Below are 57,671 nucleotides of genomic sequence, written 5' to 3'. Positions count from 1 at the left end.
TGGTATTAAAATACCCATAATATGTCCGCCAATGACAAAAATGATGCCCCAGTGGAAGAGACTGCTTCCAAGGGCTAGTTTCTTTTTTTCAAGCAATTCACTCGACTTAGCTGTCCAGCCAAATTGATCGTAATGGTAGCGATAAATATGGCCTAAAATAAAAATCGTCAAGACAATGTAGGGGAGAACCCCCCAAAGAAAATGTTCGATCATGGCTGTACAGTCCTTTCAACACCGATTTCTGCTAGTACGCATAACAAACTATCCAATAACGAGGTATAGATGCTTCCATTGGTGAACAGCTGTGATCTTAATTCTTCTAAGTTCCCGATGTATTTATTAAAAATAGCATTGATATGAACATCATCGCTAATAGCAGCAAATTCAATCATAAGTGGGAGGTAATCTGGAAGTTCTTTGTCTGTCGGTTGAAAACCTGCTTTCTGATATAAATCCTTTAGCTGTAATAATTCCATCCCACGTTCTCTTTGTTCCCCAGAATTAAAATAGGTGACATACAAATTTGTTTTTTTACCGAAGTCGAATGTGTATACATACGTTTCGATCAATTGTTCTGGAGAAAGATCAGCCGAATCTTTTAAAAATAGAAGTAGGTGATTTTTTAACTGTTCATGCTCTATTTGGCTGATGATCTCTTGCCACTCAGAATATTGTGTTCTCCATTCTTCATCAGGGTAAGAAAGAAGATAGGAGAGGGCGGCGAAAACGGTTTGTTTTTCTGTTACTTCCATTTTTGTTCACTCCCTTTATAGGTTTTGACAGCCACCGGGGCCTCCGGTAAACGATAACCCGCAGCTCCCTTGTTCCATATATAAATCTGCTACATCTTCACGATGGGCGCTCGGAATCACAAAACGGTCTTCATATTTTGCGATGGCCAGCAGACGGTACATCTCCTCAATTTGTTTTTCTGTTAGATCTAAGTTTGTGATCAGTTTAGGATCCATCGTTTTGTTTGTTTGGTTTGCTCTCATATAATGGCGCATCACAGACATTTTCTTTAATGTTGTTCTAATATGGGAAGTATCACCAGCTGTGAGTAATTGAGCCAAATATTCGATCGGAATTCTCATTTGATCGATAGCCGGAAAAATATCTTCTGCAGATTGTCCACTGCCTTTTCCCTCAAACATGTTCATAATGGGGCTAAGTGGTGGAATATACCATACCATTGGCAATGTTCTGTATTCCGGATGCAGAGGTAGTGCGATTTTCCAATCGATAATCATTTTATAAATCGGTGATTTTTGTGCTGCTTCAATCCATTCTGCTGGAATACCTTGAGCTTTCGCTTGTTCTACAATATCTGGATCATTTGGATCTAGGAAAATATCAAGTTGAGAATGATAGAGATCTTTTTCATTTTCGACTGCTGCTGCGGCTTCCACTTGATCAGCATCATAAAGCATGACACCAAGGTAGCGGATTCTGCCCACACAAGTTTCAGAACAGATCGTAGGAAGGCCCGCTTCTAAACGCGGAAAGCATAATGTGCATTTTTCTGCTTTGTTTGTCTGCCAGTTGAAGTACACCTTTTTATAAGGACAGGATGTGACACAGTGTCTCCATGACCGGCATGCATTTTGATCAACTAAAACAATTCCGTCCTCTTCACGTTTATACATGGCTCCAGATGGGCAGGAAGAGACGCATGGTGGATTGATGCAATGTTCACAAATTCGTGGTAAGTACATCATAAAAACATCTTCAAATTCAGTTTTAATTGATTCTTCCATTTTTTTAACGTTCGGGTCTTCAAGACCTGTTACATGACCACCGGCTAAATCGTCTTCCCAGTTTGGACCCCATTCTAGGTTCATGAAGTCTCCTGTAATAGAAGACTTCGGTCTAGCGACAGGCTGATGTTTTTTTTCTGGACTGTTTGTTAATGTTTCATAATCATAGTTCCAAGGTTCATAATAATCATCGATTGTCGGCTGGTAAGGATTATAAAATAAATTCATCAGTCGGGTTGTTTTTGCACCTGATTTTAGTTGCAACTTTCCATTTTTAAGTTGCCATCCGCCTTTATATTTTTCTTGGTCTTCCCATTGTTTGGGATATCCGATACCGGGTTTTGTTTCAACATTATTAAAGTACATATATTCTGCACCGGGTCGATTTGTCCAAGTGTTTTTACATGTGACACTGCATGTATGACAGCCAATGCATTTATCAAGGTTCATGACCATTCCAATCTGTGCTTTAATCTTCAAGCCAATCGACCTCCTTCAATTTTCTAATCACGACGTTGAGGTCGCGCTGATTTCCTGTCGGTCCGTAATAATTAAATCCATAACTTAATTGGCCATAACCGCCGATCATTTGTGTCGGTTTTACATGGATACGGGTAGGGCTGTTATGGGTTCCACCGCGGTTGTTCGTCAGTTTAGTACCTGGAACATTGATATGCCGGTCTTGAGCATGGTGCATAAATGCCATTCCTTTCGGGATCCGGTGTGAAACAACGGCACGAGCAACAACGACTCCATTTCGATTGAAACACTCAATCCAATCATTGTCTTTGATATCTGTTTCTTCAGCATCATCTTTATTCATCCAGACTGTTGGCCCGCCTCTAAACAGTGTGAGCATTGGCAAAGAATCAAAGTACATGCTATGGATTGACCATTTATTATGAGGTGTTAAATAGTTCAAAACAATTTCTTTTCCTTCTTGATCAGGGCGTTTGTTTAAGAAGGGACGATGCTGTAAGATGGGTTTGAATGTTGCCATGTTTTCCCCGAACTCCATCATTAATTCATGATCAAGATAAAAAGATTGTCTGCCTGTTAACGTTCTCCAAGGAATGAGCTTTTCAACGTTTGTTGTAAATGGAGAATAACGACGACCGCCTTTTTCTGAACCGCTGAAAGCAGGAGAGGTAATCACTGTTTTCGGTTGAGCTGATATTTGTTCAAATGTAAAGCATTCTTCTTCCCGTTCTTCAGCTAAATCTTTCAATTCGAGATTTGTTATCTTTTCAAGCGATTCCCATGCTTTAACTGCTACTTTACCATTTGAAGTCGAAGATAAAGTTAAAATGGCTTCAGATACCTGTTTGGCATCATTAATAATCGGACAGCCTTTTGCTATCGTATCTTCTCTAACTTCACCAAGCGTTTTTTTGAGCGTATTGTATTCTTTTTCAGCAGACCATGCCATGCCTTTGATTCCAAAAGGCTGTTTGCTAACATTCGGTCCAAGTGAGGTCATTTTATTAAAAATCTGCTTATAATCCCGTTCAACAATATGAATTTGCGGCATTGTTTTTCCCGGAATGGCAGCACATTCTCCTTTACTCCAATCTCGGATTTTCCCGAGCGGCTGTGCCAATTCTTGTGGCGTGTCATGGAGGAGGGGAGTTGCGACTGCTTCCTTAATCGGTTCCATGTCAACCTCTTCAGCTAGATCGGAAACGGCTTTGGCTAGAGCTTTGAATATATCCCAATCAGATTTTGATTCCCATGGTGCCGAAATGGCCGGGTTAAACGGATGGATAAATGGATGCATATCTGTACTACTAAGATCGTGCTTTTCGTACCAAGTAGCCGCAGGCAACACGATATCAGAGTATAAAGCGGTCCCTGCCATCCGAAAGTCAAGGTTAATTAATAAGTCAAGTTTGCCTTCTGGTGCCTTGTCACGCCAAGTGATCTCTTCTGGGCGAATGCTGTCTTGGTCATCATTCATTAATCCATTTGTTGTCCCTAGTAGATGTTTAAGAAAATATTCATGACCTTTTCCAGAACTTGAAATTAAATTGGCTCTCCAAACAAACAGGTTTCTTGGAAAGTTCTGTTCATTGTCTGGGTCTTCAATAGCAAATTTGAGGTTTCTTTTTTCCAGCTGTTTGGCGATATATGTTCCAACTTCTTCACCTGCTTGGGTTGCGTCTTTATATAAGTCAACACCGTTTTTCTCAAATGTTGGATAAGAGGGAAGCCATCCGAGTCTTGCTGCCAGCACATTATAATCGGCATGGTGACTATACCGAGCTGTTTTCGTAATTGGAGAAGCAAGACCATCAAGCGGTTGGTCTTCATAACGCCACTGATCAGTTGCAAAATAGAAGAAAGAAGTGCCGTTTTGTAATTTAGCCGGACCGCCCCAGTCTTTTGCTGTAGCAATTGTCTGCCATCCTTCAGCAGGGCGGAGCTTTTCCTGTCCGACATAATGAGCCCAACCACCACCATTGACTCCTTGTGCACCGACAAGCAAAACGAGATTTAGTACTGCCCGATAAATCGTGTCTGAATTAAACCAATGGTTAATTCCAGCACCAACAATAATCATTGAGCGTCCATCAGTGTCAACCGCATTTTGCGCAAATTCTCTTGCGATTTTGATGACCATCTCACGTTTGATGCCTGTGATCGGTTCTTGCCAAGCAGGTGTAAATGGTTCTGGATCATCAAAAGAGTGGGGTGTCTGCCCACCAATCCCCCGGTTGACACCGTAGTTTGCTAGCGTCAGGTCAAATACGGTTGAAATATAAACTTCTTTACCATTCAAGATAACCTTTTTTATTGGCAGCGGTCTTTCAAACACTTGATTTCCTTCATGTGAGAAATAAGGGATTTTAACCGTACCAATCATATCTTCATTGCCCAACATGGAAAGCCGAGGTGTGATTTGTTCTTCTGTTTCTTCATCAATCATGCGTAAATTCCATTTCCCTTGACCGTCCCAGCGCGAACCCATTGTCCCTTGAGGAATCGCAAAATAATCTGTTGTTTCATCCCAGACAGCAGGTTTCCACTGATCGTGTTCTGTATGGCGACCGATATCTTGCGCATGGAGGAATCGTCCGGCGGTAAATTGTCCATCTTCTTTGTTTAATGTCACTAAAAATGGAAAATCGGTATATTGTTTTGCATAATCAATAAAGCGCTCTGTTGTTTGATTGACATAATACTCTTGAAGAATGACATGACCCATCGCCATTGCTAGTGCGCCATCTGTTCCTTGGCGAATGCTCAGCCAATCATCGGAGAACTTCGAAGATTCTGCAAAATCTGGGCTGATAGAAATGACTTTTGTTCCTTTATAACGAGCTTCAGCCAAAAAGTGTGCATCAGGTGTTCTTGTGAGTGGAACATTTGAACCCCATGTCATGATATAGCCGGAGTTGTACCAATCACTGCTTTCTGGCACATCTGTTTGATCTCCCCAAATTTGTGGAGAAGCAGGAGGGAGGTCGGCATACCAGTCATAGAAGCTTAACATCGGTCCACCGATCAGTGACATAAATCGTGAACCTGCTGCATGGCTGACCATTGACATGGCTGGAATCGGTGAAAAACCAACATTTCGATCTGGCCCGTATTTTAGAACTGTGTAGAGAAGGGAGGTGGAAATTAGTTTCAATACTTCACTCCATTCGGCACGGACGAATCCGCCTTTACCTCGTGCTTGTTTATAAGCTTTTGCTTTTTCAGGGTTTTCGACAATTGATTTCCAAGCATCTAACGGGTTTTTAGTGACGCTCAAAGCCTCGCGCCACATCTTGATCAGAATTCCACGGACATATGGGTATTTCACACGCAGCGGACTGTATATATACCATGAAAAGCTAGCCCCCCTTGGACAGCCACGCGGTTCAAAATCAGGCATATCAGGACCTGTTGAAGGATAGTCAAGGCGCTGACCTTCCCAAGTGACAATTCCATTTTTCACATAAATATTCCAACTGCAAGATCCCGTACAATTTACCCCATGGGTGGAACGAATCACTTTATCATGTTGCCATCTGTTTCTGTATACATCTTCCCAATCGCGGTCTTCATAAGAAGTCTGACTGTGCTGATTTGAATGATATTCTATAGGAGAAAAGTAATTTAATCTTCTCAAAATCGGACTTTTTTTCTTTTTTCTCATGGTTGTTTCACTCCTTTAGTTCAGGTGACGATACCCTCACTATATACTGAGAAAAACCGGTACCTTGTTAACTTTGTCACATCATTTATGCGTTTCACATTTTTGTCACAATTTCAATTCCATGAAAAACAGCCTGATTCAACTATCTAGGAATCAGGCTGTTTTGCTACTTATTCATTTTTGTTTAAGATTCTTTTTTCTCCGGTGATTTCTTGGATTGGTGCAATGTTTTGTGTGAATTCTAACGTTCCAATATAGTTGTTATTTTCGTCACGAACAGCAAAGTACCGAATATAAACATACTTATCCTTGAATTTGATCCAAAAGTCTTCAACATCTTTTTTGTTAGATTTAAAATCATCAAGAAGCTGGTTCACAATATGAACGCTTGCCGGTGGATGACAGTTTTGAACGGTGCGACCGATGACAGCTTTTGTTCTCGCAAAAATCCGTTCTTTACCATGAGAGAAGTAGCGGACAACATCGTTTTCATCGATAAATGTAATATCAACAGGCAGATGGTTCATGATTTGTTCAAGTTGTGTTAAAGATAAAACACCAGTAGGAAGTTTGACATAACCGTCAACTGTTTCACTGTTTGTTTTGAGCTGGTGACGTTCAGGCTTCCAAACAGTTTCAGGAGCAGTCAGGCAATAGCCGATTTCATCACTTTCTGCGGCGATTTTTAACCATTCGTCTTCTGTTAAAGTCCTTTGGGCCATTGGTAGCAAAATATTCTCTTCTTTATAGATCATCTCTGTTGCTTCTTTTATAATAAAGTCGAGTTCGCGAATGACAGCCTCTTTATTGTCAGGTGTGTATTGGTCCAATAAGCGTTTTACTTCTTTGATGCTTTTGCGAATAAAATCGTCAACTGCCCACATGACTTGACTCGGTCCAGTGATCCCGTACTTTTCAAGATAGGGGAACAGGAGATTTTCCTTTCTGCTGTAATGTTTATCAACATCAGCTAACAAATTCAAATCTTCGATCAGCTTGAGAATGTTTTCTTGGCTGTCTTCTTTCATAAAGCGGTCCATGTGAAGCTGGATTTTAAAATTTAACAGAAGGTCGATTTCTTTATTTTCTTTTATAAACGTATGAACCGGGTGACCGGGTTGTTTGCCAGCTTCGGTAGGGTGGATGTCCTCAATTGAACCTTTGAAAACTGCTGCATGTACCGTGCAAAGTTTTTGAATTTCTTCAGATTTGATGCCTTCTTCTTTCATTAATGCTTGTTCAAGCTGAGCAATCTCTTCCGCGTTAACAGCTCCAAAAGTTTGTTGAAACCGGTCTTGAACTTCTTCAAAAGATTTTCCTTTATGAAGATCCAAGATGATCTCTTTCAACTGCTGTTTTCTATCATTAGACATATTTGAGGTTTCTCGGTTATTGATAATCTCGCTCATTGTGTTTCTCCTTTCCAAACAGGGTCAAATCCATGTTCTTTTAATTGATTGATGACATGGTCAAGATCGATATTTTTCATTCGTGCTCCCTTTGGAATGGTCATGATACGTCCAGCTGTTTCAAGCATTCCTGGTTTTGTAATGTTTTCAAACCCGAGTTCTTTCATCAAGGTTTTTAACTCGGGATAAGAAGTACATAGTTCATAGACTGTATCATGTAAATAAAGGATTTTTTTCAAAAAGGGTCACATCCTTTTGAAATTGATGATCATTCTCATGTATAAAGATAATATAATGACAGGACGTGAATTGTGAGGTAGATCACAATTTTTTTCGCAGAGCTTTTGGAATATAGACACAGCTAGGATCGCTTTCTAGAAAATCTCCTGTAAGTGCATATGCACGAGAACGTGAACCACCACATACATGACGGAACTCGCAGACGCCACATTTTCCTTTAAATCCATCTGGATTTCGCAAATCCTTGAAAATCGGTGACTCGCAATAAATGTCTGATAGTGGCTGTTCACGAATGTTTCCGGCTTTTACAGGCAGTAGACCGCTTGGATAAACATCCCCGATATGAGAAATGAATAAAAATCCGTTTCCATCATTCACTCCCTTAGGAGCACGTCCCAAGCCGCCAACAACATCAATTTTGCCTTTTTGTAAGGCATTCTCATAGCGAATTTTCATATGAGGGTCTTTTGCTTCCCGCATTTTTTGCTGAATAACGACTCGTCTGTAGTGTTGAGCTGCCGTTGTTTTAATATCAAAAGGTACTTTTTTCGCCAATGAATAAAGCCATTGAAAGACTTTTTCATGTTGAATGGGAGAAATCATATCTTCTCGTTTGGCACGTCCGGTCGGAACAAGGAAAAACACACTCCATAATACACAATTTAGTTCTTCGATCAACTTTGCCATCTCATCTAAATGATCAATGTTATAGGTTGAAATGACAGTGTTGATCTGTAATGGTAAGTTGTATTCATAAATGTAGCGAATTGCTGTCATCGTCAAATCAAAAGAGCCGTCTGTACCTCGGAAGTGATCATGAATCTTGCGGTTCGGCCCGTCCAGACTAAAGGCCCAGCGAGATAAGCCCATTTTTTTCGCCGTTTGAATCGCCTCTTTTGTGACATTAGGGGTCGCGCTGGGAGTCATCGAAACTCTAACTCCTTTTTCAACCGCATATTGAATGATATCGAAGACATCTTCTCTCATTAATGGATCTCCACCTGTTAGTACTAAAAGGGGATTGTTCATGGCATATATTTGATCGATTAATGTTTTTCCTTCTTCTAGTGAGAGTTCTCTCGGGTCGCGCCAGTTTTGTGCAGAAGCCCGACAGTGTAGGCATTTAAGTTCACAAGCTCTTGTTAACTCCCAAATGACAATAAACGGAGCTTTCTGAAAATCACACTGTATCATGAATGATCTGTCCTTTCATTCTCTTTTTCATCTTCATCTATCGTAGCTGAAATATCTGATCGACAAAGTTAACTAGATCACAGTTTGAAGGGAGAGAACTCCCTTATGAATTGGTATCCTCTAAAGAAGAATATAGGTAACGTGAAAATATTTGATAGGAAAAGGAATAATTACGATGGAGTAAAACAAGAAAGTTAACTTGGAATTGGTGATTATATGTCATCATTTTTTTACATATGGTTAGAGGGATCTCAAGGATGGTCGTTTCAGTGGAGGTTTTGACAGAAATAAACGGAGATAAAAAAGGTTCTCCTTTTTGGTCGATTGGAAAAACATCACCTTTTTGCCATTCAGCGATGGTGCGGAATTGGTCAGGAAGTCTTCTGTCTAAGAAATGGATCGCTCCTTTTACTACAATATAGACAGATTGGGAATGAAGGAATGATCGACTATCATTAGGTGCAGTCAAGTTAATCACCTTCCCGTTTTTCAATAATTTTTTGATGATGGGGAGGGGGACCCCAAGAAACATAGGAAGACTTTTGAGAAATAGTAAATAGTCCATGAAAACTTCCTCCTTCTTCTAGCAGTCTAGCTACAGTATAGAATGACTAATGGGACTTAGCAGTGATATACTTCACACTGACAAAGGTAAAATTTTTATATTGTAATAGACAAGAAGGGAGGTTTTTTATGAAAATCTTTATACCGAAACAACATGGTGCATGGGCCATGTTGGTGATTCCTTTTTTTCTTGGTATGGTCGGAGGAGAGGCCAATGTTAAACATATTCCGTTATTTCTCGGATGGTTGTTTCTCTATCTAGCAACATTTCCTGTGATGATGCTGGTCAAAAGGAAAAACGTCACCTTTTATCGAAAATGGGCTGCTATCTATGGGATGATCTCTATTTTATTTTTACTGATCGTTGTATGGGCTGTTCCAATGCTCATTCTTTTTGGTTTTTCGCTCATTCCATTCTTTCTTGTCAATCTTTATTATGCAAAAAAGAATCATGACAGGGCTTTTGTAAATGATATTGTGGCGATCATTGTTTTCAGTGTGGGAGGACTTGCAAGTTACTGGGTTGGTGAAGGGAGACTAGATGGTTGGGCCTGGTTCATTTTTATCCAATCGATTTTATTCTTTATGGGCAGTGCTTTTTATGTAAAATCCATGATTCGTGAAAAAAATAATAAACAGTTTAAATATTGTTCATGGGGATATCATCTCATTCTACCTTTTCTGGCAGTGATGCTAGGTGCTGGCTGGGCGGTTCTTGGTTTTATCCCCAGCAGTTTAAGAGCCTGGTTTTTCTATGGGAAAAAGCTGTCTATCATGAAAATCGGGATCTACGAATTGGTGAATTCCTCTATTTTTCTAATCGTGATGAGTATCTTTTTGTTAAGCAGGTAATAGAAACGGTGAGAAAGTGAGAGTTTTGAGTGTGAATGTTTAAATAAACTCTCATTTTCTCATTTCTGTAAGATCCAAAACATCTCGTTAAGCTGAAAAAACTGCCAAGATGCTCTTGACAGCTCGAGAAGATTTTATTGTTTAATCAATATTACATATTTCAATTGGACAGTGTTCACAGTCAATTTCCCGTTTTAAAAAATCAAGCTGATGGACAACGATTTTTCCAGACTCCTCGATTGAAATCACACCGCTCTTCCGAAGATCATTTAACATGCGATTAATACTTTCCCGGGCAGCTGCACAAAATTTCGCCAGTTCCTGATTCGTGAGCACAATATTAATCAAAATACCGTCACTGCGTTTGATACCGTAGCTGTTCGTTAGGCGAATCAGTGTAGAGTATAGTGCACCTTTTTTGCCATTTAAAAGAAGGTCACGGATCTTCGATTGAATTTTCCGCATATGAGTGTTGATCCATTTCATAAACTCAAATGTTAAGGCTCCATTTTGTATCAATTCTTTCTCCAGTCTTCCTTTATTGATCACCGATACTTCACCATCTGAGAGAACCATTGCACTCAGCATATACTTTGCATCCTTGGTAAAAAGTGTCAACTCTCCAACAATATCATTTTGCTTACACATTCTCAGCGTCAGTTCTTTTCCATCAGACGTCAATTTGCCAATTTGAACGAGTCCTGAATGAATGAGATACAGTTCTTCTGCATCCATACCTTCTTGAAATAGGTATGTATTTTGTCGTATCTTTTTTTTCGTACTGATCGATTCTAATAAATGAAGTAGATCTGCTGAAAGCAAATCCGTGTCAGATTTTCGAACAGATACATTCATTGAGCGCCACCCCTTTTAAAGAGAGTATTCAAAGCAGTACTATTTTAACGTTAATTATGTTTGGGCGCATCTATAGTCACTTTAAAATTGTGAACAAGTGATGAACGTCATATAAATGAATTTATGATTGGTGAGAATTTGTTTTTGTTGATGTTCGACTCATTTGTTGAAAATACATCCATGCTGCAATGACGAAACTGGCTAGTGCTACTTCAGACAGAGCCATAAACCCAATTGCATAATGACCGGTCGCTTGAAAAACTGTTGTTAGGATTAAAGGTGGGAAAAAGCCACCAAGACCACCCATTGCTGAAACGATGCCGTTTACAATTCCGGCTTGGTTTGAAAAATAGAATGGCACTAATTTAAAGACAACACCATTTCCGATGCCTGCACATACCGCAACAGATAACACCCCAAAGCCATATAACCCAAGGTTCGGTGAAAAGGCTAATAAAATTCCTGAAAAAGTGAAGCCTGCAAAAACATACATTAACAATTGAAGTGGATTGAATCGATCTGCAAGCCAGCCCCCAACAGGTCTAAGAAATGTTGCCGCTGCGATAAAACCGGCCGTTCTGAGACCTGAATCAACGGGATCAAGTCCGAAGTGATGAACAAGAAAGTTGGGGAGGTAGATGGTAAATGCCACAAATGAACCGAATGTGATAAAATAAAACAGGCTTAAAAACCATAATTTCTGATTTCGATATACAGCTTTCATCTGTTCTGAAACAGGAACCGTGACTCTCTTTTCATTTCGGTCCCCAAACACAAAATTCAATAAAGCAAATACAGCGACTAAAATGATGAACATCCGCACAGTGTTTTCCCAGCCAACGACTTTAGCGACAACGGGAGCTGAAAAAGTAGTAATAGCTGTTCCGACGTTTCCTGTTCCATAGACTCCATTAATAAAACCATGTTTTTCTTTAGGGTAATATTTAGGGAGAGAAGTCACCCCAATTGAGAAGACGGCTCCACTGATTCCAAGAATGAAGCCACCGATGATCAAATCAGTTAATGAATCAGCAATACTAATCCAGAATATTGGGAAGATCAACAGGATGAAACTGATCAAAAATGTGATCCTTGCACCGAATTTGTTTGTGTAGTACCCTAGTGGAATTCGAAGCAAGGATCCTAGGATAACTGGAATCGCAGTAACAAGAGAGATTTCACCTTCGGTTAGGGCGATATCCTGTTTAATGTGAGGCATTAAAGATGATATCAGAACCCATACCATAAATCCTGCCACCAAACTAAAAGATTGTAGTGGCAATTGTATTTTTTGGTGTTTTCCCATACAGATTTACTCCTTTCAAAGGAAAAGATATATTCAATTTGCATGTTTATTTTACAAGAAGTCTAATAAATACAGTGTGAAATTAGTCACACGTAATCAATCTACAATAGGAGTGATGTTATTTTGTTTCTACATATAAGTGAAGAAGAAAAGCAGGTTATCATGAATGAAATTAAACGCTTTTATTTTGAAGAAAGAGGTGAAGAAGTCGGAGAAATTGCCGCAATTCAAACGTTTGAATTTGTAAAAGAAAAACTAGGCCCTTATTTTTACAATCAGGCGATAAAAGATAGCCGCAAGGTAGTAGAAGATAAGGCAGCGGCGATTGAAGAGGAGCTTTTTGCACTTGAAAAACGTCTTCCATAAAAACTGGCCCTTATGTTGAATAAAGAAGGGATTGATGTTAGTGGAATTTTTGAGAAAATTTCCGATTTTTAGCGGGTTGAATGATGAAGAGTTTGAACATATTGAACGAATTTCGGTCAAACGAAGCTACCAGCCAAGGATGTTTGTGTTTATGGAAGGTGATAAACGTGAGGCGGTATTTTTTATCAAATCAGGGCTTGTCAAAGCATATAAAATTGATGAAACAGGTAATGAACAAGTGATATCTCTTCTCCAAAGCGGAGATATGTTCCCGCATGTCGGCTTTTTTGATCAGTCGCCATATCCAGCAACAGCTGAAGTGGTCCAAGAAACAGAACTAGTGGTGATTAGAATTGCCGATTTTGACAAACTTTTGATCCATTACCCGCAAATGACGATAAAAGTGATGAAAGTGATGGGCAAAAAGATTCTTGATTTACAAGAACGAATTCAAGGCTTTATTTCTAAAGATGTACACTATCGCTTAACCCATGCTTTGATGAAACTGGCAGCTGAACAAGGTGTCAAAAAAGGAAGCGGCATTTATATCAATTTTCCTATTACAAATCAAGACTTTGCAAATATGGTAGGAACGTCAAGAGAAACGATCAACCGTACCTTAAATGAAATGAAAAAGAAAAAACTGATTTCTTCCGACAGAAATGGAATATTCATTCATGATATGAGCAGTTTGAATAAATATACTAGATAAACAGGTTTTCCTATGAAAACCTGTTTTTTAGTGTTCACAAAATTGCCACCATTTTAGTGATCTGGTTCACAATAGAGATACTGTCTATCTCGTATCTTAGGACTTGAAAAAGAAAGGAGTGAATCAGATGAAACTTAGGAGAGAAACGGTTTCGGTGAAGAATACAGCGAAAAACGGATTTTTGAAGTCAATTCTTGTCTTTACGCTTATCGCTAGTTTCACGGTGCTTCTGTTGGGAGGCTATTGGATTTTCAAAGGATTGGCGCCGCGACCGCTTGAAGTAACAAATCCAAATGGGGAAGTGTTGATGACAAAGTCGTCAATCAAAGGGGGACAAGCTGTTTTTCAAAAATATGCTCTGATGGATTATGGAACAATTTTAGGTCACGGATCTTACATGGGACCTGATTATACAGCAGAAGCCTTAAAGATTTATAGAGAAGGTATGCAGGATTATAAGGCTCTAAAGCAATTCGGTCAACGGTTTAAAAACTTATCAGAAGAAAATCAGTCGATCATCCGCAGTCATGTGATAAAAGAAATGCGGAAAAATCGCTATCATGCTCATAAAGATACATTAAAGCTTACAGAAGCACAAGTATATGGCTTGAAACAACTTCGTTCACATTACCGCGATGTGTTCACAAATGGGGACGGTTGGGGAATTGAAGCTGGACTTATAAAAGAGAGTCATATGCCTGCTCATGATAGAGCATGGGTTGCGGGTAAAGACCAACTGACACAAATCTCTGATTTTATTTTTTGGACAGCGTGGTTGGCTAGTACTGAAAGACCAAATGATGACATTACATATACAAATAACTGGCCTTATGACAAGGATGCTGGCAATATCATGTCGTTTTCTGCAGTATGGTGGAGCGGTGCAAGTGTGACGATCTTGATTTTGTTTGTTGGGATCATCTTGTTTTTGTTTTACCGCTACAAACTTGGAATGAAAGAAGCCTACAAAGATGGCGAATTCCCAGTCTTTCATTTAGAAAAACAGCCTTTAACGGTTTCGCAAGTGAAGACAGGAAAATATTTTGCTGTTGTCTCATTGTTGTTTTTTGTTCAAGCGATGCTTGGGGCATTGCTAGCTCATTATTATATTGAACCTGACAGCTTTTTTGGAATTGATTGGATTAGAGAACTGCTTCCGTTTAGTATTTCAAAAGGATATCATTTGCAGTTAGCTATCTTTTGGATTGCTACATCCTGGCTCGGTATGGGAATTTTTATGGCTCCACTCGTTGGAGGAAGGGAGCCGAAGAAGCAGGGGTTATTGGTTGACATTCTCTTTTGGGCATTGATCTTTCTTGTTGGCGGTAGTATCATCGGCCAATGGCTTGGAGCCAAAGGATTGTTAGGAAATAACTGGTTCTTATTTGGCCATCAAGGAATGGAATATATTGAACTCGGCCGTTTCTGGCAAGTCATTCTTGCTGTTGGCATGCTGATTTGGCTAGTTATCGTCTTTAGGGGAATTAAGAGCGGTTTGAAAAGAGAGACAGATAAGGGTGGATTAATCCATCTGTTGTTTTATTCATCAATTGCCATTCCACTGTTTTATGGGGCAGCTTTCTTATTTGATCCCGGTACAAACATCACGATGTCAGATTTTTGGCGCTGGTGGATCATTCACTTATGGGTAGAAGGAATTTTTGAAGTGTTTGCTGTCGTTGTCATCGGCTTTTTATTAGTGCAAATGAATTTGGTGACAAAAAAATCAACGGTCAGAGCTCTCTACTTTCAACTAACCATTCTGCTTGGAAGCGGTGTCATCGGGATCGGTCATCATTATTATTACAATGGGTCTTCAGAAATTTGGATCGGCCTTGGTTCAGTCTTCTCTTGCTTGGAAGTGATTCCATTGACATTACTCGTTCTGGAAGCTTATGAACAATATAAGATGATGAAAGACGGTGGTGTTGACTTTCCATATCAATCAACATTTTGGTTTTTAATTTCGACAGCGATTTGGAATCTTGTCGGTGCAGGTGTTTTAGGATTTTTAATCAATTTGCCTGCAGTCAGCTATTTTGAGCACGGTCAATTTTTAACACCTGCCCATGGTCATGGAGCGATGATGGGGGTATACGGAATGTTTGCTATTGCTGTATGGCTGTATTCATTGCGCAATATTGTCAAACCGAAATTCTGGAATGACAAATTCTTAAAAATAGCTTGTTGGAGTCTGAATATTGGATTGTTCGGAATGGTCTTTATGAGTTTGCTTCCCGTCGGTTTCATCCAATTGAAAAAAGCGTTTGAGGATGGATACTGGAGCTCACGGGCACCAGAATTTTTACAACAGGACACTGTTCAAACATTGTTGACGCTACGATCAATACCAGATACGATCTTTTTAGTAGGTATTGTGATACTACTTATTTTTAGCATTAAAGCATTATTCCATCTACGTCAACCGACACATCATGATGGAGAGACTTTACCTGTGAAAGACATTGCTTCAGAAGATTAATAAAACAAGTATCCCCCTATAGATTACTCTATAGGGGGATATGTTTTAGTACAATATTAACGTTTTGCTTCAGCCTCTAAACGTGGAAATAAAATATTATTTTCTAAGTGAATATGCTGAAAAAGGTCTGACTCTAACTCATCAAGTTTCAAGTAAGTCAGTGTATATGTCGTGCAAGCACCTTCAGGAAGGGCATAATCATTTGTTACTTGACGTAATTCTTTCAAGATGTTTCCGGCAGCCTCATGTTCTTGTTCTAAAATATCAATGGCTTGAACAGCTTCAGTTAGATGCTGTTCTAATTTGGTTTTTTCATAGGCTGTGATCTTAGGAAAGATCTGCTCTTCTTCTTGAATAAGATGATGTTCTAATTCAGCTTTTAGTTGGTGGAACAATTGGTGGACTTGAGCAAGTTCAGGGTGATGAACGCCATGAACACGGTAGACTTTTGTGACAAATCCAGATAACTCAGGTAACACTTCATTTAAATATGCGTGATGCGTATCAATGATATAATTGATCAGCTGTGAGTATGGAACTTGGCTCCAATCCGTTTCTTTTTCGTTTAAAGCTTTTGTTTCTTGATATAGTGTATTGATCTTTGTTAGGATTTCTTCTTCATTGAGTTTTTGTTCTTCAATCGCTTCAGCAATCGGGCGATTTCCTCCACAACAAAAATCAATTCGATACTCCTTTAAAAGCTGACTTGCTCTCGGAAAACGTGTCACAATATCACCGGTTTTTGTATTTCTGTCAAATAGGGCTTCCATTTTTAAAAACCTCCTCTAGTTGCTTATAGACTAACTGTATCTTTTTCACCTGAGAAGGATCGTGATCTAGATCACATGAAGAAAAAATTACATACAAAGCAATAAGTACAGGAGAAACGGGAATAGCTAATCATAACTATCATTTGTTTGGAGGCTCGAAATGGAGCATATCTCATGGCTGACGTTTACGATACTCATTCTGGCCAGCTATCGCTTAACACATTTAATTGTCTTTGATAAAATTACTGAATTTATTCGCAAACCATTTATGAAGAAAAAGAAAACAATTGATCAGCAAGGCCATACCAACATCGAAAAGGTACCTAAATCGAAATTTGGTTATTTATTAAATTGTTATTGGTGTGCGGGGATTTGGTGTGCACTTATCATTGGTCTAGGCTATCTATTTATTCCGAAATTCAGTATTCCCTTGATTTTTATTTTGTCAATCGCTGGTGCTCAGGCAATACTCGAAACATTTGTCGGTGTCGGAACAAAACTGATCAGTTTTTTATCTGATTTAAAAAAATAGACCATTTAAACACGAATGGTCTATTTTGAATATTTTTAAAATTATGAATAGGAGAAAAAGAAACTTAGAAAGTCACTTAAAAATCAATAAGGAGCTTTACCTTTAGGGCTTTAACCACCTGAACCGAACGAAAAAAGAGGATATAGACCAATTTTTAAGCGTTTAAAAACATGAAATATGGTTGATAGACAATTCATGACAAGATTATTTACAATCAACCGGACAGATAAAATAAGCATGGGAGGAAATGATGACACAATTCAAACACCCAGTTACTGTTGTAAGTTCATACTTGGTAATGGTAGCACTTGTTATTTGCAGTTTTTTATCTCCGAAGGCAGCAGCAGCTTCACAAACACCCGTAGCAATCAACGGCCAACTGATGATCAAAGGGACGCAGCTTGTCAATCAATATGGGGCATCGGTGCAGTTGAAAGGGATCAGTTCTCATGGTTTGCAGTGGTACGGTGAATTTGTTAACAAAAGCAGTTTGAGATGGCTGCGAGATGATTGGGGGATCACTGTTTTCCGTGCCGCTATGTATACGGCTGATGGGGGATATATAGATGATCCTTCTGTTAAAAATAAAGTAAAAGAAGCTGTAGAGGCGGCAAAAGAATTGGGGATCTATGTCATTATTGACTGGCATATTTTGAATGATGGTAATCCAAATCAGCATAAAGACAAAGCAAAACAATTCTTCAAAGAAATGTCAAGACTCTATGGTAACACACCAAATGTCATTTATGAGATTGCCAATGAACCAAATGGAAATGTGACGTGGAACCGCGATATTAGACCTTATGCTCAAGAAATCACTTCTGTTATCAGAAAAAATGACCTTGATAACATTATTATTGTCGGAACAAGCAATTGGAGTCAGGATGTTGATATAGCAGCGGAACATCCACTAGAAGATGACAATGTCATGTATGCCCTTCATTTTTATGCAGGCACACACGGACAATCCTTACGTGATAAAGCAAATCATGCACTTCGTAAAGGAGCACCGCTATTTGTAACAGAATGGGGGACAAGTGATGCTTCTGGTAATGGAGGGGTATTTCTTGAGCAATCACGAGAATGGTTGACATTTTTAGATAACAAGAAAATCAGTTGGGTAAATTGGAATCTTTCTGATAAACAAGAATCATCAGCATCCTTAAAACCTAGTACATCTAAAACAGGCGGCTGGTCACAATCTGACTTGTCTTTGACTGGTCAATTTATCAAAGAAAGTATTCGTAAGTCTACACATTTAAATCAGAGTGATTCCGATTTAAAAAACCCCGATCAGAACAAAGAAACACAACAAAATAGCCTGTCTGTTCAATACAAAGCAGGGGATCAAAATGCAAACGGAAACCAAATCAGACCACAGTTCAATATAATAAACAACAGTAAAAAAACTGTATCCTTAAAGGATATAACTGTTCGCTATTGGTATAAAGCTAAAAATAAAACTCAGCATTTTGACTGTGATTATGCTCAGATCGGCTCCGGAAATATCACACACAAATTTGTAAAATTAAATCATTCTTTAGAAAGTGCAGATTCTTATCTAGAAATCAGTTTCAAAAACGGGATATTGGAACCTGGAACAAGCACAGGAGAAATTCAAACTCGTCTTCACAATGAAGATTGGAGTCAATACACTCAAAGTGATGATTATTCTTTTTCAAAAACCAACACATTTAAAGAGACAAAAAATATCACATTATATGAAAACGGAAAGCTAGTTTGGGGGATTGAACCAAAATAGCACTGAATAGGGCTCTCCATTAAATTGGAGGCCTTTTTTATGGATATAAAGCAATTAATGTTGGAATATTAGAAAAAAGCAATTCTTGAGGTGACTAGTATGAATGAGACGTTAAAACAGTACGTAAGGCTTGTCAAAAAAAAGAATGAGATCATCAACCAACCTGAATATGCGGATCAGGAGCCAGACATAGAGAAAAAAATGAAGCATTATGAGAGGGAACTTCAGCAAGGGTTTTCTACAGATGACGGCTATGACGAATTTGCTGACGCTGTGATCAAATGTGTATATGGGGATATTTCAATTGATGAATTAGAAACTGTGTATCATGAATTAATTTCATCACTCTAATGTCGAAAAATATCTTTCTTTCGAGGTAATTATTGGTTGAAATGTGTCAAAAGTTGTTTTATAGTAAAAATATGTTTATTGCTTTTGTTAGAGCAATAGATGATATAGACAGAGTGCAAAAATTTAGAATGAGAAATGGGTTAGGAGTGAAACTGAATGAAGAAAAGTTGTCGCCATTTAATTACGTTGCAGGATTTATCAGATGATGACATCATGCAAATTATGGATCGCGGAGTTGAGTTTGCCTCAGACAGCAGTTCGTATAAAAATCGTTTAGCTGATAAAGTGATCGGAATTTATTTTCGCAAAACATCAACTCGAACGAGAACAGGTTTTTCTGCTGCAGCGCTTAGAATGGGAGGGAAAATCATCACCTATGGCCCAGATGACCTTCAAGAAAATACGGGTGAAGCAACAGAAGATACAGTCAAAGTACTTTCAAGTATGTTAGATTGTTTTGTGGCTAGAACTTCAGGAAGTCCTGCTGAAATGCGTACTTATGCATCTCAGCAACAAATGGCTGTGGTAAATGCTATGAGTGCTGATGAGCACCCAACACAAGCTTTGGCAGATCTCACAACGCTAAAACAACAATTTAAATCACTCTCCAACCTACGTATTCTTTATATTGGTGAAGGTAACAACACAGCTTCTGCTTTAACCCTAGCTTTGTCAAGGTTTAAAGGTGTTGAACTATTCTTATTTTGCCCCCCAGGATATTCAGTTGACGATCGTTTTATATCTATTAGTGAACAGTGCACAAAAAATAGTGGAGCAAAAGTTTATCAGTTTTCTAACTTTGAAGATTTACCGTCAGAAGTAGATGTAGTCTATACAACACGCTGGGAAACAACCGGTTCATCTAAAGAAGATCCTTTGTGGAAAGAGGTGTTCAAACCTTACAGTGTCACAGAGGACTTAATGAATAAATATCCAAATGCAATCTTTATGCATGATTTACCAGCGCATCGAGGTGAGGAAGTGCAGCCTGAAGTAATTGACGGACCAAAAAGCATTGTATTTCAACAAGCGGAAAATAAGTATTACGGCGCAATGGCGGCACTGGACTGGTGCCTTAACGTATAGTTTATTAAATGCAGGATCAATTCCTGCATTTTTTAATCATCTTTTGTCTCAATGGCAAGTATACTTTATTTTATGAGATATGAGTATTTAGGATTTTTAAATTCTAACAGGAACTTCTTTAGATTTTATAACTTCCTAGAATATATATTATGTTAACTAGAATGAAAATACAAATAATAAGTTATTAGTGATGTCAGTGTTTTCTTCATTAGATGCCCCCTATTGTCTCCTGCACTTTGAGGTTTGATCTGATTGGACCTTCGCTGAAGTTGTTTCATTGTTTTGTTATCACAGCAGTCGCTCTCTTGTGTTTCACAACAAGTACCACTATTTAAAACAGGAATAATTTCAACAAGTATTTTGTTCTTCAATTGGATTTCGAATTAAACATTACGCTTTCGTGCGTAACGGGATAAAATATATGTGATATATGCAGTTTCTAACTGCTCATTTGTAAAAGCTAATGCATCATGTTTGTTAGCATTTTTACGTATATGATAAAAAGAAATTCAAAAAGAGCTGTCGAAACAGCCCTTGGATTTCGTAAATATCAATCTTTAGTCGAACTATGTGCAATTGTTTTTTTCAAATAACTAGCTGCTACTTTGTTTAGAAAATAAATGTAACCCACTTGCTGTTGCTCAAACATATTCCGATGAAACTCATCAGCGATGAAAAACTCTGTCTGATTTAGAAAGTCTTGCGGTGTTGATGGATGATTTTTTTTTCTAAAAAGGATAAATGTTCTTTTACACGATCCAGAACTTTTGAATCATTTGGTGAGGTTCCTTCTTGTAAAAACTTAATCATATCTTCATTAAATGACTGTGCTTCTATGGCGGAATCGTTCATTGATTCTACATCAATTGTTTGATTTGACAAGTTAAAATCATATTCTTTTTTCAAATATTCGTTTTGATCTCTTAAGGCTTCTTGCCAATCATTTTCAGTTTCAAAGCCTTTAAACATGGTTGCCATATCCAAATCGACTTCTTCTTTCGTATTTTTAATAGATGAGTTGATTGTCTTGATCAGTTCTTTAAATCGTTCAACTTTTTGTTCTAACAATTTTTTTTGCTGAATCAAGGAATTCTCCCTGTCGGTGTCACTATCTAATAATTTTTTAATTTCCTTGAGAGGAAAATCCAATTCTTTGTAAAAAAGGATTTGCTGTAATCGTTCTAAATCTTTTTTTCCGTATAAGCGATAGCCGATATCTGTCGTTTGTTCTGGAATCAAAAGACCTACTTTGTGATAATGGTGTAATGTCTTTACTGTTGTATGAGCAAGTTTTGCAACTTCATGAACGGTATACATTTCTTCTCCTCCTTTTTCAATGCTCTTTATACTAAAGTATCCTCTAAGGTAAGAGTCAACACCATTTATTCACTTTTTTCTTTGGAGTTCATACGTGTATTTACAAAAGAAAACAGCTGTTACAAGACATGAAATAATCAGTAAATAGTAGTTGATTGCAAGCGGATGGTAAAAAGTAGATTGTGAGGCTCTAACCACCCAGTCAACTGGATTTATTTTTGATATAATACGAATCCACTTTGGTAATAAGTTGCTTGGCATAAAGGCAGAAGACAAGAAAATTAACGGGAAAGAGACAAACTGCATGACTGTGATCATTGTTGAGTGCTTTTTGGTTAGAACAGCAATTCCAATTGAAACAGATCCGATTAGACACGAAAATAATGCTGGTGTGACAAGAAAAAGAATTGGTGAAATGATTCCTGCTGGCAGTCTAAATCCCATAAAATAGCCAATAACCACTAACAAAGTAGATTGGATCAATTGAAAAGTAAAAATGTAGGCCAAATCCCCACTGATGAAAACCAGATTGTTTTTTGGGGCAACTAAATATCGATTAAATATCCCTTCTCTTATATCATCTAAAGTACTCATTCCTAGATATATTCCGCCAAATAAGGCATTCATGATCAGAATCCCCGGTAAAATATAGGAGGCATAATTGGAACCTTCAAAACCACCAATGGATGGAACACTTGAAAATATTGTGCCAAACAACACCAAGAAAATCAATGGCTGGAACATTGAAATGATAATTGCAATTGGATTTTTCATTAACGGCGTCAGTCTTTTTTTTGCTAATAACAATAGGAATGTTATGTTATTCATTGTTCTGTCCTTTCTCATTAAAGTTTGCTAAATAAACGTCATTTAAAGTAGCCTGTTTCAGTTCGCTAAATTCAATTTCGATATTATTCTGAATTAAGTACCTTAATAATTTAGACAAAATCTGTTTTCCCTGACTGGTCATCATTGTTAATGCTGTTGATTTTATCTCGAGATGAAAAACTTCCTTCAAGCCAGAAATGTATTCAGTTATTTTCTGAATGTTGACTAAATCTAATTTGTGATATTGAATTTCAATTTGATCTGCCGAAAGTTTATTAATTAGTTCTGTTGGTGTACCAATATTAAGTATCTTCCCCTTGTTAATCAATGCAATTTCGGTTGCTAGGTGATTCAGTTCCTCTAAGTAGTGAGTGGTTATAAAAATTGTTGTTCCTTCATCACGAGAAATTTTTGTAACAATTCCCCACAAAGTAGTTCTTGAATCTGGGTCTAATCCAGCTGTGGGTTCATCTAGTAAAAGGACTTCAGGTTTATGAAGTAAACTTATCGCAATATCCAATTTTCTTTTCATTCCACCAGAGTAAGTACTAACTATATTGTTGGATGCCTGGTACAAACCAAATTGCTTCAACAAGTGTTTTCCTCGTTCTATTATCTTTGAAGTGCTCATGCCGTACATTTTTCCTGAAATCAATAAGTTTTCCCAAGCAGTTCCTGTCGAAAATAAAGTTGTTTGTTGGAATGTGACTCCAACTTTTTTGCGAACCTCATTTACTTCTGAAACAATGTCTAAATCCGAAATTTTAACGGTACCCTCATTTGGCAAGGATAAAGTAGCTAATATGCTCGTTAAAGTAGATTTCCCTGCACCCTTTGGACCAATTAGTCCGAAGATAGAACCTTTTTTTACTTTAAATGATACATGATTTAAAACTACCTTTTTGCCAAATGATTTGCTAACATTGTTTAAAACTATTGAATAATGGTTATACATATGGTTCCCTCCTTCATTTCTTACAAAAGGAACTATAAACTATCCTCTTAGAGGAGAGTCAACCATCAAATATCATTTGATAAAATGTTGCGTTGGAATGAGTTAAATGAAGAGGTAAAGAGAAGGAATTTCATTTATTACTTAATTAGATACTCTCTTTTCTTATCTCGGGTTTAACGAGAACACGAAGATTGTGGATCGTCAATTCGCTTTTACTGTATTGTACGAAATAAAAATTAAAAAACCCCATCAAAATAGGGTTTTTTGAACATGAATGACAGAGGCGAAATATTATTTATTTAAGTTTCTTTTTAAATTAACCACATCACCATTTACAATGTAATCAAGATTTTCATTTATCAAGTTTATATCTAGATTCCACCACTGAATTTGGAGCCAGTTTTTGATGACTTCCTCAGAAAATCTCTTCTTTATTAATCTGGAAGGATTTCCACCCACAACCGTGTAAGGCTCAATATTTTTGGTGACCACAGACTCTGCTGCAACTATTGCACCATCACCTATTTTTACTCCAGGCATGATTGTTACATTTCTGCCAATCCAAACGTCATTCCCAACCTCTGTATCCCCTTTGATGGGCAGATTTTCTAATGTTGGCGTATGACTCTCCCATCCGTTTCCAAAAATATTAAAAGGATAGGTAGAACCATCCATTCGATGATTAGCACCGTTCATAATAAATGTAGTACCTGGCCCAATTGAGCAAAACTTTCCAATTATCAATTTGTCGCCAAAGAATTCATAATGATAAAGTACTTGTTCTTCAAAGGCTTCTCCCTGTTTACTGTCATAATAAGAAAAATCTCCAACTTCAATATTTGGTTTTGTCAATGAGGGTTTGATAAATTGGACACTTTTATTATTTGATATTGGATAAATAGTATTTGGATTAGGTCCTAGCATACAACTGCCTACCTCTCATTTCATCAATTTTATTTTTCCAATCTTTTCAGTGATTCTACCAATCTCATTGCTCTACGTTTCAGTGAACCAATATGTGACAGCTTCTTTCCTAAGGCCCTGACAAAAAAAGAGCTGATGTCTAAAGGTCAGCTCCTATATTGTGCTGAAAAAACTGATTTACCGCATCATCGCTTACATCTGAAACGTGCTGGTACTCGTAGTGCGGTGATTGATCGCGATCGATCAGGACGGAACGCACGCCTTCATAGAAATCTCTGTGTCTCAAAAAGTTCTTGGCAAGCAACTGATCTATAGCAAAGCATTCTTCTATCGTTTTTTGTTTGCCGTCCGCTAGTTGTTTTAACGCGATCTTTAATGAAAATGGAGATTTGGAAAGTAACAGTTTCTTTACTTTCATGCTAAAGTCACTCCCTCTGCTTTCGAGCGACTGAAGGATCTCTTCCAATTGATCAAATCTAAAATGATGATCAATGTCTTTTTGATAGGAAGACAGCTTACTCTCTTGAGGGGGCACCGTTTGAGATTCCTCAATGATTTGTTTAAGCTTTTCCTTAACTTTTTCATGCTTCCAGTTTGTATGTTCCACTTTTTTAATCAATTGCTCTAAAGCGCGGCTTTCCATGTAGACATCTGCACCGTTCATATACAGCACATCAGCGCCATGGATAATAGATGCAGTTAATGCGAGGTAGCGCCCTACGTAACCGGGAGCTTTGTTTAAAAAATAGGCTGCGCCGACATCGGGAAAGAAACCAATATTCATTTCTGGCATTGCCCATTTCGTCCTTTCTGTTACAATCCTGTGGCTAGCCCCATATGTAAGGCCTACTCCTCCGCCCATGACGATCCCATCTAAACAGGCGATGATCGGCTTTGGAAATCGATAGACGGCCATGTCAACCTCATATTCTTTTTCGAAAAATCGTTCAGCAGCTTGCATGACTTTTTTTGACGAACGAGCTTCATAGAGGGCTTTAATATCACCGCCGGCACAAAGCCCTTTTGAACCTGCACCTTTGATAACTACTACAGCAACGCTATCATCTGTCTTCCATTCCAATAGTTTTTCGCCAATCACACGGACCATGTCATAAGTGAGCGAGTTGAGCGCTTTCGGGCGGTTCAGAACAATGGTTGCAGTGCCGTGTTGATTGACGGAACACAAAACGTCATCGGACATCTTGATCCACTCCTTTTATGAATGATGAAAGTCTGGTTTACGTTTCTCGATGAATGCGTGAATGCCTTCTTTGGCATCAGAAGTCAAAAACAGTTCAGCGAAGCTTTTTCGTTCTCTTTCCAAACCTTGCTCCATGCTCTCATTGCTGCCTTGTATAATGCAGTCCACTGCACGTGTGACACTGGTCATGCTTTTTTCCTCTACAAATGACAATGCTACAGCGGCAGCCGTTTTCAACAGTTCCTCCTCCTTTACAGCCAGCTGGGCGATATGAAACTCTACTGCTTCATGAGCTGATAGTGATCGGCTCGTAAGGATGAGATCAAGTGCTTTGGCTGTACCTGTTATCCTGCGAAGCCGCTGTGTACCACCAAACGCTGGTATCAGACCGAGCTTTAATTCGGGCAGACCAACTATCGCCTGATCTGATATAACTCTGTAGTGGCAACTCAATGCCAATTCAAAACCTCCGCCGAGAGCCGGTCCGTTTATCGCGGCAATAACGGGTTTTTTTAAAGCTTCGATTTCATCACAAAGCGCTTGACCTTCTTCGGCGAGCACCAAACCTTGCTCATGATCCCCTATTTTTGAAACGAATTCTTTTATGTCCGCTCCTGCCGCAAAGAAGCGACCTTCTCCTGTTATGATAATGGCCCTTGTGTCATCATCTGTGGCCAGTTCCTGAAAAAGTGATCTGAGCTCGGCGATACAGGAAGAAGATAGCGTATTGACCGGCGGGTTGTTCAATGTGACAGTCGTGATAAAATGTTCTTTTTCAAGCGTTGCATATTTGCAGTTCAAGGTTTATCCCTCCCATTGTTCAATAGAAAAGACCCCTCTACACGTTTTTAATCCTGCCATTAGAGGGATCTTACTTTAGAGACTAGAACCAGCGTTCGGTGACGACTTTTTTCCGTGTATAAAATTGGACGCCGTCTTTTCCATTTGTCCCAAGATCACCGTAGAAAGAGGCTTTGTTCCCTGCGAAAGAGAAGAACGCCATTGGAGCCGGTACATTGACATTCACACCGATCATGCCGGCATCAATGTTATCGCGAAACCGCTGAACACTTTTGCCGCTTGACGTGTAGATCACAGCACCATTGGCAAATTTAGATTGATTGGCGAGCTCGATTCCCTCGTCAAGATCCTTTATCCGTACAACACTCAAGACCGGAGCAAAAATTTCGTCCTGCCATATTTTCATGTCTGGCTTCACATGATCAAAAATCGTAGCTCCTACATAGTATCCTTCACCAACATCCGGATCGCGTCCATCTACGGCTAATACGGCTCCTTCTTTTATCCCTCTTTCAATATAATCAAGGACGCGGTTTTTGTGGACTTCACGGATAAGTGGTCCGACGAAGTGATCCTCGGATCTGCCGTCTCCTGTTTTCAGTTTCTGTGTTTCAGAAACGAGCAATTTTATGAATTCATCAGCTATATCATCAACAACCGCCACCACGGAGCAGGCCATGCAGCGTTCCCCGCTACTGCCAAACGCCGCTTGGATGATACCTTGAACCGATTTTTCAAGATGGCAATCTGTTAAGACAATCGCGTGGTTTTTAGCGCCGGCAAGTGCTTGAACGCGTTTTCCGTTAGCTGTACCCGTTTGATACACGTATCTTGCTATCGGCTCAGAACCAACAAAGGAAATGGCTTTGATATTTTCATTCTCTAATAAACTGTTCACGACGTCTTTCCCGCCATGTACGAGGTTCAGGACACCTTTCGGAAAGCCTGATTCATAGAACAGCTCTACAAGCTTCTCTGCAAGAATCGGTGTACGTTCTGATGCTTTTAAGACGAACGTGTTTCCGCAGGCAATCGCCAAGGGAAACATCCATAGGGGAACCATCATGGGAAAGTTAAATGGTGTAATACCGGCTACGACTCCTAAAGGATAGCGCCAAATCGACCCGTCTATGCCGTCTGCTATCGCGGGCAGTGCTTCTCCCATCATTAACGTAGGCGTTGCGGTTGCGAGTTCAACGACTTCGATTCCCCGCTGCACCTCTCCGCGGGCATCCTTTAATGTTTTGCCGTTTTCCATCGTAATGATGTCAGCCAACTGTTCTTTTTGCTGTTGAAGAAGCTGCAGGTATTTATATAAATGTCTTGTCCTGTTGGGCACGGGTACCAATGACCAGGTTTGATAAGCCTGTTGAGCAGCCTGTACGGCGCGGTCTACATCCGCTCTCGTAGACAGGGGCACATAGGCGATGATGTTTCCGTTTGCCGGATTAATCACTTCTTCGATTTCGGTACCGGCAGAATCAACCCATTCTCCATTAATATTGTTTTTCATTTTTTTTGCATTTGTTGTTATCATCACCTCATCACCTTTCCTTACATATGAGCAGTCGTCTGCTCGCTTATTTTTTTATATAAGACAGACATATCTTTTTCACCGTATCCATTCTTTTCGGCTTCTGCATAAAGGTCAAAGAGGATTTTGCTCACCGGCAGTTCAACGTTGTTCTTTTTGGCTAAATCTAATGCAAAGCCAAGGTCTTTCAGGAGCAGCTTTAAAGCAAAGCCGGGTTCATAGTGGTTATCTGCTATGAAGCTTTTATAGTTGCGCTCATAGATACGGCTCTGCCCGTAGCTGACGTTCAACATCTTAAACAATTGATCAAGATCTAAGTTGCTTTTTTTAGCAAGGTGCAGAGCTTCGCTGACTCCAGCTGTATAAAATCCAATCAAGAGATTGTTGATCAACTTCGTATTCGTCCCGCTGTCAACCTTCTCATTCACATGGAAAATATTCTCGCCCATTGCCTGAAAAACAGACATTGCCTTATCGAAAGCGGACTTCGAACCTCCTACCATAAAAGTGAGCGTTCTGTTTACCGCTCCTATTACGCCGCCGCTGACAGGGGCCGCCAGAAAGTCAACGCCTCTACTTCTCGTTACCTCTTCAATGCGGATATTCAGTTCAGGAGCAACCGTACTCGTATCGATCAGCAGGGTGCCGGGTTCAGCCAGATTGACGAGCCCCTTTTTCCCTAGAAAAACCTCCTCCACTGCGTTTGATGAAGGAAGGGTTGTAAGGATGACGTCACTCAGCTCAACCATCTTTTCAACCGGAATGCCAATCGTTCCTCCTGCTTGATAGAAGGACCTCTCAGCATCTTTGTTGAGATCCATACCGTACACTGTAAAGTTTGCCAGAAGCAAATTTTTCGACATAGGAAGACCCATGTTACCTAAACCGATAAACCCAATTTTTTTCAAAGACTTCACTCCGTTCACACCGTATATTTTTCATAAGCGGCTATTTTTTGTGCGATTTCGCGTTTTTGAGTAAACAGGTTGCTATAGAGGGGGACAGGAAGGTTATGAATCTCTTTCAAGACGAGTTTTCTTTCGGCTTCATCTGATATGGTTCCTGATATGACGGAAACTGCCATATCTTTTATTCTTCGGAACCCTTCTTCACAAATGACGTTGGTCATCATCTCTTTCAACCGTTCGTCTTTTTCTTTGCCGTTCTTTTTCAGTGCTTTTTCCGTACGAATGACAGCAGATTCCATCACATAAATTTCTTTATTCATGTCGGCGAGGAGCCGTGAGTATTCTTGTTCATGATAAATGTTAATGTTGGAGTGTGTTAGTGTGTTCAGAGATTTGTTGAGGAGACGATTGGATAGGTAAATGTATTGCCAGTTCCGTTTTTTTAGCTTGCTTAATTGCGTTTCAAACTTTGCTGTGACGCGTTGCTGCACTTTTTTCATCAAAAATTTGGCGATCGTCAGACGATTTATTTCGTTTGTACCCTCGAATATTCGGCTGATCCGCACATCCCGGTACAATCGTTCCACTTCGTACTCCTGCATGTACCCGTAGCCGCCGTGAATCTGTACAGCCTCGTCTACGATCCGGCCGAGTATTTCTGAGCAGTTTACCTTATTGATCGCGCATTCTGATGCATAGTTTGCTAGTCCTCTCAATCTTTCATCTAATGAGTTAGCAGAATGAAACACATGGTCCAAGTTGTCTGCCGTTCTGTAGGCGGCGCTTTCCGCTCCATAAATAGATACTGCCATATCGGCAACCTTTTCCTGAATCATGGAAAAGCTGATGATTGGCTTATCAAATTGTTTACGCTGTTTTGCGTAGTTTATGGAAAGGTTTAATGCTTGTTTCGATGTTCCAATGTTCGAAAAGGCCAGTTTTAATCGTGCGATGTTTAAAATGTTCAACGCCACATGATGCCCTTTTCCGATTTTCCCCAGAACATTCTTTGTCGGTATACAGACTTCTTCCAAGATTAAGGTTGCTGTTGAAGAGCCTTTGATCCCCATTTTTTTCTCTTCAGGTCCGATCGAAACACCTTTAAATGACCGCTCTACGATAAATGCGGTCATGTTTTTATCCGTTTTTGCAAAGACAACATATACATCAGCTATTTGTGCGTTTGTAATCCACTGTTTTTCGCCATTTAAGATCCAAGCTGTTCCTTCCTTGTTTAGGACGGCCGTTGTTTTGGCGTTTAAAGCGTCCGAGCCTGCATGAGGCTCTGTCAGGGCATATGCTCCGATCCATTCTCCAGATGCAAGTTTCGGAAGGTATCTTTGTTTTTGTTCTTCTGTTCCGTAATAAACGTATGGCAATGTCCCTACCCCTACATGAATATTAAAGGAGACGCTGAATGACCCACCCGCTCCCATCTTCTCGGCTACGAGCCCTGAAAGCTTCTTGTTGAGAGACAGGCCACCGTATTCTTCCGGAACTTCAATACCAAGCAAGCCGATCTCTCCGGCTTTCTGAAATAACTTTTTTACGTTTTCGTTATTTTGATGCTGATCAATTGATTCAAGAAGAGGGATTACTTCGTTTCCGACAAATAATTCCGTCGTTTTTGAAATGAGCTGCTCTTCCTCGTTGAAATCTTCTGGAGTAAATACTGCAGCTGATTCAGAAATAAAGGGGCAATTCCATCGAAGTTCTGTTTTACCCATCACTTACCTCCTCGTTTTGCGCATGAATGAATTGCTGGAAACGCTTACATTAATTTTTTGATGTAAATCTTTGACTTCTTTATTAACTGTCAGTATCTTTCTTGAATTGTGTTCTTCGGCAGCGTTGCTTCTTCATTTTTCTGGAACGTGCTTGCATATGCAAGTGTTTAGTTTTCAAACTAAGCATATCAAATATTTGAAAAATTGACAAATATTTTCCTGAGTGAGTTCATTTTACTCTAAAATGCTTGACTATATTCTCCTCACTTTCCTGAGTTGTGCATATTCACACATAAGTTGCAGTCTGCCAAAATATCAAGAGTAGCCTCACATGATATTTAAATTAGAAAGTGGTACGTTTCTTCAGCTAAACTTATCAGTTATTTTTGGACATACACCGATACACGAACAACAATCTCCGTCTATCATTTCTTTCAGTAACCGATCGAAAGCCTTCAATTTACTATTTTCTTTTGAATAACTTTCTATAAACTAACCGGTCTAATTCTACATTCGATAACGTTACTTTTTTTGATTTCAAATCCCATGTTAACGTGAAAAGCTATGAATTTCTTATTAGTGGGGGGAAGTTATACAGCTTACTATTATGAAATGCTTTATAAATGTCTACCTGTCCCTTTCCCCTTTTCATTCTGTTCTAGATTGAGAGAAAAACCGATCAGAAATCCAATCATATCTCCATCCTCTTCAACAAGTGTATAAAGAGCAAACGAGGAACGAGTCTCCCTCCCACCTATCATTTTATTAGGTAAGCGCGGCACTTTTGTTTATTAATCTATTCGTAAATAACACGATTCGTACTTCAATTTGCGGTATCTTTCAATAGATTATAGAACGGTAATAACCGTATTCTTCCCATTCTCTGAATCATTCTACTGGAAAACTGTTTATCGATTGTTTTGAATCGGCTTTTGAACCTCAGGCTTGAGCTGTTCCGCGGGTATAAACTTCATAGTATCTTTAACCACTTGGTCAAAACTGACAAATCCTGAATCCATTACGATTAAAAATCCACCAGGTTTTAAGATTCTCTTTATTTCTTTTAAAGAAGCTTCGCGATCAAACCAATGCCAGGATCTTAAAGCCGTTACAAAATCAAATGAAAGGTTTGGCAAGCCTGTATCCTCAGAGTACTTGTTTACATATTCGATTTTTGTACCAAGCTTTTCATCGATTAATTTGGCTTCTTTCATTAATTCCATAGAAGGTTCAACACCGACCACTTTCGCTCCTTGATCGTATAGCATCCTTAGTCAGGACGCCAGTGCCCGACCCCAAGTCAACAATGGATTTTCTCAGAAAGTCAATTCTTCTTATCGTAAAACTCTTCATCAATTCCTCCGGTAAATCATTTCTATTTAGAGCATACTCTTTTGCCACTTTTCCGAAGTCTGCTTTCACTGTATACAACACCTCTCTCGATTATGGTTTATTATCGTTCGCATGATAAGATCTTTCTAAATGATTAAGGGAAGACTTATTTATTTCTGGCCATAATTAATGGTTTATACGGATAGATTCCCCTTTTTTAAAGTTTAATATAAAATTGGAAAGTTTAGGATTTTAAATATATGGATGATAGACTCTTTTGTTCATTATAAAAAATGAATATCCATATGAAACACTGGATAAAGGTAAGAACCCTCCGGATCTGGAGAGTTCTTCTTATATGTGGCAAATGTATGATGTTTTTTGACTTTTACCTTTCGTTTGTTCAATAAGCTATTGCTCAACACATGTGCTATAGACAGTCATTACAATATTTCAATATCCCCTTCTGTACCATGAACGCAAATTCGTTGTCCATCTTTTATTAGGTGGGTAGCATTCTCTACTCCGACAACTGCTGGTAAGCCATATTCCATTTTATTTCCCGTTCGAACATCGTTCAATTTGTATCCCTATAGAAAGTAAAGAGTTTGTTCAAATGCTTTTCTGAATGCATGTTATTCAAGGATTATTGGAAACGAAATAAAGCAGTGTTTAGACTTTTGTAAGTTTAATAAAAAACGAAACAAGTAATCCAATGCCCAGAAATAACGCCAACAGTTCAAATGTCAATAGATAGCTCCCAGTTTTCAAGAACCAAACGGCCACAATAGGACCAAGTGTGGCTCCAATAAACAAGATAAAGGTGTAAAGGGTAACGGCAGCTCCGCGTGACTCACCACCAAGTTGACCTACTAATGAAATAAGTGTTGGTACGGTAATGGAAATCCCAGCAACAAAAATAACACTCATAATAATGAGAAACGGTAAATTCGTGCTGATTCCCAAAACAGCGAGACCTACAACTGCAAGCGTCATTCCACCACGCAAGACATTCTGAATACCAAATGTAGTCACGAGCTTACCGGCAAAGGGCGAAAAAAGCATGCCAACGATTCCTACAGATCTGACATATAAGATCTCACGGTTGCCAAGACCAAATTCTATGCTTAAATAGTTCCCGAGTGTTGTATACATTCCAACAAATGCCAGCAATAAAGTAATGGTAATAACATAACAACTCAGTAACTTCTTTTTCTTAATCACCAATACTATTTGTTTAAAAGGTGCCAGAAAACTACCTTTTTTGTCAGGATTGTCTTCCTTTGGAATAAACAACACCACTAATATCACAGTGACCATATATACACCACCGAGAGTGTAAAACACGCTCTGCCATCCGAATTGATGACTGACAACACTTGCGAATATTTGACCGACAATACCGGCCATTAAAAATCCAGTACTCACAAAGCCAATGGTTGTTACTCGTTTTTCTAACGGGAGCATTTCAACAGCATAAGCTAATGCTGATGGCGCAAACGTTGCTGCGGCTATCCCTTGCACACTCCGAAGAATAGTTAATGCCGGGAGACTATCAACAAAACCCAAAATCGGTGAAACAATCGTTAAAGTTATCAAACCATATACTATCATTTGTTTCCGTCCGTACCGATCAGACAATGGTCCAAAGAACAAAAATCCAACCGCATAAAAGAACGAAAATGCGCTTCCGGTCCATGCTGCTTGAGCTGTTGTAATGTTAAAAGTCTCAGCAAATGTGGATATCAACGGTATGGTTAAATAAAGGCTTGAAACGACCACTAGTCCACACCAAAATAAAATAGCTGTCATTAATGAATAATTTTGTTTATGCATCGTGCTGTTTGTACTTTCTATTTGTGACATATAGCTACTCCTCCTTTTTCAATTCTTCTATCATATCCGGCAGGATGGACAAAATTTTCCCAAACCACCTGTAGGCTTGAAGTATGCACACGAACCGTAGACTCATGTCTAACAGCTGTTAGAATGCCTGGATAGAGCTTTTTCATCAAAGCTTTTGAACCCACAGATTGATACAATTGCCCAAAATGGATGCCTTCTCGGGAACCTCCTCTTTAAATTGTTCAATCGCAAGGTTTCTAGATAAATCAACTCCTCCTTTCTTTCAAAAGAAATCTCCTTTTTGTTTCAGGTAATGTACATTTCCTTCGTCAATTGTAACCAATCTACAATTAAAGTCAATACTTTACCTTTAATGTTTGTAATTTTCTTTCCTATATCGTAAAATAGTTACATAAGCACTTTATCGGAGGTCAATAACATGAGTGAAAAACACGAAAAAGAAAATCTTTTAATGGATTTTGACTTACTAAAGAAGTTGGTTGTCGGTATTGGAGAGGTTTCAGAGATCACAGGAGTACCAACACGAAAAATTCGGTATTGGGAAGAAAAAGGTATCGTTCAGTCGGAAAAGGAAGGTGAAGGAACAACTCGAAGATACAATTATTTAAACATCAAAAAAATTCTTTTGGTCCAAGAACTAATTGAAGAAGGTTTTACACTTGATGCGGCAGCAAAAAAAGTGGAAAAAAGAATGAGTAATATCAACGAGGTTTTCCGGAAGTTGGCTGATAATCCTGCTAGTGATGAATAAGTAGGTTGAATCCGGACTCCTTCAAGAAAATTGATTTGTAAACCGAGAATTTACAAAAGGAGGTGAAAAAAAAAGTTTCCATTCGGTATGCGCAATGTGAGCCGAGCTGGCGAGAACAACTTCAAGAAATCAGACAAGAGTACGGGAATTAAAACTTTAATTTACTTTTATTCACATCATGCTAGTAAACGGTAGTTCCATGCATCTTCTACAAAAGGCCATAGATGAATTCGTCAACGCAAGGTTATCCTCCCCTCCTTAACGAACCTTCCTAACGGCTGTGCTGGTAATCCCCGATAAATTCTCAAGAAACTTATCCGCAAAATGAGCGATAAGAAAAATAAATGGTATAAGAGTTAATATCCAAATCGATAAATGCTCAAATTCAGTAGTTTTTATATAATAAACAAGAAAAATAATGATTAATATAGTTTGTTTTAGAAAGTGTTGTCAGTCAAACGAGCGAACGTTGACGTTTCAAGGATTGCGTATTTATGTTTTTAAATCAATTGAAAATAGAGAGTGACTTACTTTTTTGGTACAATTGGATGAATCTCATCCGACTCATGCATACAGTAACAAAGATACATAAATTTAATAGATTACATACATAAGGAGGAAGACATCGTGGGGAAATCAAATCAAATTGAACAGTTTGAAAAACGATTTGCAGATGAAGTGATTGAGGTTGCCGCAGTCACTGGCCCATCAGGGATTGGAGCTGGAAGAGCGACAGGTGATGTGATGTGGAATGCTTCTATTCCAGTGATCGCTTGGAAAGAGATTCATAGCAATAGCCCTGCTATTCAGAAAGAGTTGAGATTGGAATGGCTTGTCAATGATGACGAATGGCAAAAAACGAGAGATATTTTCAAGGCGAATACCATTGTCAAACTGTACGTTCGCAAAGGAAACAAAGCGATGATGCTGGTAAAAGTGATAGATACGGCCTATCAGGATGATGAATTGCAAAGCATTTTGAACGAAGCGCTGAAACCGATTGATTACAAGGATAGTAAATTAGGTACCTTTAAGTTGAACAAGGCGGTCAAACTGTTTGAGAAGGAAATAACTTGGGCCGGACAAGCAGGAATTCTCTACTTTGACTGGCATGAAAACGAACAGGAGATGAAGGCATCGCTAGCAACTGCACATATTCTCTTCCAAGATCAAGTTCAATGGGATGCCAAAATACGAGCTTACGCAGCGGAAGAACTTGTTGAACTGGCCAATGACTGGCTGCAAGATAACGATGAGACGGAAATTGACGAGATCACTAAGGAGCTGTTCATCGAACTCATGGAATTTAGCAGTATCAGTGTGTATTCTGATGGAGACTTTGAAGTATTCTTTGATGACGGTGATATGTTTTGGGGACACTCGATCATCGTTAGCGGTCATCGAAACGGTACATTTGAGTCAGCGGAGATTGCTGGATAAGCAGGACGGTGCATTTTGTACTGCGACAACATCCCTCCCACTTTTCTGGAATAGAGAAAATATTTACGGAAACCGTGGGTAATAGGAGGTCATGATTGATGGAGATTGAAGCCTTTAAGACATTGAAAGACAGAGGAAAGACACCTGTAATCGCACAAATTGGAGGATTTCGTCCGGAAGTTGGTAGACATAGTTGGTTTGGCGGACACTTCTACATCAACACGAAAAAGGGGTGGCCAAGTGATCAGGATGGGTACATGATTCCCCTATTGCAAGCATATTTGCCCGAAATCCCTGGAGGTATCGAAAGTGTGGGTGAATCCGGGATGATTCAGGTCTTTCTGAACCGCAATACATTGCCGCTCAACCTTGCTAAAAATGGTGACGGGTGGAAATTGATCGAATACCGGTCTATAGACGGATTGCAGCTAGTTGATACCCCTAAAGAGGCTAGTCTATTAAGAGAATTTCAGATGAAATGGAGTTTGTCCAAAACGACTGATTATCCGTGTTGGGAGGAAGCATGGACATATGCAGATTTAACAGAAGTGAATGAGGATGATGAGATGTCTGACCGATTTTTCGATGATTTTTCACGCTACTCGTTTACGAAAATCGGCGGCTATGCTTCCTACATCCAATCTCCAGTCTTATCGGAGGATTTTCAATTCGTGATGCAAATTGCATCAGAAGAAAAGCCACGCTTTATGGTCGGAGACAATGGAAACCTATATTTTTTTAGATCGCTTGTAGATGGGGAATGGTATATGAATTGGGATTGTTTTTAAGGAGTTCTATATTTTTTAGATTTATAGGAATAAAAACCGTGGTTTGATTTCTGTAGTATCATTAAATATAAAAATGTTGATATTCAAATTTGAACCTTAAGTTTGGTATTTCGAATTATAAGCTTATTTTTTTCTGATAATGCTCAATCGTAAATAACTATAGAAATAAGCGTACATATAGTCAAAAAGAGCTTTTTCATTAAAAGCAATATGTATTAATAACAGTTTAACCAGTTTTTAAAAAGCTACTTTTTACCCTTAGCAAAATAAAGAAGGGGTGTCCAATAAGACAATTTTTTAACTATTGGACGCCTTTTTAACAAAACATGCGTGTTACTGATAAATTCCTAGTGGTTTTGCTATATCACTAAAATGCTGTTTTCTACTAATTTCTTTAAAAATTTATTTTCTATTTAATAACTTCCATCTTTGTTCATATTGTTCATCATTTATTTCGCCCTTAGCATAAGTTTCTCTTAATATCATAAGAGAACGATCTGTCAGTCTGTTATTATTTTTCAATAAAAAATGAACAACTAAAAAAGTGATTGCTACAGTAATAATCATGAAAAGTAGAAACAAAAAGACACACATTCCCATCATCGAGGTACCATTCATCATTTCATGCATTTATTGTTCTTCTCTCCTTTCTGAATTATAAAAAAGTTAAAGAAATATTTTTTAAAGGCTTTTCTCTTTTAAACTTTTCATTTCTTTTTCTAGTTTGTGATTTTGTTCAATCAATTCAGCAATTTTAATTTGAAGGGATTGTAATTCTGTATGTGATGTTTGTTCCATTTTTTCACTTTTGTCTCGGTTAAACATGCCTTTCATACAGAACAGCATCATCAAAGGACATGCTAGAAAAAGTAAAACTTGTAACCATTCCATATTACTCGCTCCTTTATCGTTTTTATAGCTATAACAGAAGTATAGTCAATAAATGTGTTGAAAATTTGTTTAAAATGAGGAGAAAAGAAGTAAATATATCATGCTCCACATTTTATATAGAAAGCAGAATAGTCTGTTTATGAATTATTGACTAACTTAACTTTCTCCTTTTCATATTCTTCCCAAGATATCTCTTCGCGAGCCAAACGTATTTTTAGCAAATCTAGAGGGCTCAAGTTAACAGATGATACATTATTTTTTTGCGTGTTTTTTTTATGTTTTGCTGATCCACAACATCCCAAGATTAATTCCCTCCTTTCTATTTTGAGTATAAATAATGAATTTGTTTAATCGTTGTGGTTGATTTGAAGAATTTATGAAGGAGTGTTAGATTGTTGTTTGGAGAAACGTACTCCTTCTAAGTTATTTTGTGCTAATTCCTTTCCCTTGTTCAGCTATTTTGAGCCATGTACTGGCTTGATCATATGAAATATATATATCTTTTTTGAATGTCGTAAAGGCGATTTGTTTTTCATTTTTTGAGCTTACTGCAAGATAAGCAATCGCATCATCTTGAGCTATTCTAGGAATGTTAATCTCAAATGACCGATTATTTTCTACATTCAATTTTAATAAATACGTTTTATGATCATATCCACCAACAAATAGTGTTCCATCTTTAGAAAAGACCAGTGATGTTATTTGCCCTTTTGAAAGAACTTTTTTAAAGTTTTGACCGTAATTATAAGAAAGATATACTCCACTTTGATTACCAAGCGCCAATATGGCTTTGTTTGTTGGATGTACAGCTATTGTGGTTGGTTCCTCGGATATTCCTCTCATTTTACTCTTTGTCCACGTTTTCGTTTCATTTAGTGAATAGTACAGCCCAACAAATTTCATTCTTGAATTTGGCTCGGGGTTTATCACATAAATTGCCTGAGATTGGTATCCAACACCCATTATATGAAAATCTATTTCACCATAGAGATCTAGCATTTTAAGGTTTTTTCCTTCATCAGTACTTTTCATTATCCCAAAAGGATTCTTCTTATCTGAGCCTGGGGCAGGATGCCCACTACTATAAAACCCATCAGCTGCAACAGAAAAACCCATGTAATCATGATTTTCGCCTTCTGCCCTATCCCAATGCCCGTCTGAATACGTTACTAATCCATGATGTGAAGGAATAATCAACCGTTTCCCGTCTGTTGAATAACCTAAACCATGAACATGTTCTAGGTAAGTCCTACCATCGTTAATTGTTAATTTTTCTTCCATAATTGAAAAACTTCCTATTGTTACAATTCCTATTAGAGATAGGATCGATCCCCATTTTAATCGTCGAAGAATTTTCTTCAATTGCTGTTTTTCTTCTTTTTTCTTTTTTGCATTTTTAAGACTGTGGATTTTCTTTTTCGTTATTAAATAAAAAGACAAACACAGCAAAAATAATAGTACTAATGCAATCAGTACATAGGTACTCAAAGTTACTTTTGATTGTGGAACTCCCATTTCTTCGTGGGCGAAGATTTTTCTAGGTAACATTGCTATATCTGAAAAGAATAGAAATTTAAAATAGGACAACTCATCAATCTCCTTTCTTACTTTTTATTAGGAAATAAATAATTCCAGCACCAATAACTGGAATCACTATCCAAAGACAGATTTGGAGGAAATTTGTGAAATAGTTACGAAAAGAACCAGAACCTATCATCCAAGTTGTAGACATGGTCAAACATGATAAGCCAACGGCAATTAAGAGTAAGACAATAAACCAGTCCCATTTTTTCATCTTCACCCTTTCTTCTCCCCCTCCTTTTTCATTTCGTGTGATATAGGAAACATGATCTCAAAGCGAGTACCTTTTCCTTCATCACTAAACGCTTGGATAGTCCCTTCCTGTTGTTCTACAAGGTTTTTGACGATTGCAAGCCCTAAGCCAGTGCCTCCAAATTCTCGTGATCGAGACTTTTCCACTCGGTAAAATCTCTCGAAAATGAAACTTAGCTCTTTGTTTGGAATGCCAATACCTGTATCTTCAATCGAAATTTTTATAATACCTTTCTCTTTCCACATCCTTATTGAAATTTGTCCTTGTTCGGTGTAACGAATGGCGTTGTCCAACAGATTGATAAAAACCTGTACCATGCGATCACCATCACAATAGACAAATGGTAAATCACTTTCAATATTTTTTTCAATAGCCAGTTTTTTCTTTTGGGCTCTCCATTTCGTTTTTTGAATGGCACTATCCAATACTTCTGATAAATCAATCCATTCAAAGTGAAATCCAATCTTTCCTTCCCCCATTTTAGCAAGATCAAAGAGCTCTCCAATCATTTTTGTCAAGCGGGTGGCTTCCTCATGAATAATGTTGAGGTAATGTTCTTTTTCTCCTTCTGATTCATATAATTTTTCTTTTAGTACTTTTGCGTACCCCTCAATACTTGTCATGGGTGTTCTCAGTTCATGAGAAATGTTGGAAAAAAATTCACTCCGTGATTGATGGTACTTTTGAAGATCTACAGCTAAATCATTAATGGCTTGAGCCAGAGAACCTATTTCATCTTTAGAGGGTGGAGAAATACGTGTCTCCAAGTCCCCTTTAGCTATCTTTCGGGTGGCTTGTTCCATTTGAATGAGGGGCCCTGATAATTTTTTGGAAAGGAGATACGTAAAAGCAACTGCAAGAAAAAAAGCTCCTATACCTGATAACCATAACGTACTACGAATTTTTCCAAGAGACTTGTCAATCGCTTTAACAGATGATACAACAAAAACTCCACCATAAAACTGTTTTTGAGAAATAATGGGTGTTCCGAAGACACGGAATCTTTGGTTATTAACTGATCCTATATATTCCTTATCAATAGATTCTCCTTGTGAAAGAGTGTGGAGTTCGTCATTAGATATTGAAGAGCCAACCTTTAAACCGGGTATACCTGAATTCACAATAATTTTCCCATGAGCATTAACAATATATAATGCTGTTTTTGAAAACTCCCCCATTATTTCAAGCATGTAAGGTATTTGTGGGTTATCAGATGCTTCCATCATCTTGGCGAAATGTGAAGATTGTTCTTCAATCTCTGTTTGAAGCTCCTGATAATAAAATTGTGAAAATGCTCGCTCGATGACAAATCCAAGGGGAAATAATACCATAAGAAATAGCAAAATTATAGCCCCACCCAGTTTTATAACAATACGGTTCCAATTCATTTTTGCTTGTCCACCAATTGAAACTTATAGCCGATACCCCATACAGTTTGAATAGGATTAAACGATAGTCCAGCTTTTCTTACTTTTTCTCGTATATTTTTCACATGAGTATCTACTGTGCGAAAATCACCAAAATAGTTGCTGCCCCAGATTCTCTCCAACAAGGTTTCACGTTCAAAAGCCCGACGAGGATGTTCGGCTAACATGAGCAGCAATTCAAATTCTTTTGGAGTCAGATCAACAGGCTGTTTTTGAACGAACACTTGTCTGCCTTCAGGATCTATCTTTAGTTCAGAATAGGTAATAATGCTTTGGGTAATTGTTGATTGAGATATGCTAGATCTTCTCAGAAGAGCAAACACACGAGCGATTAATTCATCTGCATCAAAGGGTTTCACTAAATAGTCATCAGCCCCAACAGTTAACCCTTTTACCTTATCTTTTGTTCCTGTACGAGCTGTTAACATTAAGATAGGAGTATTGTTTGTTTCGCGGATTTTCTGACACACTTCCCATCCATCCGTATCAGGCATCATGACATCTAAAATAATAAGGTCAAAAGAGTGATTTTCAGTCATTTTAATTCCCTCAGATCCGTTTTTAGCTTCCTGGACTTCAAAACCATTTTTGATTAAATAAATACGAAGAAGGTTACGTACATTCCATTCATCATCTATGACGAGAACCTGTAGTTTATTCATAAGAATCCCTCGAATACTGTATTTTGGTCTATATTCTCTCTATTTAAAACTTTATTTAAACCCTTGATCATTATAAAAAGTATATTTGTTGAAAGAACAAATAAAGTGTGTTGGATTTGTGAAGGTATTGAAAAGAATTGAGGTGCTAAGTGAATGAAGATTATAATCCCACTCTCGCAAACATACAAATTGTGATGTTTTTTAGTAACTAAACGTAATAAGAACAGCGACTTGTTCGTGTATAGTTTTACGAGCAGAGGGTCTTGTTACATGATAAGTAGGCAGTTATTGAAGATTCCAGCCTTTTAGTTGGAATCCAGAATTACCTCCTTAAGCCGGTCTTCTCCTTCTTTCATTTTCCTCTTGTCCTTCAATTGTGTATTTCGCAAGTGAAAAGTGAGCCATTTCGCAATTTAATTTTGAGCCACTTTGTTTTCAGTAGTCATCCATTCTTGCGTTTCTCTCATTCGGTAAGAGGGATCATTCATATTTAACACATGTGATTGATGTGTCAGGCGGTCTGTTAAGGCTGCTGTTAAAACGGGATCATGAAAGATCTCCTGCCATTTTAAAAATGGCAAGTTACTTGTGATAATCGTTGATTTCCTTCCAGCCCGTAATGAGAATGTGTAAATAAAAGCTCTGCACCTTCTTTGTCAAATGAGATATATCCCAGTTCATCAATAATAACTAAATCATACTTTTCAAATTTTAACTCAAATGATCGAAGAGTTCGCTCTGTTGTTACATAATCTAATCGAATATCCGTCAGCTGTTTGACTGCTTCTAACACACGATCTAGTTGAATTAACATGATTTCTTCTATCCTTTTTTCTGATTCATCACCATATTAGTTTTTAAAGTCGACTTTAAGACAACAAATATATTTAACTCATCAAAAACGAAAAGGCATGTGCCTGTACATTTTCGGACACATACCTTTCGCTATGCTTCTAATATGTCGACATTGCAAAGTTCCGACATTCTTGTGCACAATGTAAGCAAGTTTGACCACATCTTTGTGATAGTTCATCGGGATGTTGTAAACAGTGGTTTCCACAAATCTCACAAATTTGCGCACATAATGAAGCGATAGATTTTGAAAAAGAGCTAGAACGTGCAATATACTTTGCTGTTAATGTGCATATATCAGCACAATCCCGTAGTAACCTTAATTGCTCTGTCCTATGGCTCGAACCGTTCATTTGTAAAACCAAATTCCCAGTATGCTCGCAAACTGCTTCACAATTTTGGATCGTCTTAACAATTCTATGATATGACATGTGACTTTGATTCATATGATGGGATTTATTAAGATGCAATGAAAACGCCCTCCAAAGTTTATTTTTCTATCCATCATATGAATGGACATTTACCTATGTTTGGACTTTAGCCTATTAATTTTTCATCATAAAAAAACAGCATCATTCAAATGCTGCTGAGAAATCTCTATGATAAAAATAACGGCCCATAATGTGTGAAGCCTAATGCGACAAAAGCTTCTACTAAAGAAACGGAAACATGATTGGCCGATATAATTGACTAAATAAAACGAACTAAAGAACAATGTAACTCCGAAGAAAATGGCGATAATGGAGTTGAACAGATGAAGCACTCCTTTCTAGAGCTTAAGAAGTTCTTTTATCCATTGATCTAATTGCTCTTTAGACATTTCACCTTCAAATTTGCGCTTAATTGTTCCGTCAGGGCTGATAAAGTAAGAAACAGGAATATTGTTGACGCCCCATGAATCATAGATGTCACCGGTCTTATCTAATACGACCGGAAATGTAAGCTGATGATCTTTTAAAAAGTTTTTCACGGTTGCATCTGGTTCTTGAATATTAACGGCAACAACTTCAAAACGATCATTTTTATATTGTTGGTAAGCCTGCTCGATCACGGGCATTTCTTTTTTACAAGGACCGCACCAAGAGGCCCAAAAGTTCACAAGCACAGCCTTTCCATATAGGTCTTTTAAGTTTATTTTTTCACCAGCTAATGTTGTCCATTTAAAATTTGGAGCTTGTTCGTTCAGTTGCCCTGCTGCTTCTGTTTTTTTGTTTGCGAAGTTTTGATAAATTGCAAAGCCTACAGCTAGAGCTAAAACGAAAATGATCAAGATCCGAAACCACGAGTGTTTTTGGTTGTTCATTGATTTGCTCCCCCTGTTTGATCTTTCATCACCATTTTAAACAAAATTTAGAAAAGGAGTCAATCAAATGAAACCAATTATGTGGTGGTTCGTTACTTGTTTAGTATTTCACAAATAAGATCGGCCTTTTATTAAGAATTAGCTCTAGAACTAGGTTTTGGATGAGTTCATATCAGAACTTTTTATATATTCTTGAATAATCGAGTTTATGATGTGTAAAGAATCCAGTTCCCCAGAAGAAAAAGAGGTAACGGGATATTCTTTTTGAAAAAGAATCGTATTTATCTGCCTTGGTGACAGCCCATTTTCGTAGAGCCTAATAATTTCTCCTTGGAGGTCTAACAAATAATCTAGCTTTCTCTGTAAAGCTGAACGTCCATCCTTTAAATAGCCAGCATGGCAGCAAAAGATCTCTTCAAAATCATAAGTTAACACTTTTTTTAAGGATTCAATAACGGTTGGGATGTTTTCTTCACGTAATGTGACTTTTGGCTTCTCCTGGCAGTACAAATCCCCAGTAAAAAGCTGCCCGCTTTCCCGATTTAAAAATGCCAAATGATCGCTAGTATGACCTGGTGTTTCAATGACATCCCAAATGGCATGTCGGGATAAAAAAGTTTTTCCAATTGCCTTTGCATGAAAAGGACTACGCTTCCCCCAAAAAAATTCCCGATACATTTGATAATCTGGCTCCTGTTTACAATAATCTAACATCTGATGATTCATATAAATTGGCAGCTTCAGTTCTTTTTGTAAAAATGCTGCACAGCCTGTATGATCTTCATGAAAATGTGTAATGACAACTTGATCGATATCTTGTTCTTTAAAGAATGGTTTAAGTTCCTTTTCCACTGATTTTGGGCCAGTATCAACTAAAACGCCATCCACCATAAAACAATAAACATTTAATTTTATTCCTTGAAATGCTACTGTGGACTTTCCTATTCGAACAGCGTGAATTGTCTGCTGTTTGAAATTCTTTTTTACATTCATGAAGTGACTCCTTTCATCAAATCCATTTGTTAGATTTTAACACGAAATGAATGAGTAGTCATTCATTTATTAAAGGAATTTTGAATCTGCCAACTATATATAATGATAATAAAAAATGGGAGCTGTCCGAAAAGAGCAAGGAACGAGCTCCGAGAAGGCTTGCGAATCCCCCGATGTTTATAAATGCACACAGACGTCCTTTGTTTAACGTAAAAAGGGTGTCCAATCGTCAAAAATCGACTTACTGGACAGCCCCTTTGGATTCAGGCAGAAGTAAATTATAAACTTGAGACGATACATTCAATATGTCCCGAAAGTTGGAAATCACCATATCGATCAGGCAGTAAGAGATGATCTCCTTTTTTCAGGGCATATTCATTACCATTTGTAATCATATGCCCTTCCCCATTAATAACACTGATCAAAAGAAACGGTTTTTCTTGTTTTAAGCTAACAGACCCTGTTAAATCCCATTTTTCTACAGAGAAAAAAGGTGATTCAATGAATAAAGTCACATGTAAATCATCTATTTTTTTATATTGAATAGTGGGTTGCTTTGCTGTAAAAGGAACGTCTATCACATCAATGCTTTTTTCTAAATGAAGTTCACGTAGATTTCCTTGTGCATCTGTTCTGTCATAATCATATAATCTGTAGGTTGTATCAGAATTTTGCTGTGTTTCTAAAATCAAAATACCTTCACCGATCGCGTGAACAGTCCCGCTTGGAACATAGAAGAAATCTCCTGGTTTCACTTTTACCCGGCGTAAAAGTTGATTCCATTGTTTACTTTCTATCATAGAAATTAGTTCTTCTTTTGTTTTGGCGTGATGTCCGTAAATAATTTCTGCATTTTCTTGACAATCAATCACATACCAGCATTCTGTCTTACCGAGTTCACCGTTTTCATGTTCATGTGCATAATTGTCATCCGGGTGAACTTGAACAGATAAATCTTGATTTGCATCTAAAATTTTCGTAAGGAGAGGGAAACGATCTCCCTCCACATTTCCGAATAATTCCCGATGTTTTTCCCATAGTTCACCAAGTGAAAGTCCTTTATACATTCCGTTTTGAACAATGCTTTGTCCATTTTGATGTGCTGCAAAAGCCCAGCACTCACCAGTCTGTTCTGATGGAATGTGATAACCGAAAGAGGTTAAAGATTTACCGCCCCAGATTCTTTCTTTGAATACAGGTTCAAAAAATAGTGGTTCAATCAATTCCATTACCTCACTTTATACGATTTCATCCAGAAGTTTGTATGCCTCTTCTTTTGTTTTAACAGCTAATAAACGATCTCTATAATGATCATCCATTAATTTTCGAGACAGCATTTGCAGAAGTTTTAAATGTGCATTCCCTTCACTTTCTTTTGGAACAGCAATCATAAAGATTAATTTTGCTTTTGTTCCATCAAGGCTTTTCCAATCAACGCCAGATGGCTTGATACCAAATACAACACTTGGTTTTTTGACAGCATCTGATTTTCCATGTGGAATGGCAATGTTCATGCCGATCGCTGTCGTACTCTCTGCTTCACGTTTTAAAATAGCTTGTTTAAATTCACTTTCTGAATGTAATACGCCTGCATGTGCCAACTTTTGAATCATTTCATCAATAATATCGTCACGAGTTTCTCCTAATAATTTAGGTTCGATCAGCTCTGTGCTTGTGATATCTGTCAACTTCTGAATATCTGTTGTCTCTGACGGTTTGCTAGCTGTTTGAACGGATTGTTGTGGAACATCTCTTGAACCTTGATTTGATTTCACTTCTTCATTGATGTTTTTTTTCAATGCATTGACTAATAAAGCCGTTACAATTGATCCGACGATGACAGCAACAAAGAACATGAAGACATTATCAACCGCTCCTAATACTGCAACAATCGGACCACCGTGCGCCACTCTGTCTCCAACATGACCGATCATAGCGATAACCGAACCTGTCATTGAACCAACCATAATACTTGGGATGACACGAAGTGGATCTTGCGCTGCAAATGGGATAGCTCCTTCTGTGATACCGAATAATCCCATTGTAAATGATGCTTTACCCATTTCTTGTTCTGTCGCTTGGAATTTTCTTTTACCTATGAATGTAGCAAGTCCCATACCAATAGGTGGAATACAAATAGCTGCAGCAATTGGACCCATGATTTCATAGTTTCCTTCACCAATCATTGCTGAGCCGAACAAAAATGCTACTTTGTTAACAGGACCGCCCATATCAAATGAAATCATAGCACCTAAAATTAATGCGAGAAGAATAGAACTTGATCCTTTCATACCTGATAACCAAGCTGTTAATGATTCAAATATTTGAGAAACTGGTGCACCGATAAAAAATACAAATGCTAAGCCGACGATCAGTGAAGCGAATACCGGAATAATAATAATCGGCATAATCGGCATAATCGCTTTTGGAACTTTTAGTTTTTTAATTGCCAATGCTGCATAGCCTGCTAAAAACCCGGCGATAATACCACCGAGGAAACCAGCGCCACTTTCACTTCCATAAAAACTTCCTGTTGCTGCAATGTAACCGCCAATCATACCGGGAACAAGACCTGGTTTATCTGCAATACTATATGCAATATAACCAGCCAAAATCGGGATCATGAATGAGAATGAAGCAGCCCCGATTTGTTCAATCGTTTTCCAGAAAGAGGCATCGGGAATCACGATCCCTTTTGGTGTTTTTTCTCCCCCAATCGTTAGAGCGATGGCAATTAATAATCCACCTACTACAATGAATGGAACCATAAACGAAACACCATTCATTAAGTGACGATAAATCGGGTTTTGTTTTTTCTCCTGTTGGTTGGTGTTTTCTGATTTTGAATTTGATTGATAAACAGGAATATTTCCTTTTATAGCTTTGTTTATTAATTCTTCCGGTTTGCGGATACCTTCCTGAACCCCGACAGAGAGCACCTTTTTACCTGCAAATCGATCTTTGCTTACCGCTCGGTCTGCCGCAATGATGACGGCGTCTGCTTCGCGAATATCTTGTTCGGTCAGTTCATTTTCTACCCCTATCCCGCCTTGGGTTTCTATTTTCATTTGTACGCCCAATTTGTCAGCTGCTTTTTGAAGATTTTCTGCTGCCATATACGTATGGGCAATTCCATTTGGACATGATGTAATCGCTAACAGTTTCATTTTTCAATCCTCCTTAGGATTTAGGTTTTTTCTGGGCCCATATTTACTATATATCAAAACAATCATCATAAAAGTTTTGTTTTTTACCGTAGTTTCCGGTAAAATTACTTTTTTTCTGAAGAAAACAAAAAAAGCAAGGCATTCACCTCACTTTTAGTATTCCAAATAAGCTAAGAATTTCATCACATCTGTTTCTTTCGTTAGCTTTTGAATAAATGCTGGTTGTTCGCTAATAAAAGATAGTTCATGAAATAGTTGCCTTGTCATTTGTTGATCCTCATGTTTGACAGCCAGCATAAAAACGAGTGAGACTTTCTCCGTCCCCCAATCAAGCGGCTCTTTTAGTGTCGCAATTGCAATCGCAGATTGCTTAATAAATTTGGCATTTGCATGTGGGATAGCAATTCCGCTCCCGATTGTGGTTGCTGACATTTTTTCTCTCTGGACGGCATGCGCAGCATAGTCTTTGTCTACATAGCCTTTCTCATACAAAGCCAGGGCTAATTTTTCAATTAATTTGTAGCGATGTTGCGGTTCTTCCTGTAAAAAAACTAAGAAAGGTGTTGTATTATTGATCATCGTAAATTTTTTCTGTTTTTTTTCAGGTGCTTCATCAAGGTGATGGATGAACTCTTTTAATTTCTTCTCTTCCCCTGCTTCTAAAAGTGGTGATACAACAATATGAGGAATTTTTAGTTTTTCAAGGGAAACTGTTGAAATGACGGATTCAACATCCTTATGCTTTCCTAAATATTCTGCTAGATCAGCTTTTGCAATACAATCAATCACCAACATTTGCGGGAATTTTCGTTCAATCTTCGTCCGTAATAGTTGTGACATACCAATCCCCATATGACAAACGATAATGACTTTCTTTTGTGTTTCGCTGTTTTGATTTAAACGTTCGATCGCTGCTTGAAAATGCAAAGTGAGGTACGCCGCTTCTTCTTCTGGAATCGTCAGCGCAAATGATTGATTAATGTCTGCCAAAACATCAATTACAATATGAAATAGATAAGGATACATCTTTTTAATGTCTTGAAGCATTGGATTAGATACAGAAAGATCATAATGAAGTCGATTTAGTGTTGTATTTAAATGAATGGTTAATCCATTTCTCAACATTTGATCATCACTAAAATCCAACATCTTCAGTTTTGAGACACGATCAATTAAATGATTCAGTACCTCAACAAGCAGAGGGTTTTCCTCACCTTGCCATAGTGGATAACGAACTTTCCCACCCAAAATATGCAATGTTAAGTAGACGATTTCTTCTTCAGGAAAAAGGACAGAGAAAACTTGTTCAAGCCTTTTTAAATAAGCTGTTGTCCATTGGAATTCCTTTTTTTCTCGCACAAGTATCATTTCTTTTTCAGAAATTGAAATCGGTTGTTTCATTTTCATTCGTCGAATCATCAGTAAAGTGTGCAATAATAAATTTTCAAATGTTTCATCTGTGAAATATAAAGAATGCCGTTTTTGTAATGATTGGAGTTCATTTTTAACAAATTCGATTTCATGAGACAAAAACTTCTTTTTGATAAATTGACTGGCAAATTCCTGATTGTCAATTAAATCAGCGATTCGTGCCAACGCTTTGCGTTTATTCTTCTCACTTCCAGTAATCATTAATCCTAGTCTTTGCTTTGATACTAATGTTAACTGATACTGTTTCAGCCATTCTTCAATTTGAGTCAAGTCTTTTTTGATGGCTGCTTTATTTAAGTAATGTTTTGCAGCAATTTCTTTTGCCGTAACAGGCTTATCATTCATTAATAGATGATAGGCGATTTGCAAAACTCTTTTTTCGTCGGTTTCATCTGTTATTTGGTGATGTTCTGAATAGAGTTGTCGTAGAAAAAACATCTTTTCATGTTCTTCAATGTTTAAATAAACACCTAGTCCTGGTTTTCGAATCAGTTCGGCATTAGAATGTTCTGTTATATAGTCTTCAATTACTTTTAAATCATTGCGAATCGTTTTTTCAGAACACTTCACCTTGTCTGCAAAATCCTGTACTAATAAATAATCTTCAGGTTCAGATAACAACAGATACAAAATGTCTTTTTGTCTTTCATTCATGAATTTCACCTGTTTCTTCTATCCTCCCTGTTCGTTTCACTAATACTTATTATAGTATAAGTATACGATATAAGAAATCGTTTACACTATATTATACAGTGAAACAAAACAACGAAAAAAATAGATTTTTACCGAAACTTCCGGAAAAACAGTTTTTTAAAACAAAATAGAGCCACTTTGACTAGCAAAGCGTCTCTATAATCAATATTATTTACTATATATTTTTAAATATGAAATCAAAATTCACGTTTTTTATAAAAGTTTAGAGATAAAAAATAAGAACAGACAAACATGAGCAGCACCACTCCGATCATTAATGTCGATATTCCTGCAGATGATAATTGGTTGAACATTGACACTAACTGTCCTTTATCACTTAAATATTCGTATAGTTTTGTTCCTCCAAATAGAAAAGTAAAGAAAATGATAAAATTCGGAATCCTTGATTTTATAAATCCATATTTGAAGATGAATGGAAACGATAATGAAGCAAACATCGTGACAATGATGACAACCCCTTCGAGTGCTTGAAAAGAAATAGACAGCTCAGGTTGAGCACTAAGTTGGTTGACAACAAAATAAATGAGACTGTAAACAATCGTGGCATACAGGGCATAAACGTATACTGATAAATATTTTGCTAAAACAATCGTGCTCTTCTTAATAGGTAAGCTGATTAAAATTTTGTCACTGTGGTTTTTTTCTTCCAATGAACTTGCCCCTAAAGCCAATTGATAAGAAATGGCCAAGACGCCGATCGAAAGTCCAGCCGATCCGATTTTAAACAGAAAAAACGTAAAGAAAATCATGATTAAAATAGATAATTTTACTGCTTTTTTTTGCATTAAAATATCCTTCTTAATAAGATAATACACGATGATCACTCCTGCTTGTCGAAAATACTAAAATATCTTCTAATGTTGGTTTTTCAACCATCACTGTATCCCCAAAAAGTTGCACAATTTCCTTTTTGTTTTTTGATAATGCTTCAAAACCGAAATTGTTTGTTCTCAAGCCGATAAACATGTCTTGATGACTCAAGATGTCTTTGCTTCCTTTCACAATGCAGTACTCCTCCAAAAGTTCGTCTTTTGTTTGACTTAGAATGATTTCTCCATTATGAATGAGTGTAATAAAATCGGCGACTTTTTCTAAATCAGATGTGATGTGTGTTGAAAAGAAAACCGATTTGTTTTCATCTTCTAATAATTTTTGCAATACATCCAATAGTTCAGATCTGACAAGCGGGTCTAATCCAGATGTCGGTTCGTCCATAATCAAGAGATCAGCATGATGGGACAGTGCAATCGCTAATGAAAACTTCATTTTCATGCCTTTTGATAACTGTTTGATTTGTTTTGCTAATGGAAGCTGAAAATCTTTTGCATATTGTTGAAAAACAGCTTCATCCCAGTTTGTGTAAAATGGACGGATCATTCCTTTCATTTCGTTTACAGTTAGTTCTTCATAAAAATGATTTTCATCATACACAAAACCGATTCGTTGTTTAATATCGAGCTGATGTTGTTGATGATCCAACCCAAAAATATTGATTTCACCTTGATCTTTCTTAATTAAATTCATGATCAGTTTAATCGTTGTGCTTTTTCCCGCCCCATTGGGTCCGATAAAACCCATAATATAGCCTTTTTCAAGGGAAATATTGATATTTTGTAATGAAAAATCCTGATATTGTTTAGATAGATTTTTGATTTCTAATATGTTATTCACTTTTACCACCCCTCATAGATCAGTTTGAGCATCTTCTGAAGTTCTTCACATGATAAGCCGATAAGTTTTGCCTCAGTAATTGCTTCTGTCATTTTTTCTTCGATCGATCTCACTTTCATTTCTCTTAACATCTCTTGATTAATGGCGGCTACATATGAACCTTTCCCGGCCATAGTTACAATGAAGCCGTCTTTCTCCAGCTCATCATAGGCTCTTTTCGTTGTAATGACACTGATTTTTAGTTCTTTAGCCAAGTTTCTGATTGATGGAAGCGCGGCTGATTCGGATAGTTCTCCTTTAACAATCTGTTCTTTAATTTGGCTAACGACTTGTGCATAAATGGGTTCATCAGATGAATTTGAAATGATAATCTTCAAAGCATAACATCCCTCTATTCGTTATTACTGTATATATACAATATAAACAGTAATAACATCTTTGTCAACTTTCATTATGGTTTTTCATATAATGAGCTGGGTAAACACCGTGACAATTTTTTGGGGGGATTAGGATGATAAGTGATCGAATGCAACAGCTGATCAATAATTTAATTCAAATTGAATACCAGTCTGCATACTTATATTTAGCAATGTCAAATTACTTCAATCGTTTAAACTTAACAGGTATTGGGCATTGGTTTAGGGTCCAGCATGATGAAGAGCGCGGTCATGCATTAAAATTAATCGACTACTTAACCGACCGTAATGGGGTTGTGCAAATTAAAAATATCCCCGAGCAACCGATCAATTTTGGAAATACGGTTGAGGCTTTTCAAAAAGTGTTAGCACATGAACAATATGTAACAGAAAATTATCGACAAGCATATACAATTGCCCAACAGGAAGGAGATCAACAAAGTATCGTGATCTTTTTGGAGTTCTTGAGAGAACAAACGGAAGAAGAAGCACAGACGATTACTATTCTGGAAAGATTTCAGCTTGCTGGCAACAACGCATCTGCTGTCCTCTTACTTGATCAAGAACTTGGTCAGCGGGAGCCTGTTGATATGACGGCTAGAGGACAAGGAGGATAATCATGCGCGTATAATAAAGACCTCCATGTGATGTGGAGGTCTTTCGTTATATTTGAGACATTTTTCTCGTATTCGTTCAAACAATTGCAACGACTGGATAATGTTCTTGAAGGGCTAACACCCAGACCATCAAAGAGTCCGATGTACTTCCTTGGGTCGTGTGATAGCAGATTTATTAGCGAAACTGGTTGAGCCAAAGCCGGCGATGTTGCCGTCATTGTCTTCTGCACCATAAACGATATCTTCTTGCTTTCTTAACGATGTTCTCCAAAGTTTGTCTCAATCAACTGAAAGTCAAGCCCATACGTCATCAGACAAGATTCTCTGATAAATTGATTTCCAGCTAGCAACATGCACACTGACAATCTGATCAGCTACTTTGTTTCCGCAAAACGCTTGATTCGGTCACCGATTTCATCCCGTACTCGCTGAAAAAATGCCCATTTCTCTGCTTCTGTTCCTTCGGCTTTTGCCGGATCATCGAAGCCCCAATGTTCGCGTTTAACGTTCGCTGGTGTTATAGGACATTTGTCAGCTGCGTCTCCGCATAATGTAATGACAAGGTCAGCATTGTTTAAGATATTCTGATCAATCATATCAGAAGTTTGTCCAGAAATATCGATACCTGCCTCTTTCATAGCTTTAACGGCATTTGGATTTAAACCGTGTGCTTCAATTCCTGCGCTATAGACATTCCATTTGTCCCCTAAATGTTTTTTCGCCCAGCCTTCAGCCATTTGGCTGCGGCAAGAGTTACCCGTGCATAAAAAGTAAATTGTTTTTTTCGTCATTGGTGATCGTCTCCTTTTTAATGAATGATGAGAAGCCAGATATAAAGCCCGATTAGTGTGATAAAAAGTGTTGGAATCGTCAAGATGATGCCTGTTTTAAAATAAGTTCCCCAAGAAATCTTCACACCTTTTAAGGAAAGAACATGAAGCCAGAGCAGTGTTGCCAGTGAACCGATCGGTGTAATTTTTGGACCGAGATCAGAACCGATCACGTTGGCGTAAATCAATGTCTCCCTGATAAGTCCATGGGTGTCTGTGCTTTGTATGGCAAGCGCATCAATCATCACAGTCGGCATATTATTCATAACAGATGACAAAATGGCTGCAATAAAGCCCATACCAATTGTCGCAACAAAAAGACCTTGATCAGCTGTAGCTTGAATCACTTTTGCCAATACATCTGTTAATCCCACATTTTTCAATCCATATACAACGACATACATGCCAATCGAAAAGAAGACGACCGCCCATGGTGCTCCTTTTAAGACTGCCTTTGTCTGAACGACCGGACTTTTTTGTGCAGCAAACAAGAAAAAGATCGCGATCATACCAGCAATAATTGAGACTGGGATAGCAAACAGCTCACTAATGAAATAGCCTGCTAATAGAATAGCTAAGATCAACCATGATAAGTGAAATATCTTTTTGTCTTTGATCGCTTCGCTCGGTTGCTTGACATCTGTCATGTCATAATGCCGTGGGATGTTTTTTCTAAAAAATAGATAAAGAACGATAATACTTGCAAATAGTGAAAACAGGTTAGGGATCATCATTCTTGTTGCATATTCGATAAAGCCAACCTTAAAGAAATCTGCGGACACGATATTAACAAGGTTGCTAACCACAAGCGGGAGTGATGTAGTGTCAGCAATAAAACCACTTGCGATGATAAACGGGAAAACTAGTTTTTCTTTAAAGTTTAAGGCGCGTACCATAGCAAGAACAATCGGTGTTAAAATTAAGGCAGCTCCATCATTAGCGAAGAATCCCGCAACAATTGCTCCTAACAAAGATACATAGACAAACATCAGAATGCCGTTTCCTTTGGCCGCCTTGGCCATATGCAAGGCAGCCCATTCAAAAAAGCCAATTGCATCGAGAATTAAGGAAATAATAATAATCGCAATAAAGGCAAACGTTGCATTCCACACGATCCCTGTTACATCCAAGACATCCCCTATATCAACAACTCCGACAATTAATGATAAAACGGCTCCGCCACAGGCTGACCAGCCAATTGATAATTGTTTCGGTTGCCAAATGACAAGTGTCAGCGTCAGTAGAAAGATGCTAATGGCTAATATCGTCATAGCCATTCCTCCTTACTTGCATAAAACTGGTTTTTCTTTTTGTTTAATGGCTTGAAATTGGTGATCATGATCATCAATTTGATTGAGAATCGTGAGCACTAGTTCACGCTCTGGAAAGTCATCGCCGAGTGAATAAAACCGCCATTGTTCTTTACGTTCTTCCTTGATCAGATTCGCTTGTTTCAGTTTCCGTAAATGCTGGCTTATCGCAGGTTGACTCGTTTCAAACATGTCAACAAGTTGGCAAACACAATATGGTTTTTGTTGAAGCAATTTCAACATAAGTAATCTGGTTGAGTCACTTAATAGCTTCATACAATTCACTGTACATGCTGCATCTAGTTTCGTTTGGATGATCATTTCATGCTTCCTTTCCCCTATTTGAAGTTGCTGTTAAGTAAACTTATTATATAATCAGTTGCTTATATAATCAACTGATTATAAAAAATTACATCTGTATGATCTTTCCTTGAATTCATAACAATAATTCGAGTATCAAAAGAAACGAAAAAAACCCCTATTTTAAGGGGCTTAAGATTCTTCTATTAACGGCTTTTCACTAAAAGGTTGACCGCTTCTTCAACCATTTTTCTTGTATCATTGCCTGAAGCCATTTCTTCTGTCAGACATTTTTCTAGATTGGTTGCCACGATGACAGCGATCGTTTTATCAACAGCACTTCTAACTGCAGAAAGTTGTGAAATGACATCTTTGCAGTTTTTTTCTTCATTCATCATCCTGATGACTCCACCAACTTGTCCTTCAACTCGTTTTAAACGTTTGATGATTTGATCATTATATTCCATAACGAACACTCCCACTACAATATTTCGCCTATTTTATCTATTATACACAGAAATCTCATATACACATACTCCTTTAGGTAGTTCCTGCTAAGATTCCTATTCCATTGTACGTTTAAACGGCTAATCAGATAAAGACGGCGTTTAGAACGCCGCCGGTCAAGAAAAAATTACTGTTTTCGAATCCAAAATTTGAAGATCCCGGTTTCTTCTGTATGTTTTACTAATTCGTGTCCAGTTGATTTAGCCCAAGCTGTTAAATCACTTTTTGAACCTTTATCAGTTGTGTGAATTTCGAGAATCTCCCCGCTTTTCAGTTCATCCATTGCTTTTTTTGTTTTAATGATTGGCATTGGGCATGCTAAACCTTTGGCATCTAATTGAGTTGTTGATTTCATGTGTATCCCTCCGTTATATATTTTCTGGGCCTGCAATAGCACAGCGATTCGGTCCAATTTCCATCTCTGTTTGTTCATCGCAAGAAGGTGTGATTTTTCCTTGATTGATTAGCCGGATCTCTTGATAATGATTTGGTTGTGGTGGTAGATTTCCAGTAACCATTTTCCGGAATTCTTGTTCATCCTGGATATTGAGACCGGAATTCCATGTAAATAAATCTTTTAAATATTTGGCTGCTTCGCCGCGTTTTCCAAGTTCAGAAATAGTACCAAAGTGTCCTGGTAGGACAATCATTTCTCCAGGAAGCTGTTGATAACGTTGATATAGAGTTGTTCTAAGGTCACCAGCTAGTTCTTCCGCTTTTCCTGCCAGATCTGGGCGACCAATTGATTCGATAAATAAGCTATCTCCTGTCATAAGAAATTGCCTGTCAATCATCAAAGACGTACTACCGCTTGTATGCCCAGGTGAAGAGATAGGTTCAACTTTGGAACATCCAATTGTGATATCATGGCCTTCCTCTAGTTTGTGATAGGCAAATGTTATGTCACTAGCATCTCCCTCTGGAAGGTAATAAGCTGCTTCTGTATGTTCTGCCAACATGCGTCCACCGGAAATATGGTCAGCATGTAAATGAGTATCGATTGTTGCGACGATTTTGGCCCCTCTTTGTTCCGCAAATTGTTCAAAAACTTTGGTTGTTCTGATCGGATCAATGACAACGGCCTCTTTAGCTGATTCGACATAGTATGATAGGCACCCTTTTCCAATTCGAACGAATTGAAAGATTTCTCCACCGCTTTGTAAGTCACCGATTTTAACCGGTTCAAGATGTTCACTCCATGCGATCATCCCGCCTTTTAAGTAATAAAGGTTTGTAACACCTTTTTGTGCAAGCATATCTGCAATGACAATTGAAGAACCTTCTTTGGCGCATACAACGATAATCTCTTGATCTTTCGGAAGTTCTCCTAATATAGAGTCGACACCATCTAACATGTCATAGTAAGGGACATTGATCATTTCAATGCCTTCTCCTTCAATTTTCCACTCTGAATAATCATTTGAATTGCGTACATCTAAAATAAAAAGAGGTTCTTTGTTGACAATTTTTTTCGTTAGTTCAGTAGATGTTATAGCTTGACATGTTGTTGGGACATTTGTTTGTTTGGATGCTGTTTTCCCTGTCCATTCCGCCATACCAGGTACTACATTCATTAACTTAGTAAATCCGTGATTCGCCAATAATTGTGTCGCCATTCCACTTCTCTTCCCTGAATGACAGATCACATATATCTCATCATCTTTATTCAGCTCATCCAGTCTCTCCTTTATTTCACTTAAAGGAAGATTCACTGCATGTGGAATATGACGATCTTCATATTCGTCAATCTCGCGGACATCAATAATATTCAATATTTCGCCCTGTTCTACTTTTGCTTCAAACGTTTGTAACGCCATGACTGGCACATCATATGTGATTTGTTCTGTTGTTTCTCGATTTTTCTTGAAAAAATGTTTCAAAATATCTCCCTCCTTTTTTATTCCTGGATGGCCCTGGTTTGCGTGCCATCACGGTAAATATACAAATACATGTAAGGGTATAAAAATAACTTAAATAAATAAGTTAATCTGT

At 38.0% G+C, this 57,671-nt stretch carries 56 protein-coding genes and 4 pseudogenes (2 of these 60 running past the window's edge); 12 read left to right on the top strand and 48 right to left on the bottom strand.

From position 1 onward, the window contains the following. From narI to PDT38_RS02310, 8 genes are all read right to left on the bottom strand, one after another. A protein-coding gene (gene narI / locus PDT38_RS02345) for a respiratory nitrate reductase subunit gamma (protein WP_270798790.1) crosses the window boundary here: on the bottom strand, window positions 1-213 show its 5' end (the start). It extends 474 nt beyond the left edge of the window; the window shows 213 of its 687 coding nt (coding positions 1-213); its start codon is at window positions 211-213; the stop codon falls past the left edge of the window. Further along, window positions 210-752 (bottom strand): nitrate reductase molybdenum cofactor assembly chaperone, encoded by a 543-nt coding sequence (gene narJ, locus PDT38_RS02340; protein WP_270798788.1) that lies wholly within the window; start codon window positions 750-752, stop codon window positions 210-212. Before narJ ends, narI begins: the two co-directional genes overlap by 4 nt. A 15-nt stretch (window positions 753-767) precedes the next feature. Further along, window positions 768-2,237 (bottom strand): nitrate reductase subunit beta, encoded by a 1,470-nt coding sequence (gene narH / locus PDT38_RS02335; RefSeq protein WP_270798786.1) that lies wholly within the window; start codon window positions 2,235-2,237, stop codon window positions 768-770. Next, a complete protein-coding gene (locus PDT38_RS02330) occupies window positions 2,227-5,901 on the bottom strand; it encodes a nitrate reductase subunit alpha (protein WP_270798784.1) in 3,675 nt (1,224 codons plus the stop codon). The genes narH and PDT38_RS02330 overlap by 11 nt, the downstream gene beginning before the upstream one ends. A 170-nt stretch (window positions 5,902-6,071) precedes the next feature. Further along, window positions 6,072-7,310, bottom strand: a complete 1,239-nt coding sequence (locus PDT38_RS02325) for a DUF438 domain-containing protein (RefSeq protein ID WP_270798782.1) — start codon at window positions 7,308-7,310, stop codon at window positions 6,072-6,074. Next, window positions 7,307-7,549 carry a DUF1858 domain-containing protein gene (locus PDT38_RS02320; protein ID WP_270798780.1) on the bottom strand — a complete coding sequence of 81 codons (243 nt, stop codon included), beginning with the start codon at window positions 7,547-7,549 and terminating at the stop codon, window positions 7,307-7,309. The genes PDT38_RS02325 and PDT38_RS02320 overlap by 4 nt, the downstream gene beginning before the upstream one ends. Before the next feature lie 82 nt (window positions 7,550-7,631). Continuing rightward, window positions 7,632-8,744, bottom strand: coding sequence for a TIGR04053 family radical SAM/SPASM domain-containing protein (locus tag PDT38_RS02315; protein ID WP_270798779.1), 1,113 nt, complete (start codon window positions 8,742-8,744; stop codon window positions 7,632-7,634). Between the two features lie 103 nt (window positions 8,745-8,847). Continuing rightward, complete coding sequence (locus PDT38_RS02310; protein ID WP_270798778.1) at window positions 8,848-9,309, bottom strand: cyclic nucleotide-binding domain-containing protein; 462 nt, start codon at window positions 9,307-9,309, stop codon at window positions 8,848-8,850. A 128-nt stretch (window positions 9,310-9,437) separates the two neighbouring features. Between PDT38_RS02310 and PDT38_RS02305 the strand changes: the two genes are divergently transcribed. Beyond that, window positions 9,438-10,160, top strand: coding sequence for a YwiC-like family protein (locus tag PDT38_RS02305; protein ID WP_270798776.1), 723 nt, complete (start codon window positions 9,438-9,440; stop codon window positions 10,158-10,160). Between the two features lie 141 nt (window positions 10,161-10,301). Here the strand turns inward: PDT38_RS02305 and PDT38_RS02300 are convergent, their stop codons facing one another. Together PDT38_RS02300 and PDT38_RS02295 are read right to left on the bottom strand one after the other, a co-directional pair. Continuing rightward, complete coding sequence (locus PDT38_RS02300; RefSeq protein ID WP_270798774.1) at window positions 10,302-11,015, bottom strand: Crp/Fnr family transcriptional regulator; 714 nt, start codon at window positions 11,013-11,015, stop codon at window positions 10,302-10,304. A gap of 121 nt (window positions 11,016-11,136) precedes the next feature. Further along, window positions 11,137-12,321: a nitrate/nitrite transporter gene (locus tag PDT38_RS02295; RefSeq protein WP_270798772.1), complete on the bottom strand. Its 1,185-nt coding sequence runs from the start codon at window positions 12,319-12,321 to the stop codon at window positions 11,137-11,139. Window positions 12,322-12,444: 123 nt separating this feature from the next. Between PDT38_RS02295 and PDT38_RS02290 the strand changes: the two genes are divergently transcribed. From PDT38_RS02290 to PDT38_RS02280, 3 genes are all read left to right on the top strand, one after another. Beyond that, window positions 12,445-12,687, top strand: coding sequence for a DUF2164 domain-containing protein (locus PDT38_RS02290; RefSeq protein WP_270798770.1), 243 nt, complete (start codon window positions 12,445-12,447; stop codon window positions 12,685-12,687). Window positions 12,688-12,721: 34 nt separating this feature from the next. Next, window positions 12,722-13,399: a Crp/Fnr family transcriptional regulator gene (locus PDT38_RS02285; RefSeq protein ID WP_270798768.1), complete on the top strand. Its 678-nt coding sequence runs from the start codon at window positions 12,722-12,724 to the stop codon at window positions 13,397-13,399. A gap of 127 nt (window positions 13,400-13,526) precedes the next feature. Further along, a complete protein-coding gene (locus PDT38_RS02280; RefSeq protein WP_270798767.1) occupies window positions 13,527-15,881 on the top strand; it encodes a nitric-oxide reductase large subunit in 2,355 nt (784 codons plus the stop codon). Window positions 15,882-15,937: 56 nt separating this feature from the next. Here PDT38_RS02280 and ric read toward each other — a convergent pair whose 3' ends face one another. Continuing rightward, window positions 15,938-16,651: an iron-sulfur cluster repair di-iron protein gene (ric, locus tag PDT38_RS02275; protein WP_270798765.1), complete on the bottom strand. Its 714-nt coding sequence runs from the start codon at window positions 16,649-16,651 to the stop codon at window positions 15,938-15,940. A 160-nt stretch (window positions 16,652-16,811) separates the two neighbouring features. Between ric and PDT38_RS02270 the strand changes: the two genes are divergently transcribed. The 4 genes from PDT38_RS02270 to PDT38_RS02255 all read left to right on the top strand — a co-directional run bounded on the left by PDT38_RS02270 (window position 16,812) and on the right by PDT38_RS02255 (window position 20,382). Next, window positions 16,812-17,183, top strand: a complete 372-nt coding sequence (locus PDT38_RS02270; RefSeq protein WP_270798764.1) for a DUF1360 domain-containing protein — start codon at window positions 16,812-16,814, stop codon at window positions 17,181-17,183. Window positions 17,184-17,481: 298 nt separating this feature from the next. Then, window positions 17,482-18,945, top strand: coding sequence for a cellulase family glycosylhydrolase (locus tag PDT38_RS02265; RefSeq protein ID WP_270800093.1), 1,464 nt, complete (start codon window positions 17,482-17,484; stop codon window positions 18,943-18,945). 99 nt (window positions 18,946-19,044) lie between these two features. Further along, a complete protein-coding gene (locus PDT38_RS02260) occupies window positions 19,045-19,296 on the top strand; it encodes a YnfE family protein (protein ID WP_270798762.1) in 252 nt (83 codons plus the stop codon). A gap of 156 nt (window positions 19,297-19,452) precedes the next feature. Beyond that, a complete protein-coding gene (locus PDT38_RS02255; protein ID WP_270798761.1) occupies window positions 19,453-20,382 on the top strand; it encodes an ornithine carbamoyltransferase in 930 nt (309 codons plus the stop codon). Window positions 20,383-20,669: 287 nt separating this feature from the next. Here the strand turns inward: PDT38_RS02255 and PDT38_RS19560 are convergent. The 14 genes and pseudogenes from PDT38_RS19560 to PDT38_RS02190 all read right to left on the bottom strand — a co-directional run. Beyond that, a pseudogene (locus PDT38_RS19560) lies at window positions 20,670-20,753 on the bottom strand (ArsD-related vicinal cysteine protein VcpD); the annotation flags it as partial. A gap of 319 nt (window positions 20,754-21,072) precedes the next feature. Next, window positions 21,073-21,699 carry a MerR family transcriptional regulator gene (locus PDT38_RS02250; RefSeq protein WP_270798759.1) on the bottom strand — a complete coding sequence of 209 codons (627 nt, stop codon included), beginning with the start codon at window positions 21,697-21,699 and terminating at the stop codon, window positions 21,073-21,075. Between the two features lie 69 nt (window positions 21,700-21,768). Next, window positions 21,769-22,527 carry an ABC transporter permease gene (locus PDT38_RS02245; protein WP_270798756.1) on the bottom strand — a complete coding sequence of 253 codons (759 nt, stop codon included), beginning with the start codon at window positions 22,525-22,527 and terminating at the stop codon, window positions 21,769-21,771. Then, entirely contained in the window at window positions 22,520-23,482 is a 963-nt protein-coding gene (locus PDT38_RS02240) for an ATP-binding cassette domain-containing protein (protein WP_270798753.1), read from the bottom strand. Before PDT38_RS02240 ends, PDT38_RS02245 begins: the two co-directional genes overlap by 8 nt. A 291-nt stretch (window positions 23,483-23,773) precedes the next feature. Continuing rightward, window positions 23,774-24,406 carry a Vat family streptogramin A O-acetyltransferase gene (locus PDT38_RS02235; protein WP_270798751.1) on the bottom strand — a complete coding sequence of 211 codons (633 nt, stop codon included), beginning with the start codon at window positions 24,404-24,406 and terminating at the stop codon, window positions 23,774-23,776. A gap of 139 nt (window positions 24,407-24,545) precedes the next feature. Further along, window positions 24,546-25,607, bottom strand: coding sequence for an enoyl-CoA hydratase/isomerase family protein (locus PDT38_RS02230; protein ID WP_270798750.1), 1,062 nt, complete (start codon window positions 25,605-25,607; stop codon window positions 24,546-24,548). A gap of 15 nt (window positions 25,608-25,622) precedes the next feature. Further along, the gene (locus tag PDT38_RS02225) at window positions 25,623-26,408 is read right to left on the bottom strand and encodes an enoyl-CoA hydratase-related protein (RefSeq protein ID WP_270798749.1); all 786 of its coding nucleotides are present in this window, start codon (window positions 26,406-26,408) and stop codon (window positions 25,623-25,625) included. A gap of 82 nt (window positions 26,409-26,490) precedes the next feature. Continuing rightward, window positions 26,491-27,945: a CoA-acylating methylmalonate-semialdehyde dehydrogenase gene (locus PDT38_RS02220; protein ID WP_270798748.1), complete on the bottom strand. Its 1,455-nt coding sequence runs from the start codon at window positions 27,943-27,945 to the stop codon at window positions 26,491-26,493. Window positions 27,946-27,962: 17 nt separating this feature from the next. Next, window positions 27,963-28,850 (bottom strand): NAD(P)-dependent oxidoreductase, encoded by an 888-nt coding sequence (locus PDT38_RS02215; protein ID WP_270798744.1) that lies wholly within the window; start codon window positions 28,848-28,850, stop codon window positions 27,963-27,965. 14 nt (window positions 28,851-28,864) lie between these two features. Further along, window positions 28,865-30,577, bottom strand: a complete 1,713-nt coding sequence (locus PDT38_RS02210; RefSeq protein WP_270798741.1) for an acyl-CoA dehydrogenase family protein — start codon at window positions 30,575-30,577, stop codon at window positions 28,865-28,867. Window positions 30,578-31,194: 617 nt separating this feature from the next. After that, a complete protein-coding gene (locus PDT38_RS02205; RefSeq protein WP_270798738.1) occupies window positions 31,195-31,359 on the bottom strand; it encodes a hypothetical protein in 165 nt (54 codons plus the stop codon). A 126-nt stretch (window positions 31,360-31,485) separates the two neighbouring features. Further along, the gene (locus PDT38_RS02200) at window positions 31,486-31,845 is read right to left on the bottom strand and encodes a class I SAM-dependent methyltransferase (protein WP_270798735.1); all 360 of its coding nucleotides are present in this window, start codon (window positions 31,843-31,845) and stop codon (window positions 31,486-31,488) included. Window positions 31,846-32,352: 507 nt separating this feature from the next. Further along, window positions 32,353-32,460: pseudogene (locus PDT38_RS02195) on the bottom strand (PEP-utilizing enzyme); the annotation flags it as partial. 121 nt (window positions 32,461-32,581) lie between these two features. Next, window positions 32,582-33,775 carry an MFS transporter gene (locus PDT38_RS02190; protein WP_270798729.1) on the bottom strand — a complete coding sequence of 398 codons (1,194 nt, stop codon included), beginning with the start codon at window positions 33,773-33,775 and terminating at the stop codon, window positions 32,582-32,584. Window positions 33,776-34,193: 418 nt separating this feature from the next. Here PDT38_RS02190 and PDT38_RS02185 point away from each other — a divergent pair, with 418 nt between their 5' ends. The 3 genes from PDT38_RS02185 to PDT38_RS02175 all read left to right on the top strand — a co-directional run bounded on the left by PDT38_RS02185 (window position 34,194) and on the right by PDT38_RS02175 (window position 36,754). Further along, window positions 34,194-34,526 carry a MerR family transcriptional regulator gene (locus tag PDT38_RS02185; protein WP_270798726.1) on the top strand — a complete coding sequence of 111 codons (333 nt, stop codon included), beginning with the start codon at window positions 34,194-34,196 and terminating at the stop codon, window positions 34,524-34,526. A gap of 627 nt (window positions 34,527-35,153) precedes the next feature. Then, window positions 35,154-35,966 (top strand): DUF2262 domain-containing protein, encoded by an 813-nt coding sequence (locus PDT38_RS02180; protein ID WP_270798725.1) that lies wholly within the window; start codon window positions 35,154-35,156, stop codon window positions 35,964-35,966. 98 nt (window positions 35,967-36,064) lie between these two features. Next, window positions 36,065-36,754 (top strand): DUF1963 domain-containing protein, encoded by a 690-nt coding sequence (locus tag PDT38_RS02175; protein ID WP_270798723.1) that lies wholly within the window; start codon window positions 36,065-36,067, stop codon window positions 36,752-36,754. Between the two features lie 402 nt (window positions 36,755-37,156). On the opposite strand, the gene PDT38_RS02170 is transcribed toward PDT38_RS02175, so the two are convergent. The 15 genes and pseudogenes from PDT38_RS02170 to PDT38_RS02100 all read right to left on the bottom strand — a co-directional run bounded on the left by PDT38_RS02170 (window position 37,157) and on the right by PDT38_RS02100 (window position 52,076). After that, entirely contained in the window at window positions 37,157-37,384 is a 228-nt protein-coding gene (locus PDT38_RS02170; RefSeq protein ID WP_270798720.1) for an SHOCT domain-containing protein, read from the bottom strand. Window positions 37,385-37,435: 51 nt separating this feature from the next. After that, window positions 37,436-37,645: a DUF2933 domain-containing protein gene (locus PDT38_RS02165; RefSeq protein ID WP_270798718.1), complete on the bottom strand. Its 210-nt coding sequence runs from the start codon at window positions 37,643-37,645 to the stop codon at window positions 37,436-37,438. Between the two features lie 137 nt (window positions 37,646-37,782). Beyond that, the gene (locus PDT38_RS02160) at window positions 37,783-37,947 is read right to left on the bottom strand and encodes an SHOCT domain-containing protein (protein ID WP_270798717.1); all 165 of its coding nucleotides are present in this window, start codon (window positions 37,945-37,947) and stop codon (window positions 37,783-37,785) included. Window positions 37,948-38,068: 121 nt separating this feature from the next. Then, window positions 38,069-39,232: a F510_1955 family glycosylhydrolase gene (locus tag PDT38_RS02155; RefSeq protein ID WP_270798715.1), complete on the bottom strand. Its 1,164-nt coding sequence runs from the start codon at window positions 39,230-39,232 to the stop codon at window positions 38,069-38,071. A 210-nt stretch (window positions 39,233-39,442) separates the two neighbouring features. Next, window positions 39,443-40,867 carry a HAMP domain-containing sensor histidine kinase gene (locus PDT38_RS02150; RefSeq protein ID WP_270798712.1) on the bottom strand — a complete coding sequence of 475 codons (1,425 nt, stop codon included), beginning with the start codon at window positions 40,865-40,867 and terminating at the stop codon, window positions 39,443-39,445. Continuing rightward, window positions 40,864-41,568, bottom strand: a complete 705-nt coding sequence (locus PDT38_RS02145) for a response regulator transcription factor (protein ID WP_270798710.1) — start codon at window positions 41,566-41,568, stop codon at window positions 40,864-40,866. Before PDT38_RS02145 ends, PDT38_RS02150 begins: the two co-directional genes overlap by 4 nt. Before the next feature lie 413 nt (window positions 41,569-41,981). Next, window positions 41,982-42,310 (bottom strand): annotated as a pseudogene (locus PDT38_RS02140) (ATP-binding protein); the annotation flags it as partial. 879 nt (window positions 42,311-43,189) lie between these two features. Beyond that, window positions 43,190-43,723, bottom strand: coding sequence for a thiol-disulfide oxidoreductase ResA (gene resA / locus PDT38_RS02135; protein WP_270798709.1), 534 nt, complete (start codon window positions 43,721-43,723; stop codon window positions 43,190-43,192). 150 nt (window positions 43,724-43,873) lie between these two features. Beyond that, the gene (locus PDT38_RS02130; RefSeq protein ID WP_270798707.1) at window positions 43,874-44,716 is read right to left on the bottom strand and encodes an MBL fold metallo-hydrolase; all 843 of its coding nucleotides are present in this window, start codon (window positions 44,714-44,716) and stop codon (window positions 43,874-43,876) included. Window positions 44,717-44,994: 278 nt separating this feature from the next. Then, window positions 44,995-45,939: a mannose-6-phosphate isomerase, class I gene (manA, locus tag PDT38_RS02125; RefSeq protein WP_270798705.1), complete on the bottom strand. Its 945-nt coding sequence runs from the start codon at window positions 45,937-45,939 to the stop codon at window positions 44,995-44,997. Between the two features lie 15 nt (window positions 45,940-45,954). After that, window positions 45,955-47,883, bottom strand: a complete 1,929-nt coding sequence (locus PDT38_RS02120; protein ID WP_270798703.1) for a PTS fructose transporter subunit IIABC — start codon at window positions 47,881-47,883, stop codon at window positions 45,955-45,957. A 153-nt stretch (window positions 47,884-48,036) separates the two neighbouring features. Next, entirely contained in the window at window positions 48,037-49,977 is a 1,941-nt protein-coding gene (locus PDT38_RS02115) for a BglG family transcription antiterminator (protein WP_270798702.1), read from the bottom strand. 227 nt (window positions 49,978-50,204) lie between these two features. Then, window positions 50,205-50,843 carry an ABC-2 transporter permease gene (locus PDT38_RS02110; protein ID WP_270798700.1) on the bottom strand — a complete coding sequence of 213 codons (639 nt, stop codon included), beginning with the start codon at window positions 50,841-50,843 and terminating at the stop codon, window positions 50,205-50,207. Then, window positions 50,827-51,699 carry an ABC transporter ATP-binding protein gene (locus tag PDT38_RS02105; protein ID WP_270798699.1) on the bottom strand — a complete coding sequence of 291 codons (873 nt, stop codon included), beginning with the start codon at window positions 51,697-51,699 and terminating at the stop codon, window positions 50,827-50,829. Before PDT38_RS02105 ends, PDT38_RS02110 begins: the two co-directional genes overlap by 17 nt. A 2-nt stretch (window positions 51,700-51,701) precedes the next feature. Continuing rightward, window positions 51,702-52,076 carry a GntR family transcriptional regulator gene (locus PDT38_RS02100; protein ID WP_270798696.1) on the bottom strand — a complete coding sequence of 125 codons (375 nt, stop codon included), beginning with the start codon at window positions 52,074-52,076 and terminating at the stop codon, window positions 51,702-51,704. Between the two features lie 134 nt (window positions 52,077-52,210). On the opposite strand from PDT38_RS02100, the gene PDT38_RS02095 reads away from it, so the two are divergent. Then, window positions 52,211-52,732: a ferritin gene (locus PDT38_RS02095; RefSeq protein WP_270798695.1), complete on the top strand. Its 522-nt coding sequence runs from the start codon at window positions 52,211-52,213 to the stop codon at window positions 52,730-52,732. A gap of 374 nt (window positions 52,733-53,106) precedes the next feature. Here the strand turns inward: PDT38_RS02095 and arsC are convergent, their stop codons facing one another. The 8 genes and pseudogenes from arsC to PDT38_RS02055 all read right to left on the bottom strand — a co-directional run. Next, window positions 53,107-53,523 carry an arsenate reductase (thioredoxin) gene (gene arsC, locus PDT38_RS02090; protein ID WP_270798693.1) on the bottom strand — a complete coding sequence of 139 codons (417 nt, stop codon included), beginning with the start codon at window positions 53,521-53,523 and terminating at the stop codon, window positions 53,107-53,109. 17 nt (window positions 53,524-53,540) lie between these two features. Further along, window positions 53,541-54,839: an arsenic transporter gene (locus tag PDT38_RS02085; protein ID WP_270798692.1), complete on the bottom strand. Its 1,299-nt coding sequence runs from the start codon at window positions 54,837-54,839 to the stop codon at window positions 53,541-53,543. 6 nt (window positions 54,840-54,845) lie between these two features. Continuing rightward, complete coding sequence (locus PDT38_RS02080) at window positions 54,846-55,193, bottom strand: ArsR/SmtB family transcription factor (RefSeq protein WP_270798689.1); 348 nt, start codon at window positions 55,191-55,193, stop codon at window positions 54,846-54,848. Between the two features lie 185 nt (window positions 55,194-55,378). Next, window positions 55,379-55,639: a metal-sensitive transcriptional regulator gene (locus PDT38_RS02075; protein ID WP_270798688.1), complete on the bottom strand. Its 261-nt coding sequence runs from the start codon at window positions 55,637-55,639 to the stop codon at window positions 55,379-55,381. A gap of 167 nt (window positions 55,640-55,806) precedes the next feature. Then, window positions 55,807-56,034, bottom strand: coding sequence for a sulfurtransferase TusA family protein (locus PDT38_RS02070; protein ID WP_270798686.1), 228 nt, complete (start codon window positions 56,032-56,034; stop codon window positions 55,807-55,809). Window positions 56,035-56,047: 13 nt separating this feature from the next. Then, window positions 56,048-57,235: an MBL fold metallo-hydrolase gene (locus tag PDT38_RS02065; protein ID WP_270800092.1), complete on the bottom strand. Its 1,188-nt coding sequence runs from the start codon at window positions 57,233-57,235 to the stop codon at window positions 56,048-56,050. After that, window positions 57,230-57,496: pseudogene (locus PDT38_RS02060) on the bottom strand (rhodanese-like domain-containing protein); the annotation flags it as partial. The pseudogene PDT38_RS02060 and the gene PDT38_RS02065, both read right to left, overlap by 6 nt. A 153-nt stretch (window positions 57,497-57,649) precedes the next feature. Further along, window positions 57,650-57,671: the final stretch of a DsrE/DsrF/DrsH-like family protein gene (locus PDT38_RS02055; RefSeq protein WP_270798684.1), read on the bottom strand. 458 nt of this gene lie beyond the right edge of the window; the window shows 22 of its 480 coding nt (coding positions 459-480); the start codon falls outside the window, past its right edge; it ends in the stop codon at window positions 57,650-57,652.

Origin of the sequence: Bacillus changyiensis, from assembly GCF_027706145.1 — a bacterium.
Lineage (GTDB): Bacteria > Bacillota > Bacilli > Bacillales > Bacillaceae > Bacillus > Bacillus changyiensis.
Note: the sequence above shows the minus strand (reverse complement) of the source record. Positions and strands in the feature narration are given on the sequence as shown.

Excerpts from the sequence above, each read along its gene's own strand:
- narJ (WP_270798788.1), bottom strand. The coding sequence starts at position 752 with ATGGAAGTAACAGAAAAACAAACCGTTTTCGCCGCCCTCTCCTATCTT.
- PDT38_RS02330 (WP_270798784.1), bottom strand. The coding sequence starts at position 5,901 with ATGAGAAAAAAGAAAAAAAGTCCGATTTTGAGAAGATTAAATTACTTT.
- PDT38_RS02325 (WP_270798782.1), bottom strand. The coding sequence starts at position 7,310 with ATGAGCGAGATTATCAATAACCGAGAAACCTCAAATATGTCTAATGAT.
- PDT38_RS02315 (WP_270798779.1), bottom strand. The coding sequence starts at position 8,744 with ATGATACAGTGTGATTTTCAGAAAGCTCCGTTTATTGTCATTTGGGAG.
- PDT38_RS02310 (WP_270798778.1), bottom strand. The coding sequence starts at position 9,309 with ATGGACTATTTACTATTTCTCAAAAGTCTTCCTATGTTTCTTGGGGTC.
- PDT38_RS02305 (WP_270798776.1), top strand. The coding sequence starts at position 9,438 with ATGAAAATCTTTATACCGAAACAACATGGTGCATGGGCCATGTTGGTG.
- PDT38_RS02300 (WP_270798774.1), bottom strand. The coding sequence starts at position 11,015 with ATGAATGTATCTGTTCGAAAATCTGACACGGATTTGCTTTCAGCAGAT.
- PDT38_RS02295 (WP_270798772.1), bottom strand. The coding sequence starts at position 12,321 with ATGGGAAAACACCAAAAAATACAATTGCCACTACAATCTTTTAGTTTG.
- PDT38_RS02285 (WP_270798768.1), top strand. The coding sequence starts at position 12,722 with ATGTTAGTGGAATTTTTGAGAAAATTTCCGATTTTTAGCGGGTTGAAT.
- PDT38_RS02280 (WP_270798767.1), top strand. The coding sequence starts at position 13,527 with ATGAAACTTAGGAGAGAAACGGTTTCGGTGAAGAATACAGCGAAAAAC.
- ric (WP_270798765.1), bottom strand. The coding sequence starts at position 16,651 with ATGGAAGCCCTATTTGACAGAAATACAAAAACCGGTGATATTGTGACA.
- PDT38_RS02270 (WP_270798764.1), top strand. The coding sequence starts at position 16,812 with ATGGAGCATATCTCATGGCTGACGTTTACGATACTCATTCTGGCCAGC.
- PDT38_RS02265 (WP_270800093.1), top strand. The coding sequence starts at position 17,482 with ATGGTAGCACTTGTTATTTGCAGTTTTTTATCTCCGAAGGCAGCAGCA.
- PDT38_RS02260 (WP_270798762.1), top strand. The coding sequence starts at position 19,045 with ATGAATGAGACGTTAAAACAGTACGTAAGGCTTGTCAAAAAAAAGAAT.
- PDT38_RS02255 (WP_270798761.1), top strand. The coding sequence starts at position 19,453 with ATGAAGAAAAGTTGTCGCCATTTAATTACGTTGCAGGATTTATCAGAT.
- PDT38_RS02250 (WP_270798759.1), bottom strand. The coding sequence starts at position 21,699 with ATGTATACCGTTCATGAAGTTGCAAAACTTGCTCATACAACAGTAAAG.
- PDT38_RS02245 (WP_270798756.1), bottom strand. The coding sequence starts at position 22,527 with ATGAATAACATAACATTCCTATTGTTATTAGCAAAAAAAAGACTGACG.
- PDT38_RS02240 (WP_270798753.1), bottom strand. The coding sequence starts at position 23,482 with ATGTATAACCATTATTCAATAGTTTTAAACAATGTTAGCAAATCATTT.
- PDT38_RS02235 (WP_270798751.1), bottom strand. The coding sequence starts at position 24,406 with ATGCTAGGACCTAATCCAAATACTATTTATCCAATATCAAATAATAAA.
- PDT38_RS02230 (WP_270798750.1), bottom strand. The coding sequence starts at position 25,607 with ATGTCCGATGACGTTTTGTGTTCCGTCAATCAACACGGCACTGCAACC.
- PDT38_RS02220 (WP_270798748.1), bottom strand. The coding sequence starts at position 27,945 with ATGATAACAACAAATGCAAAAAAAATGAAAAACAATATTAATGGAGAA.
- PDT38_RS02210 (WP_270798741.1), bottom strand. The coding sequence starts at position 30,577 with ATGGGTAAAACAGAACTTCGATGGAATTGCCCCTTTATTTCTGAATCA.
- PDT38_RS02200 (WP_270798735.1), bottom strand. The coding sequence starts at position 31,845 with ATGCTATACGATCAAGGAGCGAAAGTGGTCGGTGTTGAACCTTCTATG.
- PDT38_RS02190 (WP_270798729.1), bottom strand. The coding sequence starts at position 33,775 with ATGTCACAAATAGAAAGTACAAACAGCACGATGCATAAACAAAATTAT.
- PDT38_RS02185 (WP_270798726.1), top strand. The coding sequence starts at position 34,194 with ATGAGTGAAAAACACGAAAAAGAAAATCTTTTAATGGATTTTGACTTA.
- PDT38_RS02175 (WP_270798723.1), top strand. The coding sequence starts at position 36,065 with ATGGAGATTGAAGCCTTTAAGACATTGAAAGACAGAGGAAAGACACCT.
- PDT38_RS02170 (WP_270798720.1), bottom strand. The coding sequence starts at position 37,384 with ATGCATGAAATGATGAATGGTACCTCGATGATGGGAATGTGTGTCTTT.
- PDT38_RS02165 (WP_270798718.1), bottom strand. The coding sequence starts at position 37,645 with ATGGAATGGTTACAAGTTTTACTTTTTCTAGCATGTCCTTTGATGATG.
- PDT38_RS02150 (WP_270798712.1), bottom strand. The coding sequence starts at position 40,867 with ATGAATTGGAACCGTATTGTTATAAAACTGGGTGGGGCTATAATTTTG.
- PDT38_RS02145 (WP_270798710.1), bottom strand. The coding sequence starts at position 41,568 with ATGAATAAACTACAGGTTCTCGTCATAGATGATGAATGGAATGTACGT.
- resA (WP_270798709.1), bottom strand. The coding sequence starts at position 43,723 with ATGAACAACCAAAAACACTCGTGGTTTCGGATCTTGATCATTTTCGTT.
- PDT38_RS02130 (WP_270798707.1), bottom strand. The coding sequence starts at position 44,716 with ATGAATGTAAAAAAGAATTTCAAACAGCAGACAATTCACGCTGTTCGA.
- PDT38_RS02120 (WP_270798703.1), bottom strand. The coding sequence starts at position 47,883 with ATGAAACTGTTAGCGATTACATCATGTCCAAATGGAATTGCCCATACG.
- PDT38_RS02095 (WP_270798695.1), top strand. The coding sequence starts at position 52,211 with ATGATAAGTGATCGAATGCAACAGCTGATCAATAATTTAATTCAAATT.
- arsC (WP_270798693.1), bottom strand. The coding sequence starts at position 53,523 with ATGACGAAAAAAACAATTTACTTTTTATGCACGGGTAACTCTTGCCGC.
- PDT38_RS02085 (WP_270798692.1), bottom strand. The coding sequence starts at position 54,839 with ATGGCTATGACGATATTAGCCATTAGCATCTTTCTACTGACGCTGACA.
- PDT38_RS02080 (WP_270798689.1), bottom strand. The coding sequence starts at position 55,193 with ATGATCATCCAAACGAAACTAGATGCAGCATGTACAGTGAATTGTATG.
- PDT38_RS02075 (WP_270798688.1), bottom strand. The coding sequence starts at position 55,639 with ATGGAATATAATGATCAAATCATCAAACGTTTAAAACGAGTTGAAGGA.
- PDT38_RS02070 (WP_270798686.1), bottom strand. The coding sequence starts at position 56,034 with ATGAAATCAACAACTCAATTAGATGCCAAAGGTTTAGCATGCCCAATG.
- PDT38_RS02065 (WP_270800092.1), bottom strand. The coding sequence starts at position 57,235 with ATGGCGGAATGGACAGGGAAAACAGCATCCAAACAAACAAATGTCCCA.